Below are 50,498 nucleotides of genomic sequence, written 5' to 3'. Positions count from 1 at the left end.
GCCGGACAATCGTTTGAAAGAGGGTCACCCTTGTGGGTGGCCCTTTTTCGCGTTTACGGGGCTTTCCGGATTCAAGGACTTGCGCCGTCTCGTGGTTCTGAACCTCTTCGTGAGGTGCTTGAGGGGCTGCTCGCCCAAAGAAGACCGGCCTAGTGCCGCATCAGGCCCGGAGGAGACCGGCTCAGCCTTTGGCCAATGCCTCGCGGCGGATCCACTGGAGCAGGGTGGGGTTGCCGACGGTGGTGATGACGCTGATGGTGGCGCGGACGTAACGGTCGTCATCCAGCAAGGCCAGCATGCTCGCGGCCAGGTCCGTCCGGGAGGTGAACCTGGCGTCGGCGTGGCCCTCGACGAGGGTGTAGTCGGTGACCGACGGCAGGTTGTAGAGCCCGCTCGGGCGTAGGATCGTCCAGTCGAGATCACTGGCGCGGACCAGCGCCTCCATCCGCCGCATGTCGTCGTACAGCGTCTTGCCCAGCACCCGGGTCACGTAGGGCAGCATCACCCGGTTGAACAGGAAGCCGCCGTCGGAGTACGGGCGCGGGTCGACGCCGCTCGAGCTCACCACGGCGAGCCGGCGCACCCCGTGCCGCTTCATCGCGGCGACGATGTTGGCCACCCCGCGCGAATAGGTGGTGATGGGTTCCTTGCCCGGGGGCACGCCGAGCGTCGACAGCACCGCCTCCTGCCCGGCCACGGCGGTGTCGACGGCGGTGGCGTCGAGCACGTCGGCGCCGACGACGTCGAGCCGTCGATGGCGCAGGGGAAAGGAGCCCGGCTGCCGGGTGATCGCGGCAACCTGGTGTCCGGCTGCGAGTGCCTGGCCGGTGAGCAGGCGGCCGGTGGGGCCGTTGGCGCCGAAGACTGCGATACGCATGACCATCGTCCTTCTCGGAGGCTGTTTTTCCCGGGACGAGACAGCCCCGCCGTTCTGTGACATCGGCAGATCATGGGCGATCGCACGCCCATGCGGCCTTCCTTCGCTGTCCCGCCTGACGTGTCACAGAACGACCTGCCTGTCTCGTCATGGTTAGCGGAGATAGACGCAGACGTCAGAAAGGTGATGTGTTGTGCGGGTGTTCATGGTCGATGAGGAGGGAAAGTCCGGGGCGACGTTGAGGGAGCGGCGCCACGAGGCGCGGCGAGTGCTCTGCCGGTCCTGGCGGCACGACGGCAGGAAGGAGCCGGCGTGAGCCGGGCCCGGGAGTTCGAAGAGCTACGGCCGCTGCTGTTCTCCATCGCCTACCGGATCCTGGGCAGCGTGAGCGAGGCCGAGGACGCCGTCCAGGAGACCTGGCTGCGCTACGAGGCCTGCCCGACCCGGCCTGCGTCGGCCAAGGCGTTCCTGTCGGCCATGGTGTCGCGAATCGCGATCGACGTGCTGCGCTCGGCACGCATGCGGCGGGAGGAATATGCCGGGCAGTGGTTCCCCGAGCCGCTGCTGGCCGACCCGTACGAGGACCCTGAGCGCTCGGCGGAGCTGGCCGACACGGTTTCGATGGCGGCCCTGCTGCTGCTGGAACGGCTCAGTCCGCTGGAGCGGGCGGTCTTCGTGCTGCGCGAGGTGTTCGGGTTCGGCTTCGGCGAGGTCGCCGCCGCGGTCGGCCGTTCTGAGGCGGCCTGCCGCCAGCTCGCCGTACGAGCACGCCGCCACATGGACGCCGGCCGCGCCCGTTTCGCCGCCGATCGCCAGGCGTGGGAGGAACTGGCGGGACGCTTCTTCGACGCCTTCCGCGAAGGCGACGTGGCCGGGCTGCGCGAGCTGCTGGCCGCCGACGTGCAGATGGTCGGCGACGGCGGCGGCAAGGCCCCGCTGTGGGGCACAGGTGTCTTCGGCGCCGAGAACGTGGCCCGGATGCTGGCCGCGTTCGTCGCACCGTTCATCCGGATCGGCGGCCTCGTGGAGCCGCACGAGGTGAACGGCCAGCCAGGCGCGATCTTCCGCGACCGGGACGGCAGGATCGTCAACACCTTGACCCTCGACATCTCGGATGGGCAGATCCAGACCATCCGAGCCGTGATCAACCCCGACAAGCTGCGGCACCTGGGCCCCGTGGCCGACGCGTGGGCGGTCGTCCGCGAGACCAACCGAGCCCGTCGGCCCCAAAGTTGACATCCACCCTGCCGGGCCGCGTGGCCTTCCTCAGTGCGAAGGCGAGGACGGCCGTCCGCCGCGGCCTGCTGATGATGGTCATGGTCGGGCCCTCGCCCCGGGGTGTGGACACCTTGACTACCGGATGATGGAGATCCGGAGACAAGGAGTTCCACGTGGCGATGAAGTCGTACCCGCCGGAGTTCAAGGCCGACGCCGTCGCGTTGTACCTGTCGGATCCGGCGCGGACGCTCGCCTCAGTCGCTCAAGATCTGGGCATCAGCCGCGAGACGCTGCGCAACTGGGTGCGCGCCGCGCAGGCGGACGGCACCGCAGGAGCCAAACAGACGGGCCCGGCACGCAAACCGATGCCTGTCCCGCTATCGTCCGACGACGTGCTGGAAGCAGAAAACAAGCAGCTTAAAGCCCGGATCCGGGAGTTGGAGCTGGAGCGTGACATCCTGCGCCGGGCCGCGAAATATTTCGCCGGAGAGACGAACTGGTGAGCCGCTTCGAGTTCGTTGACGACCACGCGGGCGCCTTCGGCGTCAAGCGGCTGTGCCGGGTGCTGAAGGTGTCGCGCTCGGGCTTTTACCGGTGGCGCAAGGCGGCGCCGGCCCGGGCGCAGCGGGCCGCGGCCGATGCCGCCCTGGCGGAGGAGATCAAGCAGATCCACGCGGAGTTCGACGGCACCTACGGCAGCCCGCGCATCACCGCCGAGCTGCACGCCCGGGGCCGCCGGGTCAACCACAAGCGCATCGCGCGGGTGATGCGCCGTTTCGGCATCGTCGGGCTGCACCTGCGCACCAAGGTGCGCACCACGGTGCCCGAGCCGTCCCATCAGAAAGTGCCGGACCTGATCCGGCGGGACTTCACCGCGCCGGCTGCGAACCGGCGCTATGTCGGCGACATCACCTATCTGCCCGTCGCCGAGGGCCGGTTCCTGTATCTGGCGACCGTGCTGGACTTGGGCTCACGCCGGCTGGCGGGCTGGTCGATCGCCGATCATATGCGCACCGAGCTGGTGAGCGACGCGCTGCGCGCGGCCGCCGCGATGCGGGGCAGCCTGCACGGCGCGATCTTTCATGCCGATCATGGGGCGCAGACCTCGGCCGCCTTCGCCGAGGTCTGCGCCGAGCTCGGCGTGCGCCAATCCATGGGCGCCGTGGGCACCAGCGCCGACAACGCCGCGGCGGAGGCGTTCAACGCCACCTTGAAACGCGAGACGCTGCAGGGTGCCAAGGGCTGGTCTTCGGTGAGTGAGGCCCGCCTGGCCGTCTTCAAGTGGATCACCCGTTACAACACCCGCAGGAGACATTCCACCCTGGGCTACCTCAGCCCGATCGACTACGAGCAGCAGACCACCGATAGGGTGCTGCTCGCCGCATAACAACCCGTGTCCACACTCCGGGGCGAGCCCCCGTCACCCCCGACGACCTGTCCGAACTGGCTATTGCCGTATCAGGCAACGTTCGCCCTGTCGACGACGGCGCGTAGGCGTCGGTCGTCGGCATGGCGGTTGCGCCAGATGATGTAGCGGCGGATGATGCTGCCCTGCTCCTTGCGGCCGGCATGGTCGGTACCGTCCAGGGCGAAGTAGCGCAGCGCGGTGAACTGGGCCTCGATACGGTTCAGCCACGAGCTGTCGGTCGGCGTGTAGGCGATCTCGACATTGTTCGCCGCGGCCCAGTCACCGACCCGGCCGTCACGCTTCGTGCTCAGGTGCGGGGAGAAGTCGTCGCACACGATCGCGATCCGCATCTCGGGCGGATACAGACTGCGCAGGTAGCGGCAGAACTCAGGAACCTCGTCCGGTGCTTCCTCGGCTTGGTGTGCCCATAGACCTTGTCTTTTCCCAGGTCGTAGGCGGTGAACAGATGCCGGACCCCGTGCGGGCGGGTGTAGGTCGCCCGGCGGCGGGGCCGGGGTTCCCGGCCGGTTTCGATGTGGCGATCTTCTTGATCTCGCGGCGCTCGGGCAGGGTGAAGGTCTTGGGCCGTCCGCCCCGGTACGTGGGCTGCAGGACGGCAACACATCGTCCGGCGCAGCGACCGGACGACGATCGCAACGGGGTGAACGTTGCCTGATGCGGCACTAGCTGCGGATGCCGAACAGGAACCGGGTCACTCGCGTGCGCCGTACCAGCAGGTCGTACGCCGCCAGGGTCAGGATGAGCGTCGCCGTGACGATCGCCGTGTACTTGACCCCCATCGGGGCGTCCCAGCGCACCACACCGTAGGCGACCGCGACGAGGATCGGCTGGTGCAGGATGTACACGGGGAGGACGGCCGCGGCCAGATACGCGTAGACCCGCCGGGACGGGGTGCTGGGCGGTGTTCCGTTCCCGGGGGAACCGCTCTCGGCATTCCGCAGGGAATCCCCCGCGGAATACCAGCCGGGAGCCGGAGCGCGGCGGCGGTCGAGGAGGCCCAGGATTCCGGCCAGGAAGCACCATCCCGCCGCGCCGTACAGCGCGCGCGAGCCGATCGCCAGCGGGGTCAGGTCGGTGAGGGGATCACCGCCGGGAGCCTCAGACGTGATCAGGAATCCGGGCATGGCGCCCAGGAACAGCACCAGGCCGGCGACAGCCGCCGGGATGGCGTCGCGGCGCATCGCCGTCCGGAACCGTTCGTCGGAGGCGAGCACGAACCCGTACAGGAAGAACAGCAGGTACGCCCAGCGGCTCCACCCGGCGTAGGACTCCTCCAGCCCCGCCAGCGCGCTGATCGCCGAGACCGGGATCGCCGGGAGCAGTATGACGCCGCGCCGTCTCACCGCCGTGGCCAGACGGTCCACGAGGCGACGTCCCCGATCCCGGGGGAACAGGCGGACCAGCGGCGCCAGCAGGAGCGAGAAGGCCAGCAGCAGCACCACGAACCACAGATGGCCGGTCTCGAAGTGCTCGCCCTGCAGGACGAAGGGGAACTCGGCCGGGTCCAGCCGCACCGCGAAGAAGCGCGGGAGGAAGTCCGGGTAGGACTCGTGGTAGCCGGGATCGGCCCGGAGCCGCAGCCACTGCGGCACCGGGATGATCGTGAGGGTGGCGAAGACCAGCGGCACGCCGAGCCGGAGCAGCCGTTCCGCAGCGAACCCGCCGGGACCGCGGCGGCGCAACGAGTGCCGTGAGCCCAGTCCGGAGATGAGGAAGAGAACGGGCATCGCCCACACCACGGCGAGACCGGCGATGATCGTGGTGACCTCGGTGGTCTCGGGGTTCTTCACGTAGTAGTCGTCACGGGCGTCGAACACCAGGGCGGAGTGGAAGAAGATCAGCCCCACCACCACCAGGACGCGGATCACGTCGAGCTCCGGTCGGCGGGAGGGTGCCGCCCTCGCGGGTGTCTCTGCGGGTGCCGCCTCCGCAGGTGCCTCCCCGGGCACCTCTGCGGGCGCCCCAGCGCGTGCCGTCGTCGTTCGGCTGTCCTTCGTCGGGTCCACCGTCGGGTCCACTCTCGGTTCTCCTCCCGGGACACCGGAATCCCGGTGCTCTCCTCACCCAACGAGGAGTCCGCGGCGTGAGTTCTCCCGCGGAGGGGCGATGCGCGGGAAGCGGGTTCGTCCGGGAGGCTGGAAGCTGCGGTGTCCGGAGCGGACGGAGCACGGTGGACGGAGCACGGTGGACGGAGCACGGTGGATGGAGAACGATGCCTGGTGAGCGGCGCGCGGTCACGCGCGAGGAACTGGAGAAGTCCGCCCGGGGACGGGCCCGGCTTGAGGACGTCGCCGCGCGGGGCCTCGACCTCGCGGATGCGTGGCTCCCCCGCCTGGAGGCGGACTTCCTGGACGCCTCCGGGGCGGATCTGTCCGGAGCCAACCTCTCCGGGGCTCACCTCATGGACTGCGACTTCATCGGTGTCAGGTGCGACCGGGCGGGGTTCAGCGGAGCCACGCTCTTCCAGTGCGGTTTCGAGGACGCCGTCGGTGAGAGCGTCTCCTTCTCCGGTGTGCGCTCCACGATGAGCCAGTGGCGGCGGGCGGAGCTTCCCCGGGCGGGCTTCCGCCAGGCGCTGCTCTCCCACGCCGACTTCCAGGGGGCGGGACTGGAGGAGGCGATGTTCGACCTGGCCGACGGTGAGGAGGTGGTCTTCCGGGATGCCCGGCCGGTCCGCGCGTCGTTCCGGGGCGCCGTGTTGCCGGGGGCGGACTTCCGCGGGGCCGACCTGCGGGACGCGGACTTCAGCCTGGCCGATCTCACCGGAGCCGACTTCACCGGGGTCCTCCTCGACGGGGCGGTGTTCGGCGGTGCGGCCATCGGTTCGGCGCGTTTCGACGGGGATCCCCCCGCCGTCGAGCCGCGGCCGCCCGCCGTCGATCGTACATCGGCCCTGCGGGAGCACCTGCGCCGCGGAGAGGCGCAGCAGGCCGTCGAACTGTACGGCCGCCGTCCGGGAGCATGGGTCTGGGAGGCGCTGAAAGGCGGAGGCCTGCAGCGGGCCGCGACCGGGCAACTCCTCCGGCGCCTGCTCGGGGACGACACGCTGCTCGTGCTGCACCGTGCGTGCCGGGCCACGGCGGATCTCTCCCGGGGTGAGGGCATGGCACTCGACGTCGTCGAGGAGCTGTCCGCCCTGCTGGCCTCCGGCACCGCGGTGCACGCGCCCGAACACGGGGGGCAGGTGCGGTTCACGATGGATCCCGGGCGGGAGGCCGCGTTCGCCCTGGGCGGTCTCATGCGCCACCCGGAGACCAGGCCGGCCGCCGAGGCGGCACTGCGCGCGGGTCTGGGCGGCCGGGCGGTCGTGACGGAGCGCTGTGCCGCCGGCCTCGTGGCGCGACTGGCGGAGGAGGGCCGGTGGACCGAGATAGGCGAGCTGCTCTCGTCGGACCGGCCGCGTGTTCACCGGGGGGTCGTCCTCGGCCTCGAACGGCATATCGGCGACGCGGGGGAGATCGCGAAGTGGGAGAAGGAGAAGCGCAGGCCGCCGTCGCGGGACGTGCGCTCCGCCTTCGCCCTGCTGGAGGAGCTGTGCGGGCACCCCGACCCGAAGATCGCCGGTCTCGCCCAGGTCCGGAAACGGTCCGTCGACTGGGTGCGCCGGTACTTCACCGACGTCGACGAATCGCAGGCCTGACGGCGCGTCCGACGAGGAGGCCCGCCCGGGAGAGGGGTCCGGGCGGGCCGGCGGGGGGGGGAGCCCTGGTCGGCCGGCGGACGGTTCCGGCCGGTGGGCTCTCAGTCGTAGGCCTCGGCCGCCGCGCGCAGAGCGGCCAGGACCTCCTTCGGGTCGTAGTCGGCGGGTTCTCCCGGACGGTAGGTGACCGAGATCAGGTCCCCGCTGTAGGGGAAGGCGCCGTGGCGCTCGTAGAGGGCCCACGAGACGGGGGACCGGCGGTCGACGCCGATGTCGATGCCCTCCATGGGGGCCAGGCCGATCAACATCTGCACGCTCTCCAGCCGGGCGGTCCGCGCTCCGTCCTGCTCGACCGTGAAGTCCCAGCGGTAACCGGGCAGGGCCTTCGCCGTCAGCGACACCACCCGCGTGCCCGGCCGGACGACGGCGCCCGCCGTCTCCCACAGCACGCCGTACTCGTTGTAGGCGAAGCGCAGGCGGCCGTCCTCGATGAAGAGGGCGTAGCCGCCGCCCTGGTCACCGTGGGCGAGGAGGACGCCCTGGTCGCCGCGGCCGTGCGTGAGCCGTACCTCCACCCGGAAGTCCCGGAAGGCGATGAGCTGGGCGGCGCGGTAGCGCTCCAGGGTGGGCGTGCCGGGCAGCAGCACGACCGGTTCCCGGAAGGCGTCCTCCGCCGGGGGGCGGGCCGTCCACAGGTAGCCGGTGCCGTCGTCGAAGGGGAAGACCTGGTTGTCCCAGGCCGCCCTCTCCCAGGCCGCGGCCAGTTCCGCGACCAGCTCCGGCCGTTCGGCGGCGAGGTCACGGGCCTCGGTCGGGTCGGTGCGCAGGTCGTACAGCTCCCAGGGGTCCTCGTCGTACGGGCGGCCGGGCCGGTGCAGGGTGACCAGTTTCCAGCCGTCGCGGTAGAAGGCGCGGTTCCCGGTCATCTCGGCGTACTGCTCGGGATGGGTGCTGGGCGCGGCCGGGTCGGCCAGGGCGTCGGCGAAGGAGCTCCCGTCGAGGGAGGCGGCCTCCCCGCCGCGCCACGTGTCCGGCCGGGTCACCCCGGCCAGTTCCAGCAGGGTGGGCAGCACGTCGGTGACGTACTGGTAGCGGTCGCGCAGCCCCGGCTCGACCGGTCCGCCCGGCCAGGACAGCACGAACGGCACGCGTACGCCGCCCGCGTGGGTGGTGCCCTTGTAGAGCCGGAACGGCGTGTTGGAGGCCATGCCCCAGCCGCGCGGATAGTGGACCATGGTCTGCGGCCCGCCGATCAGCTCGGGGTTGCGGGGCACGTCGGGGGTCCAGTCGGCGGGCAGCTTCGCCCGGTTGACGAACTGCTTGAAGTACGAGCGGGTGCCGCGCACCCCGCCCTCGCCGGTGCCGCCGTTGTCGGAGGTGAAGATGACGATGGTGTCGTCCAGCTCGCCGTACTGCTCGATCACCGTCAGCAGGCGGCCCAGGTTCTGGTCGACGTTGTCGACCATCGCGGCGTAGACCTCCTGGTAGCGGGCGAACAGCTCGCGTTCCTCCTCCGGCAGCGGGTCCCAGGCGGGTACGTCCTGGAACTGCTCGGAGTCGCGCGGCGGCAGCACCGTGCCCTCGGGGAACAGCCCGGTGCCGAGCTGCCGGGCGAAGCGCTCCTCGCGCAGCGCGTCCCACCCCTCGGCGTACTTCCCGCGATATTTCGCGATGTCGGAAGACTTGGCCTGGAGCGGGCCGTGCACCGCAGGGTGGGCGAGGTAGAGGAAGTACGGCTTGCGCGCGTCGTGCGCCCGGAGCGACTTGATCATCCCGATGGCCTGGTCGGTGAGGTCGTCGGTGAGGTAGTACCCCTCGGGGTAGGCGTCGGTCTCGACGGGGGAGTTGTCGCGGATGAGCCGGTGCGGGTGGTGCAGGCTGGTCAGGCCCTCCAGGATGCCGTAGAAGCGGTCGAAGCCCCGTTGCGTCGGCCACGACGAGCGGGGCGCGCCGTCGTTCATGGTGGCGTCCTTGGTGAGGTGCCACTTGCCGACCGCGAAGGTGGCGTATCCGGCCTCGCGCAGGACCTCCGGCAGGGTCGGCACGTCCTCGGCGATCTCGAAGGTGTGGCCGGGGAAGCCCGGGTCGGCGTTGGCGACGAAGGCGTATCCGGCGCGGTGGTGGTTGAGCCCGGTCAGCAGCGAGGCGCGCGAGGGTGAGCAGAGCGGGGTGGTGTGGTAGTTGGTGAAGCGCAGCCCCGATGCGGCCAGCCGGTCCAGCGTCGGGGTCTCGATCTCCGAGCCGAACGGGCCGACGTCGGCGAAGCCCATGTCGTCGAGGAGGACCACGACGATGTTCGGCGCGCCCTCGGGGGCGCGGGCCGGCTCGGGCCACCACGGGGTGGAGTCGGCCACCGTACGGCCGACGTGTCCGGCGAAGCGCCGCCCGTGGGAGGTGTCCCGCCCCGGCGAGGGGCCGGAGGCGGCGGGGAGGGGGGACAAGGGGTTCTCCTTCCTGACGGCGATGTTCTCGAAGGGCGCGTCAGGAGGGACACAGGGCGCTGGCCACGCGGCAGAGGTCCACGTGGCCGCGCGTCGTGAGGTGCGGCGCGGCGGTCACGCGATCACCGTAGGTCCGACACCCCGCATTGTCAACTAAAGAGGTAGGTAATACGGGTTTATTGGAGGAGGTGAAGCAGATCCCACTCGGTCTCGCAGACGCGGCGGCCGATCGCGGCGAGCTCGACCGATCGCGCACCGCCGCTCAGGTGCCGCATGGTCTGCATGATGCAGATGACCCCCCACTTGAGCACGCCGAAGGTCTCCCACCAGCGCAGCGCGTCCGGATCCACCGGATGTCCGGAGGCCTTCTCGTAGGACTCGACCAGCTGTGCGTACTCCCCGAATCCGCCGACCGGCAGCGGTGAGCCGAACCTCCACGCCTTCACGCACAACCATCCGAGGTCCTCCAGGGGATCCCCCGCGTGGGCCAGCTCCCAGTCGAGCACCGCCTCGACCCCGTCGGGCCCGACGACGAGGTTGCCGTTGCGGAAGTCGCCGTGCACGACGGTGACCCGGTGGCTGACGGGACGGGAGGCCGCCAGGCGGCGGAAGCCGAGCTCGAAGACCGGGTGCGGCTGCCCGGTCAGGTCCAGCAGGTCACGCCAGGTCGCCAGCGGATCATCCGGTACGGCCTGCGGACGGGGCGTGGCCTGGGGCAGGCAGGAGAGCGGCATGCGGTGGATCGCGGCCAGGATCTCCCCGCACCGGCCTGCCAGCCGGGGCCGTGCGGCGGCGAACGCCTCGTCCCGGAGGATCTTCCGGGGAATCGTCTCCCCGGCCACCCGGGTCATCAGGACGTGCCCGTCACCGGCCGACAGGATCCGGGGGACCGGAACGCCGCCCGCCGCGGCGGCGCGCATGAGCGCGGCCTCCCCGGACAGCCCGATCCCCGCGCCGGGCGAGGCGCCCGGGGAGTCGAGGCGGAGGATCAGCTCGTGGGAGGCGCCGCCGGCGTCCAGCGCGTCGATCGCCCACGTCTCCCGGGACGCCCCGCCCGGCAGTCGCACGCCCGCCGTGACCACCGACCCCTCGCCCAGCGCCGCGGTGACGATCGCCTGCCTGCCCGTCGCGTCCATCGATCTCCTTCCGCCTCCTCCCGCCTGCCCGGGGGCCGGACCTCACCCGGGGCCGGGCGTCAGCGGAGACCGAACTCCCAGTTGCCCCCGGCGGCGTACTCGCCGAGGATGCGGCGGCCGACCGTGTCGATGTGCACCTCGTCCGGGCCGTCGTAGATGCGCCCGGCCCTGGCGTGCCGGTACATCCGGTCCAGGGGCGTGTCGGGCGTCAGGCCCGCGGCGCCGTACACCTGGATGGCCCGGTCGATCACGTTGTGCAGCATCCGGGCGCCGGCCACCTTGACGGCGCCGATCTCCACCCGTGCCTGCTCGCCCCGGTCGATGGCCCGGGCGGCGTGCAGGGTCAGCAGCCGGGCCGACTGGATCTCGGTGTAGGAGTCGAACACGTGCCGGCGCATCAGCTGCTTGTCCGCCAGGGGGCGGCCGAACGCGCTGCGGTCGTGCAGGCGGCGGCACATCAGGTCGAAGGCCCGCTGGGCCTGGCCCAGCCAGCGCATGCAGTGGAAGATCCGGCCGGGGCCCAGGCGCCGCTGGGCGATGACGAACCCCTGGCCGCGCGGGCCGAGCAGGTTGCCGGCCGGGACGCGGACATCCTGGTAGAGGACCTCGCAGTGGCCGCCGTCGAGGCCCAGCACCGGCGTGTCCCGGACGATCGTGTATCCGGGCGTGTCGGTCGGCACCAGGATCATGGAGAAGGCCAGGCGCGGCGGGGCGTCGGGCTCGGTGCGGCACATGACGGTCGTGTACGCGGCCCGGTTCGCGCCGGTGGTGAACCACTTGTGACCGTTGATCACCCATTCGTCGCCGTCCAGCACGGCCGAGGTCCGCAGCTGGGTGGGGTCACTGCTGGAGACCTGGGGCTCGGTCATCGCGAAGCTCGGCCAGATCTCCGCCCGGACCAGGGGCCGCAGGAATCGCTCGCGCTGCTCGGGCCCGGCGAACTCGTGGAGCATCAGCGAGTCCTGCAGCGTGAACGTGCCCAGCGCCAGCTGTCCGAACTCGCTGCGCCCCTGGACCTCGTTGACGTAGACGTAGTCGAGGAACGGCAGGCCCCCGCCGCCCAGCTCCTCGGGGTGGCCCAGGGCCCACAGGCCCTCCCTCTTCGCCTCCTTCTGGAGCTCGCGCAGGGCCGCCTGGGCCTCGGCTCCCCCCCGGTGCAGGACGTCCTCGGCGGGTTCGATCCGTTCGATCACGAACGCGTGGACGGCGTCGCGGAGCGGACGGACGCTGTCGGGAACGGCGAAGGTCATGCAAGGATCTCACCCGAGATTCGTTGCCGGGTCAACGGATAAGGGGATACTTATGCCGCAGAACGGAATGCCGCCCACGCCATCCGCGCCGCCCACGCCATCCGCGCCGTCCGGGCCGTCCGGGCCGTCCACGCCGCCGGGCCCGCACGACGTCCCGTCGGCGGCCCGGCTCGTCGCCGCGGTTCGCGACTTCCTGGAGAGCGACGTGCTTCCCGCGGTCGAGGGCAGGGTCCGCTTCCACACCCGGGTCGCGGTCAACGTGCTCGGCATGGTCGAGCGGGAGCTCGACCTCGGGCCGGAGCAGGCGGCCGCGCACGCGGCCCGCCTCGGCGGGCTCGGCTTCGGCTCCGACGCCGAGCTCGCCGCCGCCGTCCGCGAGGGGCTGGACCACCCGGCCCTGGTCGCCGCACTGACCGAGGCCGTCCGGGACAAGCTCGCCGTGGCGAACCCGGCCTACCTCGACGGGGGATGATCCCGTACGGGGTCAGTGGGACCGGGGCGCCCCCGGGGAGAAGTCGAGGTCCTTGATGCGGGGGTCGCCCTCGTCGGCGAGGTAGTGGTCGGGACGGGTGGTGTCGTCGCCGTCGGGCGCGTTCACCGCCCGGGCGATCACCGTGCCGAGAGCGGCCACGATCAGGTTCACGGCCAGGGCCAGGATCCCCGCGTAGACGGTCATCTTGGTGTCCAGGCCGAGCTTCTCCAGCGGGAACGCCGACCCGGCGAAGTGCAGCTTGCCGGTGACCGGGTTGCCGATGTTGTAGAGCAGGACCATGCCCGCGGTCATGCCCGCGACCCAGCCGGCGATCAGGCCGCCGCGGTGGAACCAGCGGGTGTACAGGCCCAGCGCCACCGCCGGGAGCGTCTGCAGGATGATGACGCCGCCGATGAGCTGCAGGTCGATGGAGAAGCCGGTGTCCAGGAACAGGATGCAGGCCACCGCGCCGACCTTGACCAGCAGCGAGGTGATCTTGGAGACGCGGGCCTCGTCGGCGTCGCTGGCGTCCCGCTTGAGGTACTCCTTGTAGACGTTCCGGGTGAACAGGTTCGCCGCGGCGATCGACATGATCGCGGCGGGGACCAGCGCGCCGATGCCGACCGCGGCGTAGGCCACGCCGGTGAACCAGTCGGGGAACATCTGGTCGAACAGCCGCGGCACGATCGTGTTGTTGTCCTTGCCGATCGGCGTGGTCCCGGCCGCGATGGCCATGTAGCCGAGCAGCGCGATCAGGCCGAGCAGCAGGCTGTAGGCCGGGAGCGCGGACATGTTCCGCTTGATCACGTCCCGGTTCCGGGAGGCCAGCACGCCGGTGATGCTGTGCGGATACAGGAACAGCGCCAGCGCCGAACCGAAGGCCAGCGTGACGTACTGCAGCTGGTTGTTGGCGTTGAGCAGGGTGCCGTCACTGAGCGCGGGGCTCGCGGCGAACTTCTCCTGGGCCTTGTCGAAGATGAGGTCCCAGCCGCCCAGCTTGATCGGGATGACGACGACCGCCACCAGGATCACGATGTAGATCAGCGTGTCCTTGACGAAAGCGATCAGCGCCGGGGCGCGCAGGCCCGACTGGTAGGTGTAGGCGGCCAGGATGGCGAACGCGATGATGATCGGCAGGTGGCCGGTGACGCCCATCGACTTCAGCACGGCCTCGATGCCGACCAGCTGCAGCGCGATGTACGGCATGGTCGCCACGATGCCGGTGATCGCCACCAGCAGCGCCAGCGTGGGAGAGCCGAAGCGGGCCCGGACGAAGTCGGCCGGGGTGACGAAGCCGTGGACGTGCGAGACCGACCAGAGCCGGATGAGCACCAGGAACACCATCGGGTAGATCACGATGGTGTACGGCACCGCGAAGAAGCCCATCGCGCCCGCGCTCCAGAGCAGGGCGGGCACGGCCACGAAGGTGTAGGCGGTGTAGAGGTCGCCGCCGACGAGGAACCAGGTGATCCACGACCCGAAGTTGCGCCCGCCCAGGCCCCACTCGTCCAGGCTGGCCAGGTCGGTCGGGCGGCGCCAGCGCGCGGCGACGAAGCCCATGCCGCTGACCAGGAGGAACAGGGCGGTGAAGATGATGATCTCGGTGAGGTGCTGTTCCATGGCGTCAGCGCCTCCGCTTGGTCATCTGGTAGACGATCGTGGTGCAGGTGACGCCGACCGCGATGAAGGCCAGCTGGAGCCAGTAGAACGCCGGGAAACCGAACAGCCGGGGCTCGTCGGAGTTGAACAGGAAGGGCAGCAGGGGCAGGGCGATCGGCACGAGGAGCAACCAGTTCCACGGGCTGCGGTCACTCCGGTCGCGCTGGTCCCCGTTCGGCACGGTCAACGCAGTCTCCCAATTCGGAAGGGCCGGGCAGGCCGGCCCGTGCGGATTGACCGGCAGAGTAATCAGGGGTCGATCGCGTTGTGGTCACCGATCGCCGAGCGGGCCTGTTGATGCGGCGAACGGTCGTCCGGCCGCCCGGACACGGCCGGTTCTCAGCCGTCGCCGCCGCCGTTGCCGCCGTTGCCGCCGTTGCCGCCGTTGCCGCCGTTGCCGCCGGTGACGACGTCGTCGACGATGTCGCGGGTGCCGTACCCCTCTGGTGCGGCCACCTCGACGACGGGTTCGGGCCGGTCGTCGAATTCCAGGCGGAGCGCTCTCGACATGGTCGCGTGCATTTCGTACAGGCAGGTGATGTAGGTGAGTTCCAGGATCTCCTCGTCCGTCAGGTGCGCCCTCAGCACCGAGAAGATCTCGTCGTGCACCCGGCCGCCGTCCAGCACCAGCCCGTCGGTGTAGGCGAGCACGGCCCGCTCCAGCTCGTCGAAGCACGGGCTGACCTGCCAGTGCGCGACCGCCTGGACCTTCTCGTCCGGCACCCCGATCGCCCGCAGCTGCTTGCAGTGCTGGGAGAAGACGAACTGGCTGCCCCGCGCCCACCCGGCCCGCGCCTGGCCCAGCTCCCGCAGGACCGGGTCGAGCGCGGCCTCACGGTAGAGCTGGAAGCCCTTCACGCAGTGTTTGAGGATCACCGGGTGCAGGGCGAAGACCGTCCACCAGTCGCCGGGGGACCCCGTCGCGGTGCCGGGCTCGGCGACCGGGTCGCGGTCCGGGCCGAAGAGGCGGTCGTAGAAGAACAGGGTCAGCGGGTCGGTGACCTGGTCGCGGGGGACCTGGCGCAGCCGCGGCATCACACGGTCCGCTCGGCGGCGGTCTTCGGCTCGTGCCGTACGTCCTCGGGGCGGTCGAGCGCCCGTGTCCACGCCGCGAACTCCACCAGGATCCCGTCGGGGTCCTTGAAGTAGATCGACCGGACGAACACGCCCTCCTGCATCTTCGGCGCCACACCGAACTCGCTGTCGTCGTGGTTGAGGATCACCCCGACGTCCACGCCCTTGGCGACGAGTTTCTCCCGGTACTCCTCGATCTTCTCCGGCGCGACGTCGAAGGCGATGTGGTTCATCGACCCGACCGCCGAGAGCAGCTCGCCCCGGTCGGGCAGGTTCCTGGGCGCCGAGACGCCGGGGACCGGCTCGGGGGCGTCGGGGAACCAGAAGAACGCCAGCGCGTTGCCGCCCCCGCAGTCGAAGAAGAAGTGCTGGCCCCAGCCCATCGGCAGCTCGATCGTCTTGATCAGCGGCATGCCCAGGACGCCGGAGTAGAAGTCGACGGTCTGTTTCATGTCGGAGCACACCAGCGCGACGTGGTTGACCCCGCGCAGCTCGAACTCGGTGTTGTCGGCCATGCTCTCCTCCTTGTCGAAGTAATGAACTGCTTATCACGGTGGGCCGGTGCGGGGGACGGGCCGCAGGGTCAGAGATCGGTTGGAGGTCCGGATCGTCTCCGGACACCGCGCGGCACCCTCAAGCACCGCGGATCACTCCGGATCACGGAGGGACACCCCGGATCACCGAGGATCGCCACGAAAACATGACATTGGATGTCCTCTTTTCGCGGAAGCATCGTGGTCATGGAAACGACGCTGAAGGGAAAGGTCGCCCTGGTCGCCGGGGCGACGCGGGCGACGGGCCGGGCGATAGCGGTCGAGCTGGGCGCGGCGGGGGCCACGGTCTACTGCACCGGCCGTACCACGCGGGAGCGGCGCTCGGAGATGGACCGGCCGGAGACCATCGAGGAGACGGCCGAGCTGGTGACGCGGGCGGGCGGCGAGGGCATCGCGGTCCGGGTGGACCACCTGGAGCCGGAGCAGGTGCGCGCGCTGGTCGAGCGGATCGACACCGAGCAGGGCCGGCTCGACGTGCTCGTCAACGACGTCTGGGGTGCCGACAAGCTCGCCGCCTGGAGCACCCCGATATGGGAGCACCCGCTGGACGACGGCCTGCGCCTGCTCCGCCTGGCGGTCGACACCCACCTCATCACCAGCCACCACGCCCTGCCCCTGCTGATCAGGAACCCGGGCGGCCTGCTCGTCGAGGTCACCGACGGCACCTGGGAGTACAACTCCGCCAACTACCGGCTGTGCGCCTTCTACGACCTGGCCAAGATCTCGGTGAACCGGCTGGCCTTCTCCCAAGCCCACGAGCTGCGCCCGTACGGCTGCACCGCGGTCTCCCTCACCCCGGGCTGGCTGCGCTCGGAGGCGATGCTGGAGGGCTTCGGGGTGACCGAGGAGAACTGGCGCGACGCCACCGTCCACCAGCCGCACTTCGTCATCTCCGAGTCGCCCGCGTTCACCGGCCGCGCGGTCGTCGCCCTGGCCACCGACCCGGAGCGGGAGCGCTGGTCGGGACAGTCGCTCTCCAGCGGGCAGCTCGCCCGGGAGTACGGCTTCACCGACGTCGACGGCAGCAGGCCGGACGCCTGGCGCTACATCGTGGAGGTGGCGTCGGCGGGCAAGCCCGCCGACGCCACCGGCTACCGGTGACGGCCGTCCCGCCGGGCCCCCGGCGGGACCGGCGGGACGGCGCCCGGCCTCAGCCGTAGAGGGAGGCCGTACGGGCGGCGGCCTCGGCGACGAGGGCGCGCAGCCCGGGCGGGTCCAGGACCTCCGCGTCCGGGCCGAAGCGCAGCACCTGGCCGTAGGCGACCTCGTGGGACTCGACGGGCAGGCGGGCGGTGACCCATCCCCGCCCGTCGGGCTCCCCGATGGAGGCCAGCGCGTCGTCCAGGGCCGCCGGGTCGGCGACGTGGCGCAGTATGCGCCGCCCGTGCGGACTGAGCCGCAGGGTGATGTGCGTCCTCAGCAGGGAGCGGTTGAACTGCGCGGCCCGCTCTGCCCAGAAGGCGGCCAGGTCGAAGTCCCGGTCGCGCTCGAAGCGCCGGTCGAGATGGGGGGCGACGTCGCCGAAGCGGTCCACCCGGTAGATCGCCGTCCGGGTGGCCAGGTACCAGATCCCTCCCTTGAGCACCAGCCCGTACGGTTCCAGCGTGCGTTCGGCCTCGCGGTAACGGGCGGTGACCGGATGGTCCCCCCACACCGCCCTGGCCAGGGGCGACAGGGCGGGCGGCGGGGGAGTGTCGCTGGCGAACCAGCCGGGGGCGTCGAGATGGAAACGCTGCGCGGCGGTGGCGGGGGCGTCGCGCAGGCTGGGGGAGAGCGCCGCGGCGGCCTTCAGCCTGGCGGTGGCCGCGACCTCGCCCAGCCCCATCTCGCGCAGCGCCCCGGGCACCCCGGACAGGAACAGCGCCTCCGCCTCGGCCCGGTCCAGGCCGGTCAGGCGCGTGCGGTAACCGTCCAGCAGCCGGTAGCCGCCGCCGCGCCCGCGGTCGGCGTAGACCGGGACGCCCGCCTCCGACAGGGCGAGCACGTCCCGGTGCACGGTCCGCTCGGAGACCTCCAGCTCCCGCGCCAGCTCGGCGGCGGTCATGCCGCCGCGTGACTGCAGCAGCAGGATCAACGACATCAACCTGGCCGCACGCACCCGTCGACCCTAGCGCCCGGACCCGCCCGGAGAGGATCCCGCTCCGGGGCGGTGTGCGGGCCACCCGGTGCCGGGACGCGCCCGGCGAGGATCGCGCGGACGCCGGGGCCGGCGCGGGGTCAGGGCGAGATCAGGGGCAGGATGACCGCCGAGGGCCGCGACGGGTCGTGGAAGACCTCCTGCCGGGCGGCGACCATCGCGCTGCCCGTGCCGAGCGGGTCGCCGGTGCCGAGGTTGCGGGCGATGCGGGGGTAGGCGCCGCTCGCCACGTGGACCCGGATCCGGTGGCCGCGGCGGAAGCGGTGGCCGATCGGCCACAGGTCCACCTCGACCCGGCGCACCCCGTCGGCGTCGGCCACCGGTGCGCCGGGGAGGAGCCGCCGCACCCCCTCGCACACGTTGTAGGACGCCCCGTCCGGGTGCACGTCGCACACCCGCACGACCACGTCGGTGTGCTCGGTGCTGGAGCGCAGGTAGACCTCCGCGCGGACCGGCCCGATCATCTCGGTGTCCCGGCGCAGCTCGGGACCGGTGTAGACGAGGACGTCGCGCCGGGCCTCCAGCCGCCGGTTGTCGCGCGGCTCGGAGTTGCCCAGCAGCACCGGGCCGCCCACCGCCGGGGTGGGGTGCGCGGGGTCGTAGCGGTAGCGGTCCGGTTCCGACTCCACCGGGTTCTCCGGGGCGAGCCCGGAGCCCGGCCGCAGGTGCCAGCGCTGCTCCCGCATGCCGGGCACCGGCCAGTCCGGGTAGTCGCGCCACTGCCCGGCGCCGGTGACGTAGATCCGGACCGGCTGCTCCCGAAGTCCCGACGGGTCGCCCATCAGGTGCGCCCGGAACCAGCCCAGCGCGTCGGCGGCGGCCGCCCGCATCTGCCGCATGTCCGCGTGGTACCACGGCCCGATCGTCAGGTACGGCCGGCGCCCCGCGGCCCGCATCGCCATGTAGTCCTTCACCTGCCACGGCAGGAAGACGTCGTACCAGCCGCCGACCATGGTGACCTCGGCGCCGACCTCGCCCACCGAGGCGGAGAAGTCGCGCCTGCCCCAGTAGGCGGCGGGTTCGGCGTGATGGGCCAGCAGGTCCTGGAAGAACGGCATGTCCCGGCCCGCCGACAGCACGTCCAGCTCGGTCAGGGGCCGCCCGGACAGCGCGGCCCGCCGGGTCCGGCGCGGGGCCAGCAGCGCTCCGGCGCCGCCGAGCGGGCTGCCCATCGAGGCGGTCAGCGTGGTCCAGATCAGCGACGACTCCAGCGCGAACGCCCCGCCGACGTAGGCCGCGTCGCGGAACTGCGAGGCGGTCACCGAGGTGGCCATGGCCCTCAGCTCCGGACCGGCGAACGGGGCGAGCGCCCACTGGGTGTAGCCGAGGTAGGAGGGGCCCTGCATGGCCAGGCTCCCGCCGTACCAGGACTGCCTGCGCAGCCAGGCGAGCGTGGCCATGCCGTCCTCGTGCTCGTCGCCGAGCGGGTCGAGCACGCCGCCCGAGCCGAAGCCGCCCCGGCAGCTCTGCATCACGACCTGGAAGCCCCGGCGGGCGAACGCGCGGCCGTAGACGAGGCCGAACACCCCGCGCCTGCCGTACGGCGAGCGGACCAGGATGGTGGGCGGGCGTACGGCGCCGACCGGGACATAGCGATCGGCCAGGAGAGTTACCCCGTCCGGCATCGGGACCGGCAGGTTCCGCTGGACCGCCACCCGGTGGGCGGTCCGTGGCCAGGCGATCGCCATGCTTCCTCCCCGTGCTTCTTACTTACTGGTAACAGAATCACGCTCACTCTGACCACCGCCCCCGGGTGTGATGAGTGTCATCTTTCACTTTTGATCGGGTCACTGCCGCCCGGTGCCTCCGGCGTTCCGGCGTCGGCGGGTTCGCGGCAGGTTCGCGGCCCGTGGGCGTGCGGGGGCTTATTACGGTCGCGTAGGGGAGGTGCGGCGCGGCAGACTGTCGCGACATGTCAGTGATCACCTCGTATGTCGCTCTTGGGGACAGCTTCACCGAGGGCTTGAACGACCACATCGGCGGCGACCGCTACCGGGGCTGGGCCGACCGGCTGGCGGAGCGGCTGGCCGCGCGGGAGCCGGGGCTGCGTTACGCCAACCTCGCGGTACGGGGCCGCCTCATCCGCCAGATCCTGGACGAGCAGGTGCCGCAGGCCGAGGCGCTCGCGCCCGACCTGATCTCGTTGTGCGCCGGGGGGAACGACATCCTGCGCCCGGGCGGAGACCCCGACGCGATCGCCGCGCTGCTGGAGACCGCCGTGGCCCGGCTGCGCGCCACCGGCGCCCGGGTCATGCTCTTCACCGGCTTCGACCTCCGGCAGGTCCCGGTGATGCGCCTGGTCCACCACAAGATCGCGGTCTACAACCTGCACATCCACGACATCGCGCGCCGCCACGGGTGCACGCTCGTGGACCTGTGGGCGATGGGTGCGCTGCGCGACCGCCGGGCGTGGAGCGATGACCGGCTCCACCTGTCGGCCGACGGCCACCGCAGGATCGCGCTGCGCGCCGCCGAAACCCTCGGGCTGACGGTGGAGGAGGACTGGCGGGAGCCGTACCCGCCGCTGGTCCCGGCGGTGTGGGCCGAGGCGCGCAAGGAGGACCTGCGCTGGGCGCGGACCTTCCTGGCTCCCTGGATCAACCGGCGCCTGCACGGCCGTTCCTCCGGCGACGGCCTGAACGCCAAGCGGCCCGACCTCACCCCGCTGGGCTGAGGCTCACCGGCGGGCGAGGTCCAGCGGATAGCCCTCGAGGGCCACGGAGTCGGCGACCCTGGTGGTCATCCGGTTGATGATCCCCTTGCCCGGCAGACGGGAGAGCATCCGGAAGCTCAGGTCGCGCATCCGGATCTGGGAACGCTTCCGCGGCACCAGGAACCTGTCGGCTCCCTCGGCCTGCTCCTGGCAGGCGGCGGCGTAGGGCCGCATCCGCTGCTCGTAACGGGCGAAGGCGGCGTCGCCGAGCAGGACGACCCGGCCGGTGGAGTAGCGCCCCAGGCGGAGCTGGGCGGCGGAGTCGAAGAAGAAGTCCGTGGCCCGCTCCATGGCCTCCAGGAGCTCGGGGACGTGCCAGCCCTCGCCGGCGAAGACGCCGGCGAGCAGGCGGCGCTGCGCGGCCGGGTCCCGGTGGTCGACGTCGAGGACCGGGGAGGCGAAGTCGAGCGTGCCCACGGTCCGGTCGCCGTAGTCGTAGACGCCCGCGCACTTGCCGGGGACGCTGAACATCAGCCCCCGGCCGCGCAGCCCGGGGCGGGCCGGGACGGAGAAGCTCGCGCCGTCTCGACGTCGTCCCGGGTCGCCTCGTACAGGACGCGGCTCAGGTCGCCGCGGAAGATCTCGATCTCGCCGCTCATGAACGCGGCGGGCATGTGCGCCCGGGGCTTGCCCGCGGCGTCGACGAAGGTGATCCCGTCGATGCGGGTCCGCCGGCGGCGGATCTCCTCCAGCAGGCCCATCCGCTCCAGCACCCCCAGGTGGGCGCGGCCGCGGAAGTCGACGGCCTGGCCGCCCTCGCGGAGGGCGGGGGCCCGCTCGACCACGGTGACGCGGCAGCCGGTACGGCGCAGCCAGTGGGCCAGGGCGGGGCCGGCGACGCCCCCGCCGGAGATGAGCGACGAGAGCGAGCGGGAGCGGATCGCCCGCGCCGCCATGAGGATCGCCGACGCCGAGGGGCTCGCGGCGCTGTCGATGCGCCGCCTGGCCGCCGAACTCGGCGTCGCCACCATGTCGCTCTACCGGCACGTGCGCGACAAGGACGAGCTGGTCCTGCTCATGACGGACCTGGCCTACGGTGAGGACGGACTGCCCGACCCGCCGCCCCCGGGCTGGCGCGCCCAGCTGGAGCTCCTCGCCCGCCTGGAGTGGGCGCTCTACCGCCGCCACCCCTGGCTGGCGCAGGTCGTCTCCTTCACCCGGCCGGTGATGGTGCCCAACGCGATGGCCCACACCGAATGGGCGATGCGCGCGGTCTCCGGTCTCGGCCTCGACGCGAACACGGTGCTGCACATCGGCACCGCCCTGACCGCCTACGTCCGGGGCGTCGCCGTCAACCTGGAGTCCGAGGCCGAGGCCCGGCAGGACACGGGCGTCGACGGGGACGAGTGGATCCGGGCGCAGGAACCGTCCTTCGCGGAGGTGTTCGCCTCCGGCCGGTTCCCCGTGCTGGGCCACGTCCTCACCCAGCCCGGTCTGGACTTCGACCTGGACACTCTCTTCGCGTTCGGGCTGCGCGGCCTCCTGGACGGCCTGGCCGTACTGATCGGGAGGACCTGACGGCACTCCCGTCGGCGGGTTCACGTTGCATGATCATGTCAGCCGCCGGTACGCTGACCCACATGCGATCCTCCGATACCCTTCAGTGGTGGCGCCGCTTCTAGGCGGCGCGGGTTTCGCATACACGCGATCAGACGGACGGCCGCCCGGGGAGGCGGCCTTTTCTGCGTCCGCCCCCCTGGGCGTCAGGGAAATCAACAAGGGGCGAGACAGCAGTGGAGACGAGCGGATATACCACCGCCGGTGGCATCGGGGTCGAGGTCTCGACGGCCGACGTGCCGGAGACCGTCCTCGACGACGTCGTCAGCGCGCTCGGTGAGCGGCGCGGCGGCGTCCTCTCCTCCGGGATGGAGTATCCCGGCCGCTACAGCCGATGGCACCTGGCCTACGTCGACCCCTGCCTGGAGATCGTGGCCCGGGGGCGCCGGATCTCCGCCCGCGCGCTGAACGCCCGCGGCAGGATCGTGCTGCCCGCCGTCGCCTCCTGCCTGCTCGCCGCGGGCACGCCCACCGGGGAGAGCACGGCCGACGCCGTCGAGGTCCACGTCGCCGAGTCCGACGAGATCCTCCCCGAGGAGATGCGCAGCCGCCGTCCCACGGTCTTCACCGCGATCCGCGAGGTCATCGCCGCGTTCAAGGGCGAGGACGAGCACCTGGGCCTGTACGGCTCCTTCGGCTACGACCTGGCCTTCCAGTTCGAGCCGATCCGGCAGGTGCTGACCCGGCCCGCCGACCAGCGCGACCTGGTGCTGCACCTGCCCGACCGGATCATGGTGATCGACCGCAAGCGGGAGACCAGCAAGGAGTACCGCTACGAGTTCACCGTGGACGGCGCCTCCACGCACGGCCTGCCCCGCGAGGGCGAGAGCATTCCGCTCCCGGCGGCCCCCGCCGAGATCCCGGCCGACCCGGTCAGGGGCGCCTACGCCGAGGTCGTGGCCGCCGCGAAGGAGAAGTTCATCCGCGGCGACCTGTTCGAGGTCGTCCCCGGCCAGGTCTTCCACGCCGCCTGCACCGACCCGGCCGCCTTCTACCGGGGCCTGCGCAAGGCCAACCCGGCGCCCTACGAGTTCCTGTTCAACCTCGGCGAGGGCGAGCACCTGGTCGGCGCCTCCCCGGAGATGTACGTCCGGGTCAGCGGCGACCGGGTCGAGACCTGCCCGATCTCGGGCACCATCGCCCGCGGCGGCAACCCCGTCGAGGACGCCGAGGCGATCCGCACCCTCCTGTCCAGCGTCAAGGAGGAGTCGGAGCTGACCATGTGCACCGACGTGGACCGCAACGACAAGTCCCGCATCTGCGTGCCCGGCAGCGTCCAGGTCATCGGCCGCCGCCAGATCGAGATGTACTCCCGGCTGATCCACACCGTGGACCACATCGAGGGCCGCCTGCGGCCGGAGTTCGACGCGCTGGACGCCTTCCTCACCCACATGTGGGCCGTCACCGTCACCGGCGCGCCCAAGACCTGGGCGATGCAGTTCATCGAGGACCACGAGGCCACCACCCGCCGCTGGTACGGCGGCGCGGTCGGCTACATCGGCTTCGACGGCTCGATGAACACCGGCCTGACCCTGCGCACCGCGCAGATCAGGGACGGCGTGGCCACGGTGCGGGCCGGCGCCACGCTGTTGTTCGACTCCGACCCCGACGCCGAGGAACGCGAGACCGAGCTCAAGGCCAGCGCCCTGCTCGGCGCGCTGGCCGCCGTGGGGCGCGGGCACGCGGACGAGGCCGTACCGGAGCCGGAGGCGGAGGCGGAACTGCCCGGCGAGGGCATGAAGGTCCTCCTCGTCGACCACGAGGACTCCTTCGTCAACACCCTGGCCGACTACTTCCGCCAGCAGGGCGCCGAGGTCGTCACCCTCCGGCACGGCTTCCCGGTCGGGATGATCGACGAGATCGCGCCGTCGCTCGTGGTGCTCTCGCCCGGGCCCGGCTGGCCGTCGGACTTCGGCCTGCCCGCCCTGGTCGGCGAGCTCTACGCCCGCGACCTGCCGGTCTTCGGCGTCTGCCTCGGCCTGCAGGGCATGGTCGAGCAGGCGGGCGGCACGCTGGAGCTGCTGTCCTACCCCGAGCACGGCAAGCGCGGGCAGGTCAAGCGGATGGGTGACAGCGCGCTGCTGGACGGGCTCCCCGAGGAGTTCACCGCCGCCCGCTACCACTCGCTCCACGCCAAGCAGCCGGGGGTCGTCGGCTTCGCCTCCACCGCCCTCACGCCGGACGGCGCGGTCATGGCGATCGAGGACGTCCAGCGGCGCCGCTTCGCCGTGCAGTTCCACCCCGAGTCCATCCTCACCGCCGAGGGCGGCGCCGGGGCGAGGATCATCGCCAACGTCCTGCGCCTCTCCCGGGGCGAAACGGCAGTGTGATCACGCTCCGTAGCCGTAGAGTGCTCCTGCCGTGAGATCGCGGGCGGGCCGGTCGACCGGCCCGCCCGCGGCCCTGTGAGACGTGGGGAGGAGCCCCGATGCGACCGGACGATGCCCCGTCGGCCCTGCCGGCCCTGTCGAGTCTGTCCGTCCTGCCCGCCGGACTCCCCGCGGAGCTGCCCGACCCCGTCCGGGAGGCCCTGCTGGCGCCGCTGGTGGACCACCACTGCCACGGCGTGCGCCGCGACGAGCTGGTACGGGCCCAGTTCGAGCCGCTGATCACCGAGTCGGGCGCCCCGGCCCCGCCGGGTGCCACCCACTTCGACACCCCTCTCGGCGCCGCGATCCGCCGCTGGTGCGCCCCGGTCCTGGACCTGGACCCGCACGCGCCCGCCGCGGTCTACCTGGCCCGACGCTCCGAGCTGGGACCGGCGGAGGTCAACCGGCGGCTGCTGGGCGCGGCCGGGATCGCGGCCTTTCTGGTGGACACCGGGGCGGACGCCGGGAACGGCGGGGCCGAATCGCTCTCGGCCGCCGAACTGGGCAGGCTGGGCGGGGCCGTCACCGGTGAGATCGTCCGGATCGAGCGGATCGAGGAGGAGGTGGCCGGAGCGGCCTCCTCCGGGGTCTCCTACATCTCGGATCTGGAGACGGAGCTGGCGGCCCGGCTCTCCCGGGCCGCCGGCCTCACCTCGGTCGTCGCCCACCGGTGCGGCCTGGACCTCGACCCCGCCCGGCCGAGCCGGGGCTCGGTGATCGCGGCGGCCAACCGGCGGCTGGCCGACCCCAAGGAGCGCCTCACCGACCCGGTGCTCCTGCGCCACCTGCTCTGGACGGCCGTGGACGCGGCCAGGGAGCGGAACCTCCCGCTGCAGTTCCACACCGGCCGCGGCGGTCCCGGGTCCGACCCGCACCGCGCCGACCCGGCGCTGCTGGCCGGCCTCGTCCGGGCGCTCCAGCCGGTCGGCGTGCCGGTCGTCCTGCTGCGCTGCTATCCGTTCCACCGGCAGGCGGCCCACCTCGCCGCCGCCTTCCCGCACGTCTACGTGGACGCCGGTCTCGCGCTCCCGGCCACCGCGGCCGGGTCGGCCGCCGCCGTGGCGGAGCTGCTGGAAGTCGCCCCCTTCCACAAGCTGCTGTTCGGCTCCGGGGCCCGCGGGGTCGCCGAGACCTGCCACCTGGGGGCGCTCTACCACCGGCGCGCTCTGGCCGGGATCCTGGCGGAGCGGCTGGCCGCCGGAGAGTGGAGCGTCCCCGACGCGGCCCGGGTGGCCCACATGATCGGGTCCGGCAACGCCCGACGCGTCTACCGGCTGTGATCGGATTTCCTCCCAGAGGAGGAGGTGTGACCTGCGGCGCGTTCGCATAATGCGAGTGATGACTGCCATCGAGATCCGAAATCTGTCCAAGGCGTTCGGTCCGGTGAAAGCCGTCGACGATGTCTCCTTCTCCGTCGAGGCCGGCACGATCACCGGTTACCTGGGACCGAATGGGGCGGGCAAGACCACGACCCTGCGCTGCCTGCTCGGGCTCGTCTCCGCCGACGGCGGCACCGCCCTGGTCGACGGCCGGCCCTACACCGCCCTGGAACATCCGCTCGCCGAGGTCGGCGCGGTGCTCGAGGCCACCAGCTTCCACCCCGGCCGCACCGCCCGCGACCACCTGCGGGTGATCTGCACCGCCGCCGGGCTGCCCGCGAGCCGCGCCGACGAGGCGCTGGAACAGGTCGGGCTCGCCGACGCGGCCCGAAAGCGGGTCGGAGGCTTCTCCCTGGGCATGCGCCAGCGCCTGGCCCTGGGCACCGCGACGCTCGGCCACCCGCGCGTGCTGATCCTCGACGAGCCGGCCAACGGCCTCGACCCGGCCGGGATCGAGTGGCTCCGCGGCTTCCTGCGCCACCTCGCGCACGATCGGGGCGTGGCCGTGCTGGTCTCCAGCCACGTCCTGGCCGAGGTGCAGCAGACCGTCGACAACGTGGTCATCATCGCCCGCGGCAGGCTCGTCCACCAGGGCTCTCTGGACGAGCTGACCGGCAACGGCGAGCGCCCGGTCCGGGTGCACAGCGCCGAGGCCGACCGGCTCGTGCCCGCCCTGGAGGCCGAGGGCGCCCGGGTGGAGCGGCCCGGTGACGGGGTGCTGCGGGTGTACGGCGTCGACGCCGAGACCGTCGGCCGGGCCGTGCTGGACGAGCGGGTGCTGGTCACCGAGCTGGTACGGGAACGCTCGGACCTGCAGGCGATCTTCATGGAACTGACCAGGGAGGCATGAGTGACGGCACTGGTCCGTTCCGAGCTGCAGAAGCTGTTCACCACCCGGCTGTGGTGGGTCATGCTCCTGGTCATGCTGCTGTTCACCGGGATCACCCTGGCCGTCACGATCGGGTTCGCCGGGGTGCAGGCACAGGGCGGCCCGGCCCTGCCCGGCAGGGGGACCCTGGAGTTCCAGCAGGCGGCCTGGACCGCCGGCGCCGGGTCGTCGATCTTCGTGATGATCCTCGGCATCGTCATGATGACCGGCGAGTACCGCTACCAGACGATCACCACCACCTTCCTCTCCACCCCCCGGCGCGGCCGGGTCGTGACGGCCAAGCTGGTCGCCGGACTGCTGGTGGGAGTGCTGTTCGGCGTCGCGGCGCTGCTGCTCACCGCCGCGGCGGTGATCCCGACCGTACTGATCGCCGGGGGAGAGGTCGCGCTGCTCGACGGCGGCGTCCCGCGCATCATGCTCGGCGTGGTGGCCACCTCGGCGCTGTACGCGCTGTTCGGGATCGGTCTGGGCGCGCTGGTCCGCAACCAGATCGCGGCCGTCGTCGGCGCGATCGTCTGGGTCTTCGTCGTCGAGTCGCTGCTCACGGCCATCCCCGCGCTCCAGGACGTGGGGAAGTTCACCCCGTCCGGCGCGGCGCAGAGCCTGATCGCCGTCGAGGTCGACAGCGGGTTCGGCGCGCCCGACCTGCTGCCCGCCTGGGCGGGCGCCTCGGTGCTCGTGGCCTACGCCCTGGTCTTCGCCCTCGTCGCCTCGCTCACCACGGTCCGCCGCGACATCACCTGAGCGGGCCGGGCCGTACGGCTTCCGCGACCGCCGTACGGCCCGCGGCGAGAAACCCCGGAAATCCCCGGAGAAATCCGCCGGAGGACGTCGAGGACGCCGGAGCGGCTCCGACCCTCCAGGTGAGAGCACCCGCCGGGCACCACGCCCGGCGGAGTCCCGGCACCGAGAGGTCTGAAGGGGTTTTCGACATGCGCGAGCTCATCTACTGGGTCCACACCTCGCTCGACGGTCACATCGAGGGGCCGAACGGCGCGTTCGACTGGCCGGCCATGGGACCGGAGCTGTCGGCGTACTCGATCTGCGGCATGCAGGAGGAGGTCGACACCTTCCTCTACGGGCGTGTCGTGTGGGAGATGATGTCCGGGTACTGGCCGCAGGTGGAGTCGATCTCGGACCACCCGCACGATCTGGCGTTCGCCCCCGTCTGGAGGGAGACCCCGAAGATCGTCTTCTCCACGACCCTGGAGAAGGCCGAGTGGGGCGCCCGCGTGATCCGGGAGGACATCGCCGGGGAGATCGCCGCCCTGAAGCGGCGACCCGGAAAGGGACTCCTGCTGACCGGCGGCACCGGCCTCGCGACCGCCCTCGCGGAGCTCGACCTGATCGACGACTACCGCGTCGTCGTCCACCCGGTCGTCCTCGGCGGGGGAAAGCCGCTGCTCGCCGCCCCGGGCAACCGCATCGACCTGCGCCTCGTCGAGACCCGGACCTTCGACTCCCGGGCCGTGATGCTGCGCTACCGCCGCGCCGGCCGGGAGCCCTGACCCGCACCGCGTTGTCATTCGCATTGTCATCCGTGTTGTCCATCCGTCGTGCTCGCATCCCGCATCGGGCGTCCCGGCCTCGGCCGGGCGCTTCCCCGGTGTCGCCGGGAGGTGCCGGCGGTCGGCGCTAGGCTTGCCTGCGGCCCCGATCCCGACACCGGAAGGTTCCCGCCGTGGACGAAAGTCAGCCGCGTTTTCTCGACGACGTGACCGTGGAACTGGTCAAGCACAGCGCCTCGGACACCGACGTGCTCTGGGCGGCCCGGGTGTCCACCGCGGGGGAGCAGTCCCTGGACGAGATCGGCAAGGACCCCGAGCGGTCCAAGGGGCTGATCAACTACCTGATGCGGGACCGGCACGGCAGCCCGTTCGAGCACAACTCGATGACCTTCTTCGTCAGCGCCCCGATCTTCGTCTTCCGCGAATTCCACCGGCACAGGGTGGGCTGGTCTTATAACGAGGAGAGCGGGAGATATAGGGAGCTCCAGCCCAGTTTCTACATTCCGGGCATGGAGCGGAAGCTCGTCCAGGAGGGGCGGCCGGGTAAATACGTCTTCGTCGAGGGCACCGAGGAGCAGCACAAGGTCGTCACCGAGGCGATGGAGGCGGCCTACCGGCAGTCGTACGCCGCCTACCGGGAGATGCTGGAGGCCGGGATCGCCCGCGAGGTGGCCAGGGCCGTGCTGCCGGTCGGGCTGTTCTCGTCGATGTACGCCACCTGCAACGCCCGCTCGCTGATGCACTTCCTGTCCCTGCGGACCAAGAACGATCAGGCGAAGGTGCCGTCGTTCCCGCAGCGGGAGATCGAGATGGTGGCCGAGAAGATGGAGGCCGCCTGGGCGGAGCTGATGCCGCTCACCCACGCGGCGTTCGTGGCCAACGGCCGCGTCGCCCCCTGACGGTCACCGGGCCGCCTGGCGTCCTTTCCGTGTGAGAGCCCCGGGGACCGGACGGTCTCCGGTTCCCGGGGGCGGGAGGCGCGCCCGATCGGCGGTCGGGACGGTGGGGTCAGAGCAGCGCCGCGCGGACGCTCAGCACGTCGGGCAGGTGCCGGGCGATCAGGGACCAGGTCTCGCCGTCGTCGCGGGAGCCGTACACCTCGCCGTCGCGGGTGCCGAAGAAGACACCGGCGGAAGAGGCGGTCATCGCGTCGCGCAGCACGCTGGCGTGGACCGGGTCCTCGGGCAGGCCCCTGCTCAGCGCCTGCCAGGATCCGCCCGCGTCGTCGCTGCGGAAGACCCGGCAGCGGTGGTCGACGGGGGTGCGGTCCATGTCGGCCTGGAGCGGGAAGACGTAGACCGTGTCGGGCCGGTCGGGGTGGACGGCGATGGGGAAGCCGAAGTCGGAGGGGAGGGAGTCGCCGATCGAGGTCCAGCACCCGCCGAAGTCGTCGCTGCGGTAGACGCCGAAGTGGTGCTGGAGGAAGAGCCGCTCCGGCCGGGACGGGTGCACGGCGACCTTGTGGACGCACTGGCCGAACTCCGGATACTGAGACCCCTCGGGCAGGAACGGCGCGCGGATCCCCCGGTTGGCGGCCTCCCAGGAGGCGCCCGCGTCGGTGCTGCGGTAGAAGCCGCCGGTGGAGACGGCGACCCCGATGGTCTTCGGGTCGGTCGGATGGGGCAGCACGGTGTGCATGCAGAGCCCGCCGCCGCCGGGCTGCCACTGGGCGCGGTGCGGGTGGTTCCACAACCCCTCGACCAGGGAGTATGTGGCGCCCCGGTCTTCGGAGCGGAACAGCGCGCCCGGCTCGGTGCCGGCCCAGACCACGTCCGGCTCGCTCGGGGAGGGCGTCAGCTGCCAGACGCGGGTCAGCGCCGCGCCGGTCTCCTCGGGGAAGGCGACGGGAGGTCTGTCGGCCTCCTGCCAGGTGGCGCCGAGGTCGTCCGACCACATCACGGAGGGGCCGAAGTGGCCGTACTCGATCCCGGCCAGGAGACGGGGCGCGGCGCCCCGGGTGTCGATGGCCACCGAGGGGACCCCGATGGTGGAGAAATGGACCGGCTCGACCTCGAACGGGCCGCCGCCGGTGGAGCGGGCAAGGAACAGGCCTTTGCGGGTGCCGACCGCAAGAAGTGCGTCGCGCATGCTCTTCTCCCTTCAATCCGGCTCCCCATGGTTTCACGGCGTCGCATGTTTCGCACGCATTACCTGATACGTGGCGCGTGTTCGAACGATTCTTCGGTAGAGGATCGGGGGAGGGGGCCCGATATCTGATTCGGGGAGGGGCCCGATACCTGTCAGAGTTCGCCCAATGCGATATCCCTGCGAATGTTGGCCAGCGGGACCCCGCTCCACAGGAGCCGGCGGACCGTCTCGTTGACCATGGGGGCGGGGCCGCAGACGTAGACGTCGTGCTCGGCCCACGAGTGGAAGCGTTCCATGACCTCGGGGACCCGGCCGCGCATCCCGTCGTACCCGGGGTCGTCAGAGACGACGGGGAGCACTCGCAGCCAGGGGAAGCTCGACTCCATCCGGATCAGGTCCGGCAGGTCGTAGAGCTCCTCCCGGCGGCGGGCGCCGTACAGCAGATGGATGTTGGGCCGCCGGCCCGAGGAGATCACGTGCTCGATGATGGCCTTGAGCGGGGCCAGCCCGGTGCCGCCGGCCACGCACAACATGTCGCGGCCGGTGTCGGAGGGGGTCATCATGCCGACCGGGGGGCCGAGCATGACGGTGTCGCCGATCCGGGTGTGGTCGACCAGTGCGGTGGAGACCCAGCCGCCCGGGATGGACCGCACGTGCAGGCGGACGGTGTTGTCCGCGCGCGGCGCGTTGGCGATGGAGAAGGTGCGCCAGACGCGGGGCCAGCGTGCGGTCTGCACGTTGACGTACTGCCCCGGCAGGTACGGCATCCGCTGGCTGGGCCGCAGGGTGATCACCGCGATGTCCCGGGTGCGGCGTTCGTGGTCGATCACCTCGGCCAGCCACCAGGCGGGGGAGACCCCGGCGTCGGCCTCGGCGGCCTCGATCATGGCGTTGGCGGCGGCGGTGTAGGCGGAGACCCAGGCCGTCTCGATCTCGGAGTTCCAGATCTCGGCGGCGAAGCGCCTGACCGTCGCCAGCAGGGCGTTTCCGATGGCGGTGTAGTGTTCGGCGATCACTCCGTACTTGCGATGGTCGCGGCCGAGCTGCCCGAGGTACGCCGCCAGGCCGTCCGGGCTGTCGAGGCTCCAGACGATCCTGGTCAGCGCGCCGAACAGGCGGTCGCGCTGGACGTCCATGGCCGGCGGGAACATTCCCCGCAGATGGGGGCTCTCCGCGAACAGGCGGCCGTAGAAGTATGCCGCGGCCTTGTCCGCGACGGGCTCGATGACGGCGAAGCTCTCCTTGACGAGATGCGGATTCAAAGACATATACCAGAACCCACCTAATTGGCTGGGTGATGCCCAGCCTAGAAGATCCACCTCCCTGACGGCTCCGGGTGATGAGCATCCGGTAGTCCCGGCTCACCGGAACGCTCGAATTTGAGTCTTCCATCACTATCTGAGCGTCACAACCGATTCCCTCCAATATGGTGCGGGATCGAACTCTCTGTAGCACCTCGATGATTTTCTGTAATCAGAACTCCGGGATGCGATTTGATAAGTGAATATAAATCGCATTCGGGTCAACGGTGAGATTTATCCCGTTCTGAAAACCGTTGTCGCGGTCGGTGGCGGCCGTCCTCGTCGTCCCGGTCCCGTACCGGCGACGGCGGCCGAACCGGCATCGATGACGCAACCTCGCCCCGGTGCCGATCGGGGTCGGTTCCCGACGAGACGACACTGATACTTGGGATACGTGACATGGGGGAAATGGCGTACGCCATTATGGGATTGCTACTGGAGGGAGGGGTGCCGCCGGCACGGGTGGCACGACCTTGCGCACGGCCCCTGGAGATCGCATGTCCCGTCCCCTGATCGGTATCACCGCTTACCTCGAAGCCGCCCGGTGGGGCAACTGGGTCCGGGAGGCCGTCCTCTCCCCTCCGGCGTACGCCCGCGCGGTCGAGAAGGCGGGCGGCGCCCCCGTCCTGCTGCCGCCGCTCGGCCCGTCCGCGACCGGTGACTACGTGCGCGGACTGTCCGGCCTCATCCTGGCCGGCGGCGTCGAGCTCGACCCCGGCCTGTACGGCGCCCCCCGCGAGGAGCGGGCCGAGGAGCCCCAGGCCCACCGCGACCGCTCCGAACTGGCCCTGGCCCGCGCGGCCGTGGAGTCCGACCTGCCGCTGCTGGCCGTCGCCCGGGGCATGCACGTCCTCAACGTCTCCCAGGGCGGCTCCCTGATCCCGTGGCTGCCCGACGTGGTCGACCACGACCGGCACGCGGAGGGCGGGCGCGCCCACGACATCCAGATCAGCGTCTCCAGCAAGCTGGGCAAGGCGCTCGGCGACCGCGTCGAGGTGACGGCGCCGCACCGGCAGGCCGTCAAGAGGCTCGGCGCCGGCCTGCTCGCCGTCGCCTGGGCCGACGACCAGATCGTGGAGGGCATCGAGCTCCAGGGCCACCGGTTCTGCGTCGGCGTCCAGTGGCATCCCGAGCGGGAGCCGGACAACCGGCTCGTCGAGGCGCTGGTCGAGGCCGCCCGCTGACCACGGCGTCCGGGCGCGGAGTGTCCTCCGGCTGCGGCGTCCGGGCGCAGGACGTCCTCCGGCCGCCGTGTTCGGGCGCGGGGTGTCCTCCGGCCGGGGAGCGGGCCCGCTGACCTGGGCGCCTGCGACGGGTATCGTGCGATCATGGCGCTGCACCCCCAGGCCGAGGCCTACCTGAAACTGTTCCCCACCGATCTCGGCACGCCGCTGTCCGAGCTCACCCCCGAGGCGATCGCCCGGATGCGGACCCTGGACGGGTTCGCCGAGCAGCGCGGCCCGGCCGTGCCGCTGCCGGTCGTGCGGGACGACACCGCCGGCGGCGTGCCGGTCCGGATCTACCGGCCCGAGGAGGACGGACGCCCGCTGCCCGCGATCGTCTACTTCCACGGCGGCGGGTGGGTCTTCGGCAGCGTCGCCCGCAACGACGCCCTCGCCCGCGACCTGGCCGCGCGCAACGGCGCGGTGGTCGTCTCGGTGGACTACCGGCTCGCCCCCGAGCACCCCTTCCCGGCCGCGGCCGACGACGCGTGGACCGCGGTCCGGGACGTCTTCGCCCGTCCCGGGGCGTACGGCGCCGACCCGGAGCGGATCGCGGTGTGCGGCGACAGCGCGGGCGGGAACGTCGCGGCCGTCGCCGCCTGGCTGGCCAGGGACGCCGGGCTCCGCCTGGCCCACCAGGTCCTGGTCTACCCGGTGCTCGACGTGGCGATGGACACCCCGAGCTACCGCGCCTACGCCACCGGGTTCGGGCTCGGCGCCGACGAGATGGCCTGGTTCGTCGCGCAGTACGGCGGAGACCCGGCCGACCCCCGGCTGGCCCCGCTCCGCCTGGCCGACAAGGCGGGCCTGGCCCCCGCCACGGTGATCACCGCCGAGTGCGACCCGCTGTGCGACGAGGGCGAGAGTTACGCCGCCCGGCTCGCCGAGGCCGGGGTCCCGGTGGAGCTGCGGCGCTACGCCGGCGCCGTCCACGGCTTCTTCGGCCTGCCCGGCTTCTTCGACCAGGCGATCGAGGCGCGCGAGTACGCCGCCGCGCGGCTGAAGGAGGCGTTCGGGTGAGGAACGTTCACGCGAAGGGTGTCCGGGCGACGGGCGTCCGTCGGATGAGGGGTGGTGTCAGGTGAAGGGTTACGAGAAGCTGAAGGTCGACTGGGCGGCCGACGGGGTGCTCCGGATCGTGATCAGCGAACCACGCAGGCTGAACGCGGTGGACATGACCGGCCACCGCGAGCTGGCCGAGATCTGGCGCGAGGCGGACCGCGACGACGACGTGCGCGCCGTCGTCGTCCGGGGGGAGGGCGAGGCGTTCTCCGCGGGCGGCGACCTGTCGATGATCGAGGAGATGATGCGCGACCACGGCACGCGCATGCGCGTCTTCGCCGAGGCCCGCGACATCGTCTACAACGTGCTCAACTGCTCCAAGCCGATCGTCTCGGCGATCCAGGGCCCGGCGGTCGGCGCCGGGCTCGCGGTCGCCCTGCTGGCCGACATCTCGGTCGCCGGGCGGAACGCGAGGATCATCGACGGGCACACCCGGCTCGGCGTCGCGGCGGGCGATCACGCGGCGATCATCTGGCCGCTCCTGTGCGGTCTGGCCAAGGCCAAGTACCACCTGCTGCTGTGCGAGCCGGTGACCGGCGCGCAGGCCGAGGCGATGGGCCTGGTCAGCCTCTGCGTCGACGACGACCGGGTGCACGAGCGGGCGCTGGAGATCGCCTCCCGCCTGGCGGCGGGGTCGGCCGAGGCGATCCGCCTGACCAAGTACTCCCTGAACAACTGGCTCCGGCTGGCCGGACCGTCCTTCGACGCCTCGCTGGCCATGGAGTTCCTCGGCTTCACCGGGCCGGACGTGGCCGAGGGCCTGCAGGCCGTACGGGACAAGCGCCCGCCGCGTTTCACCTGACGACGGCCGGGCCGCCCGTGCCGGGACCGTCCCGGCGCGGGCGGCGGCGGCCGGAACCGTCTCTCAGGGGGCGGGCAGCCGGCCGACAACGGTCTTCTGCACCCGCTGGAAGATCACCGAGGTGCGGAACCCGGCGATCTCGCGGCGCTGGCTGAGCTCGTCGAGCAGGAAACCGTGGAGGTGCTCCAGGTCCTGTACGGCGACATGGAGCAGGAAGTCGTCGCCGCCCGCCAGCACGAACACGCTCAGCACCTGGGGCAGGCGGCTGACGGAGTCCTTGAACGTCTCGATCACGGTCCGGCTCAGCGGGCGGACCTGGACCGAGACCATCGCCTGGACCCCCCGGTTGAGCGCCGCGTGGTCGATGTCGGCGTGGTAGCCGCGGATCACACCCCGCCGGGTGAGCGCGCGCACCCGCTCCAGGCAGGTCGAGGGGGCGACGCCCAGGGCCCGGGCGAGCTCGCGGTTCGATTGCCGCGCATCCGTCTGGAGAAGCCGGATGATTTCCGCATCAAGTTCGTCCATGACGGTAATTCTGCCCTGATTGCAATCATTCGTTCGATAAGGAAACCATTCAAGCGATCAACTGGTTACCTTTCATCCCTGTCGCCGATCGATGCGGAGAAGGGTGGCCGATGTCGGGAACGACGTGCGAAACGGAGACCGGGTACCCCGGGACGGCCGGACCGGGGGCGCGGATCGGGACCGCGCAGGGGACGGCGCTGCTCCTGGGCGGGGTGCTCGGGCCGGGCGTGCTCGCCCTGCCGCACCTGGCCGCGTCCGCGGCCGGACCGGCCTCGATCGTGGCCTGGGTCGCGCTGCTGGCGCTCAGCGTGCCGGTCGGGCTGACCTTCGCCGCGCTGGGCGGGCGGTTCCCCGACGGCGGCGGGGCGGCGACGTTCGCCGCGCGGGCCTTCGGCCCCCGGACGTCGGCGGTGACCGGCTGGTGGTTCTACTTCGCGATCCCGGTCGGGGCGCCGGCCGGAGCCATGATCGGCGCCGGGTACGTCGCCCCCGCGCTGGGGCTCGGCGACACCGGGACGGTGGCGCTGACCTGCGGGCTGCTGGCCGCGGCGTTCGCCGCCAACCACGCCGGGCTGCGCTTCTCGGGAGGGGTGCAGCTGCTCCTGGCCGGGCTGCTCGCCGCGCTCCTGGTCGCCGCCGTCGCGGCGGCCCTGCCCGCCGTACGGCCCGGCAACTTCACGCCGTTCGCCCCGTACGGCTGGGAGGGGATCGCCCGGGCCGCCGGGGTGCTGTTCTTCGCCTTCGTCGGCTGGGAGGCGGCCAGCCACCTGTCGGCCGAGTTCGCCGACCCCCGCCGCCACCTGGCCCGCGCGACGGTCCTCACCCTGGCGGTCGTCGGCGTGCTCTACCTGGGGCTGGCCGTGGCCACGGTCGGCGTGCTCGGTCCCCGCGCGGCCACCTCGCCGGTCCCGCTCGCGCTGCTGCTGCAGGAGGGCGCCGGGAGCCTGGCCGGACCGGTCACCGCCGGGGCGGCGGTGCTGCTGAGCTTCGGCGCGATCAACACCTACATCGCCGGGGGCGCGCGGCTCGGCGCCGCGCTGGCCCGCGACGGGGCCCTGCCCGCCCCGCTGGCCCGCGGTGCGGCCCCCGGCCGGGTGCCGCACCGCAGCCTCGCCCTGCTGGCCGTGCTGTCCGGCGCGCTCACGGCCGCGGCCGTGGCCTCCGGGATCGGGCTCGACCCGCTCATGCGCGCCACCTCGGCCTGCCTGGCGGCGGTCACCGCGGTGGGGGTCGCCGCGGCGGCCCGGCTGCTGTCCGGAGCCGGGCGCCGGGTCGCCGTCGTGGCCACGGCCTTCACCGTGGTGCTGCTGGCCGCCTGCGGGCCGTACCTGCTGGTGCCCGCCGGGCTGGCGGCGGTCGGCATGCTGGTCACCCGGGGGAGGCGGAGGTGACCGGCGGGGAGCGTCAGAAGAGCTTGCGCAGGGCGGCCAAGCCGGGTTCGAAGACGCCGCGGGTGAAGATCTTGGTCATCCTCGCCTCGTCGTCGGAGGTGAAGGCGGCCGACCACTCGACGAAGGACTGGCCGCTGTCGGTGACCGGGGCGACCCGGTAGGTGGACCGGTAGTCGCGGACCGGCAGGGGGCACTCGACGATCTCGTAGGTCGCCGTCCGGGAGGCGTCGTCGAGGACGACCAGCCGCTCCCGGAACAGGCCTCCGGCACCCTCGACCCGCCGGATCGCGCCGGGCTCGGAGGTCCCGGCTCCCTCGATCTCGCAGCTGGTGACCCCGGGCAGCCACTCGGCCAGGTTGCCGAAGTCCCTCAGGTAGTCCCACACCTCGTCGGCCGGTGCGTTGATCACGGTGCTGGCGTAGGCGGACATGGACGCTCCTTCGCGTTCCTTCGCGTTCGCTTCCGGACCAGCCCATGGTCCGCCCGCCGGGCCCGCGGCGCAATCACCTCAGAAGCTCCGGGGCAGCCCGAGCACCTGGGTGGCGAGATAGTTGAGCAGCAGTTCCTCGGTGACCGGGGCGACCTTGCCGATGCGGGCGTCGGCCAGCAGGCGGGCGACCGGATACTCCAGGGAGTAGGCCATGCCGCCGTGGGTCTGGAAGGCGTGATCGGCCGCCTCCCAGGCCGCCTGGGAGGCGGTCAGCTTGGCGATGTTGGCCTCGGTCCCGCACGGCTGCTCGCGGTCGAAGAGCCAGGCGGCCTTGTAGAGCATCAGCCTGGCCAGCTCGATCTTGGCCTTGACCTGGGCGAGGGGGAAGGCGATGGCCTGGTTGGCGCCGATCGGGCGGCCGAAGACCTCACGCTCCCTGGCGTACTGCACGGCCACCTTCAGCGCCACCTCCGCGCCGCCGAGGGCGGAGGCGGCCAGCAGGATGCGCTCGGGGTTGAGGATGTCCCACAGCACCACGGCGCCCTGGTCGACCTCGCCGACGACGTTCGCGGCCGGCACCCGCAGGTCGTCGATGAAGACCATGTTCGACGGGGTGGTGTTGGCGCCCATCTTGGGGATCGGCTGGAAGGAGAGCTGCCCGGCGGCCACGGCCTCGGGCACGTTCACCAGCAGGACGGTCATGCCGTGGGTGCGCGGCCTGGCCTCGGCGGCCGGGACGGTACGGGTGACCAGGAGCATCCAGGTGGCGCGCTGCACCCCGGTGATCCAGATCTTCTGGCCCCTGACGACGAACTCGTCGCCGTCGCGCCGGGCGAAGGTGGAGATGCCCAGCGCGTTGGAACCGGCGTCCGGCTCGGTCAGGGCGAAGCAGGTCTCGATCTCGCCGGTGGCGAGCCCGGGCAGCAGCTCCGCGCGCTGTCGTGCGGTTCCGTGCCGGGCCAGGGTCATCGCGCCGAAGCCGGGGGTGAGGACGTAGGTGAACGCCGACCCGCCCGCGGAGCCGGACGCCGAGAGGGTCTCGGTGGCCACGGCCAGCTCCAGCAGTCCCTGGCCGCCTCCGCCGTACTCCTCCGGGACGGCCAGGCCCAGCCAGCCGCCCTTGGCCAGGTCCGCCCAGACCTCTTCCGGCCAGCGCTTCTCAGCCTCGCAACGCTGCCAGTAGTCGAGGTCGTAGCGGGAACAGATATCGGCGATGCCGCGCTGGACGGCGAGTGCGCTCTCCGGAAGCGTGAAGTCCACCCTGATCAACTCCAATCCCGTTGCACGCGCAATCGTAGAATGAAGTTCGGTTCTGGGGCGAGGGTTTCGGCGGACCCTTCCGGCGGGGGCCTACGGACGGGGCCGGCGCACGTGGTAGACGAAGGCCGGCGGAAGGTTGCCCCACACCGTGCGGCCCGTGACGACCTCCTCGAAGGAGTCGTGCAGGCGCCGCCGGAAGCGCCGCGCCGGAGGGAACGGCTTGGCGAAGCTGTAGGCGAAGGTGGTGAACGCGGAGTTCGGGCCCATGACCGCGGCGACCGCGTCGAGCAGGGAGGTCTGCGTTCTCTCGGAGAACGCGGCCCACGGGAGCCCGCTCACGATCACGTCGGCCTGGTCGAGTCCGCGCTCCCAGAGCAGCTGCGGCAGCTTCGCCGCGTCGGCGACCGTGACGTCCACCCCCGGATGGCGGGCGGAGAGGAAGTCCGCCAGCCTCGGGTTGATCTCGACCGCGAGGTGGTGCCCCCGCCCGCCCAGGCGCCGCTGGATCTCGGCGGTGAACGCGCCCGTGCCGGGACCGAGCTCGACGATCACGGGCTCGCCCCGCTGGGGAACCGGGGCGGTCACCGTCTCGGCGAGCCTGCGCGAGCTCGGCGCCACCGCCCCGGTGGTTCCCGGGGCGCGCATCCATTGCCCCAGGAAGAGCGTGGTGTCATTGGCCATGGAGTGAAGATTAAGGTCTCTTTTGCCGTTTACGACCCAGCCGTTTGGCCGATCTTCCGGCCACTAGGAGGAGGCGGCCCCTCCTGGGGAAGGATGGAGGCCCGTGCGGAGCGGGATACCTTTCGCCTATGAAGTCCCATGATCAGGCACCGGACGCGCAGCCTGTGCCGTCCTCCGATCGGATACGGGTCCCTCCCCCCTCCGGCCGGGCGCAGGCGGTGCCGCCCGCGCACTCCGCGGTCCGGGAACGAGACCGGGTCCGGGAGCGAGACCGGGTCCGGGAGCGAGACCGGGACGGGGAGCGAGACCGCGATCGGGACCGGGAGACGAGGCCGCGCCATCGGATGCCCGGCGGCCTCCTGGCGCTCGCCGGGGTCGCCCTCGGCCTGTTCGTCTCGGGCAAGACCGGAGGATCGATGCCCTGGCCGGCCATGATCGGCCTGTCGTTGCTGGCGGGGCTTCCCATGGGGTTCGTTCTGCACCGGCCGCTGGCGGTCTGCGTCTACCAGTCGGGACTGCTGATCCTCTGCGACATGGCCGGCTTCTTCGCGGCCGACAACACCGTGCAGACCCTGATCCCGCTCGCCGTGGGGGTTCTGGCCTATCGAGGCACATGGTGGCGGATCGTGCTCGGCGCGGTGCTGGCCGGGGCCGCCACCGCCGTCAACCTCGCCGATCCGGGGGTCGCGTTCACGACCGGCACCTGGTACTTCCCCACCGGGATGGCCGTCATCCCGGTCATCGTCGGCCGCTACCTGCGCAACCCCATCGAGCCCGTGGCCGGCGGCGGGCGCCGGCCCGTCCTCGACCTGCTCCTGGCCGGCGGCGGGGTGGCCTTCATGGTCCTGGACACCTGGACGAAGTGGAGCGACGGCCCGTGGCCGGTCTGGGCGGTGGGCTGGTTCGTGATCGGCTGCGGGCTCACCGCCGGGCTGGTCCGCAGACTCCCGGGTACGGCGTTCGCCCTGCAGGGCATGCTGGTGCTCCTGGCCGGCCCGGACGCGGGGTTCGCCGCGAACTCGCTCCAGGGACTCTTCCTGGTGACCCTCGGCGTGTTCGCCACGCGGGCCTCGTGGTCCTGGACCGCCGTCGCCTACCTCCTGGCCACCGCGGTGACCGCCCTGAACATCGTCGGTGACGAGATGTCGGAGGTGACCCCGACGCGGATCGCCGCGCTGCTGGCCATGGTGGCCGCGCCGATCATCATCGGCCGCTACCTCGGTGTCCGCAAGGACGCCGCCGACCTGCAACTGGCCATGGCCGAGGAGGCCCGGCAGCTGTCCGCCGAACGCGCCCGCGCCGACCTGCTGGCCGAGCGTGAGCGGATCGCCCGCGACGTCCACGACATCGTGGCCCACCACGTCGGCGCCATGGTGCTGCGGGCCGGCGCCGCCCAGTACGCCGCGCCGTCGGGACCGGTCGCCGAGGCGCTCTCCGACATCCGCGCCACCGGGCACCAGGTCCTGGAGGACCTGCGCGGCCTGCTCAACGTGCTCCGCGACCCCGAACTGGCCCACCTTCCGGTCGCCGCACCCGAGGAGGTGGTCCGCGACGCGGTGGAGCGGATGAACGCCGCCGGCCTCAGGGCCGAGCTCCGCGCCACTCCCGAGGCCGAGCTCGTCCCCCTGGTGACCCGCGCCTCGGCCGCCAGGATCGTCCAGGAGGGCCTGACCAACGTGCTCAAGCACTCGGGCCCGGGCACCTCGGCGCTGGTGGAGCTGAGAGTCACCGAGGACGCGCTCGAGGTGGACGTGCTCAGCGGCCCGCCGCCCGGTGACGCGCCCGGAGCGGACACGGAACCCCGGGGAGGGCTCCGCGACGCGCTGCCCTCCTCGGGACAGGGCATCGCGGGCATGCGCGAGCGCGCCCGCGCGCTGGGCGGGGACCTGTCCGCGGGACCCGACGGGGCCGGGGGATGGCGGCTGGCCGCGACGCTTCCACTTGAGCGAGCCGGTCACTCGTGTGGTATGACACCGCAGCGCAGGATCCTGCCTTGGCGGCGGGAGGAGGAGAAAGGGGAGTCCGTGGGGGAGCAGAACGGGCCGGGGGCCGCGCAGCCGGCGGAGTGGCTCCGGTGATCCGGGTCGTCGTCGCCGACGACCAGGCTCTGGTACGCGCGGGTGTGCGGATGCTGCTCGAGGCCGCGGGGGAGATGGAGGTGTGCGGCGAGGCGGTCGACGGGACCCAGGCCGTGCAACTGGCGGAACGGCTCCGCCCCGACGTGCTGCTGATGGACCTGCGCATGCCGAGGACGGACGGGCTGGAGGCCACCCGGCGGATCCTCGGCGCCTGGCCCGCCGCACGGATCGTGATCCTCACCACCTTCGCCGAAGATGAGAACGTCTACGCCGCCCTGCGCGCCGGGGCGATCGGGTTCCTGGTCAAGGACGACGAGCCGGAACGGATGGTCGACGCCGTGCGCCGGGCCGCGGCCGGGGAGCCGCTGCTGGCCCCCTCGGTGCTGCGCCGCGTGGTGGAACGTGCCCTGGCCGCCGAGGAGCAGGAGGCCCCGCGGGTCCCGGCCGGGCTCACCGAGCGGGAACTGGAGGTGCTGGCCCTGGTCGGGACGGGGCTGTCCAACGCCGAGATCGCCGATGCCCTGCACGTCGGCGTCACCACCGTCAAGACCCACGTCTCCACCGCCATGGAGAAGCTGGGGCTGCGCAATCGCATCCAGGCGGCGGTGGTCGCCCATCGGATCGGGCTGGTCGACGCGGGGTTCCGGCCGGTACGAAATCCCCCGAGGGGCGGACCGGGAGGTCAGCCCGCAGGCTGACGACGCGGCGGGCCGCCGGCGGACACGATGTGCTCCCAACAGCTCACCGCAAGGAAGGACACATCCCATGCAGGAGGTCGTCACCTCAGGCCCCACCGCCGCCGGACAGGGCCGCCCCGTCCCCTCCGGACTCCTGTACGCCCTGCGCGTCCTCGTCGTCGCCCAGGCGGCCGGGCTGGTCGCCGCGGCCTCCTTCGCCGGGCAGTCCGTGCAGAAGGCCAAGGACCTCCTCGCCGCGGGCCAGGCCCTGCCGGCGGACGGAATGCTGGCCGAGACGCACGTGATGGCGGGCATGGTGGTGCACCTGATCGCCCTGCTGCAGATCGTGGCGGCCGTCCTGGTCTGGCGTCCGGGCCGCGGCGCGGGCTGGCCCGCGCTGGCCAGCCTGGGCCTGTTCCTGATCGGCATGGGCCAGCACTTCACCTGGGAACTTCTGGGCACCCACGTGCCCAGCGGCCTGGCCCTGTTCGGGCTCACCCTGGCCGTGCTCGTCTGGGCCTGGTCGCCCCGCGCCGCCGTGCGGCGTTCCTGAGCCGGGCTTCCGGCCGCGTGCCGTCGCCCGCCCCCGCCGCGATACCGGCGGGGGCGGGCGCGGGCGCGTCTCAGTAGCGGAAGCGCGAGACCAGCTCGTGCAGGCGGGTGGAGAGCTCGGCCAGGTTGGCCGCGGCCCGCTGGCTGTCGGCCACGCCCTCGGCCGTCACCTGGGCGGCGCCGGCCAGCACCGAGATGTTGGCCGCGATGTCGGCGCTGCCGGAGGCGGCGTCGGCCACGTTGCGGTTCATCTCGTTGGTGGTGGCCGTCTGCTCCTCCACCGCCGAGGTGATGGTCAGCTGGTAGTCGTTGATCCTGCCGATGATCGTGGAGATCTCGCCGATCGCCGCCACCGCGCTCTCGGTGTCGGCCTGGATGGCCTCCACCCGCCGGGCGATGTCCTCGGTGGCCTTGGCGGTCTCCTGGGCCAGGTCCTTGACCTCCCCGGCCACCACCGCGAAGCCCTTGCCGGCGTCGCCGGCGCGGGCGGCCTCGATGGTGGCGTTGAGCGCCAGCAGGTTGGTCTGCTCGGCGATGCTCGTGATGGTCTTGATCACGCTGCCGATCTCCGCCGACGAGGCGCCCAGCTTGGTGATGATCCCGTTGGTGGACTCGGCCACGGACACGGCCTGGGAGGCGACCTTGGCGCCCTCGTTGGCGTTGTGGGCGATCTCCCGGATGGAGGCGCCCATCTCCTCCGACCCGGCGGCCACGGTCTGCACGTTGGAGGAGACCTGGCCGGCCGCGGCGGCGACGTTGCCGGCCTGGAGGGACGCATCCTCCGCGCTGGCCGCGATGCGGTCGCTGACCGCCGACAGCTCGTCGGAGCTGGCGGCCAGGGTGTCGGCGCTGGAGGCCAGTGCGCCGATGGCCTGCCGGATGGAGTCGTTGGCCTGGTTGACCGCCACCGCCATCTGGCCGACCTCGTCACGTGAGGTCACCTCGGCCGCCTGGGTCAGGTCCCCGCGGGCCATCGCGGCGAGGGTCTGCGACAGCTTGCGGAGCGTGCCGACCATCGTGCGGGCGATCAGCAGCGCCACGACCACGGAGAGCGCTAGGCCGACCGTCAGCAGCACGAGGACCGAGAGACGGGCGCTGTCGTAGCTGGCGTTGCCGTCGGCGGCCATCGCCTTGCTCGCCTCCAGCTCCTTGCCCGCCAGGTTGTCCATGAGGACGTTGAGCTCCATGGAGAGCTCGCCGAGCCGGGCGGCGGCCGCCGCGGAGTCCACGTCCGATCCGGCGGGCAGGGGCGCGCCGAACATCACGGCGTCGCGCAGGGGCCAGAACTCCTGCCACGCCTTCTCGAAGGCGGCCACGTCCTGCCGCAGGGGCTGGTAGCCCGCGACCTCCGCCTTGTACGCCTCGAACACGGCGGTCACCTGCTCGGTGAAGTCATGGACCTGCCGGACGCGCTCGGCCCGCCTCTCGGGATTCGGCTCGACGACGGCCCCCACGGAGGTGTTGTACATGTCGGTCAGCCGGGCGCGGACCTCGCCCAGATGGGCCTGGTTGGCGTTGGCCCTCCCCATCATCTGCATGTTGTCGTTCATCGTCGACATCCGGCTCAGCGCGGTCACCCCGATCACGCCTGCCATGACGGCCACCAGAGCCACGGCGACGAGCATTTTGGTGCTGATGCGCAGGTCGGCGAAGCGGCTGCGCAGGGAGTTGCGGCGTACGGTCACCACGGGCTGTGCGACGTGGTCAAGGGGAGGGTTCACGACAGGTCCTTTTTCGATGGGAGCCCGGTGGGCTGCACGACGCTCCCGGCGGAGCCGTCCCCGCCCCATCGGCGCAGGGGAGAAGAGCCTGAGGGGAGCCGCGGCGATGCGACACAGGTCACCCCGGACCGGAGGCCGCCACAGGGCCGGGCACACGCGGACCGCGGCCCGGCGGGTTCCGGGCCGCGGTCCGCCGCCCGTCAGTCGGCCAGGGGCAGGTAGAGGCGGTTGCCGCCGGCGGCGAACTCCTCGGCCTTGGCCCGCATCCCCGCCTCGATCTCGTCGGCGGGCAGGCCCATGGCGGCGCCGTACGTGCCGGCGATGTCCCTGCTGATCTTCATCGAGCAGAACTTCGGCCCGCACATGGAGCAGAAGTGGGCGGTCTTGGCCGGGGCGGCGGGCAGGGTCTCGTCGTGGAAGGAGCGGGCGGTGTCCGGGTCGAGGGAGAGGTCGAACTGGTCCTCCCAGCGGAACTCGAACCGGGCGTCGGACAGCGCGTCGTCCCAGGCCTGCGCGCCCGGATGCCCCTTGGCGAGGTCGGCCGCATGCGCCGCGATCTTGTAGGTGATCACGCCGGTCTTCACGTCGTCCCGGTTCGGCAGTCCCAGGTGCTCCTTGGGTGTGACGTAGCAGAGCATGGCGGTGCCGTACCAGCCGATCATCGCCGCGCCGATGGCCGAGGTGATGTGGTCGTAGCCGGGGGCGATGTCGGTCGTGAGCGGGCCGAGGGTGTAGAACGGCGCGTCGTCGCAGAGTTCGCGCTGCAGGTCCACGTTCTCCTTGATCTTGTGCATGGGGACGTGGCCGGGACCTTCGATCATGACCTGGACGTCGTGCGCGTGCGCGATCTTCGTCAGCTCGCCCAGTGTCCGCAGCTCGGCGAACTGGGCCTCGTCGTTGGCGTCGGCGATCGACCCGGGGCGCAGGCCGTCACCGAGGGAGAACGCCACGTCGTAGGCGACCATGATCTCGCAGATGTCGGCGAAGTGCTCGTACAGGAAGCTCTCGCGGTGATGGGCCAGGCACCAGGCCGCCATGATCGAGCCGCCCCGCGAGACGATGCCGGTCTTGCGCCGCGCGGTCAGCGGCACGTGGGCCAGGCGCACCCCGGCGTGGACGGTGAAGTAGTCCACGCCCTGCTCGCACTGCTCGATCAGGGTGTCGCGGTAGACCTCCCAGGAGAGGTCCTCGGCCCGCCCGTTCACCTTCTCCAGCGCCTGGTAGATCGGGACGGTCCCGATCGGGACCGGGGAGTTGCGGATGATCCATTCGCGGGTGGTGTGGATGTTGCGCCCGGTGGACAGGTCCATGACGGTGTCGGCGCCCCATCGGATCGCCCACGTCATCTTGTCCACCTCCTCCTCGATGGTGGAGGTCACGGCGGAGTTGCCGATGTTGGCGTTGATCTTCACGAGGAAGTTGCGGCCGATGATCATCGGCTCGCTCTCCGGGTGGTTGACGTTGGCCGGGATGATCGCCCTCCCGGCGGCCACCTCGTCGCGGACGAACTCCGGCGTCACGCCCTCGCGGAGCGCGACGAACTCCATCTCCTCGGTGATCAGGCCGCGCCGCGCGTAGGCGAGCTGGGTCACCGGCGCCCCCGCCGCGCGCAGCGGCCTGTGGTCGCCGCCGGTGAAGACCGCGTCGAGGGAGCGCAGGTCGCGTGCCCACGAGTCCTGGTCCCGGTAGCCGTCGTCGGCGGGCCGGGCCGGGCGGCCGCCGTACCGCGCCACGTCGCCGCGGCCGAGGATCCAGTCCTCGCGCAGGCGTGGCAGGCCGCGCGTGACGTCGACCGTCACGGCCGGGTCGGTGTAGGGCCCCGAGGTGTCGTAGAGCGTGACCGACCTCCCGTTGGTCAGCCGTACCTCGCGCATGGGAACGCGCAGGTCACCCCGGTAGATCTTGGAGCTGGACGGACGCGCGTCAGTCATCGCGCAAACTCCCTTCGCCGGCATTATCCGGAGCAGGTTCTGGCGGTCGGCGGCCGTCACAGCCGTCCTCTCAGCCCGGTTCTCCGGGCTCCCGCGTTGGTCGGCGGAAACCATAGCGGGTCCCCGGCCCGATCACCACCCCTTCCGAGCCGCGATGCGAAGCGTCACCGTCAACGCAGTAGTGTCACTATCAGCTGTGGGAGGGGAGATGTGCGGGTGAACGTGCAAGTGCCGGGGACCGAGGATCGGATCTGGACGGTTCCCAACGCGCTGAGCCTGGCCAGGCTGCTCGGCGTGCCGGTCTTCCTCTGGCTGGTGCTGGGCCCGAAGGCCGACGGCTGGGCGGTGGCGCTGCTGATGCTCGCCGGGTTCTCCGACTGGCTCGACGGCAAGCTCGCGCGGGCGTGGAACCAGACCAGCAAGCTCGGCCGGCTGCTCGACCCGCTGGCCGACCGGCTCTACATCCTGGCCACCCTGCTCGGCCTGGCCCTGCGCGACATCATCCCCTGGTGGCTGGCGCTGATCATCCCGCTCCGGGACGTGATGCTCCTGGGCATCCCGCCGATCCTGCGCCGTCTCGGGTACGGCCCGGCGCTGCCGGTGCACTTCATGGGCAAGGCCGCCACGGCCAACCTGCTCTACTCCTTCCCCCTGCTCTTCCTGGCCCACCACGACGCGTGGTACGGGGACCCGGCCCGGATCGTGGGCTGGTCGCTGGCGATCTGGGGTGTTGGGCTGTACTGGTGGTCCGGGGTGCTGTATTGGGTACAGGTGCGGCAACTCCTTAAAGGAGCCAAAACGCCGTAAGAGGTGATTTGTGAAGGCCGTCGTGATGGCGGGCGGTGAGGGGACGCGGCTCAGGCCGATGACCGCGAACCAGCCCAAGCCCCTGCTCCCAGTGGTCAACCGGCCGATCATGGAGCATGTGCTGCGCCTGCTGAAACGGCACGGGCTCACCGAGACCGTGGTGACCGTGCAGTTCCTGGCCGCGCTGGTCCGCAACTACTTCGGCGACGGCGACGAGCTCGGCATGAACCTCTACTACGCCACGGAGGAGAGGCCGCTCGGCACCGCGGGGAGCGTCAAGAACGCCGCCGACCGGCTCCGCGACGAGCCCTTCCTGGTCATCTCCGGTGACGCGCTCACCGACATCGACCTGACCGATATGATCAAGTTTCATCGCGAGAACGGCGCCCTGGTCACCATCGGTCTCAAGCGCGTGCCCAACCCGCTGGAGTTCGGCATCGTCATCGTGGACGAACAGGGCCGGGTGGAGCGGTTCCTGGAGAAGCCCACCTGGGGCCAGGTCTTCTCCGACACCGTCAACACCGGCGTCTACGTGATGGAGCCCGAGGTCCTCGACGAGGTCACCGGGACCGGGGCGGTCGACTGGTCGGCGGACGTGTTCCCGAGGCTGCTGGAGCGGGGGGCCGCGCTCTTCGGCTACGTGGCCGACGGCTACTGGGAGGACGTCGGCACCCACGAGAGCTACATGCGGGTCCAGGCCGACGTGCTCTCCGGCCGCGTCAAGGTGGACATCGGGGCCTTCGAGCTCTCTCCCGGCGTCTGGGTGGCGGAGGGCGCCGTGGTGGACCCCGACGCGATCCTCAAGGGCCCCCTCTACGTCGGCGACTACGCCAAGGTCGAGGCCGGGGCCGAGCTGCGCGAGTACACCGTGCTCGGCAGCAACGTGGTGGTCCGCGAGGGCGCCTTCCTGCACCGCGCCGTCGTCCACGACAACGTCTACGTGGGACCGAGCACCAACCTGCGCGGCTGCGTCATCGGCAAGAACACCGACCTGATGACGGGCGCCCGGGTCGAGGAGAACGCCGTCGTCGGGGACGAGTGCATCATCGAGGCCGAGGCGTACGTCTCCTCCGGGGTCAAGATCTACCCGTTCAAGACCGTCGAGGCCGGCGCCCTGGTCAACACCAGCGTGATCTGGGAGTCGAGGGGCCAGCGCAACCTGTTCGGCCCGCGCGGGGTCTCCGGGCTGGTCAACGTGGAGATCACCCCCGAGCTGTGTGTACGGCTGGCCAGCGCCTACGCGACCACCCTGAAGAAGGGCGCCTCGGTCGTCACCTCCCGTGACTCCTCCCGGGCCGCCCGGGCCCTGAAACGGGCCGTGATCAGCGCCCTGAACGCCAGCGCCATCGACGTGCTCGACCTGGAGGCCGTCCCGCTGCCGGTCTCCCGCTTCCACACCGCCAAGGACGGGTCCGTCGGCGGGATCGCCCTGCGCACCACCGCCGGCGACCCGCAGAGCGTGGACATCGTCTTCATGGACGAGAGCGGCGCCGACCTGTCCCAGTCCGCCCAGCGGAGGCTGGAGCGGGTCTTCTCCCGCCAGGAGTTCCGCCGCGCCTTCCCCGGTGAGATCGCCGAGCTCAGCTTCCCCCCGCGGGTGATCGAGGACTACACGAACGAGCTGCTGCGCTGCGTGAACATGAACGGGGTGCGCGACGCCGACATGAAGGTCGTGGTCGACTGCGCGGGCGGCACCTCGTCGCTGGTGCTGCCGAGCCTCCTCGGCCGGGTGGGCGTGGACGTGCTGACCGTCAACAACAGGCTGGACGAGGCCTCGCCCACCGAGACCTTCGCCGAGCGCCGCCGGGACCTGCAACGCCTGTCGGAGCTCGTCAGCTCCTCCAGGGCGGCGTTCGGAGTACGGTTCGACCCGGTGGGGGAACGGGTCGCGCTGGTCAACGAGGCGGGTCAGCTGATCAGTGAGGAGCGCGCCCTGCTGGTCGTGCTGGACCTCGTCGCGGCCGAGCGGCGGGGCGGCCGGGTGGCGCTGCCGGTGACCACCACCCGCGTGGCCGAGCAGGTCTGCCGGTTCCACGGCGTCCAGGTCGAGTGGACCTCCACCGCGATCGACGCCCTCACCTCCGCCTCGCGCGGGCACGACATGGTCTTCGCCGGGGACGGGCGCGGCGGGTTCATCGTGCCGGAGTTCGGGCCCGCGGTGGACGGGCTGGCGGTGTTCCTGCGCCTGCTGGGGCTGGTCGCCCGGACCCGGCTCTCGCTCAGCCAAATCGACGCCAGGATCCCCGCGGCCAGGCTGCTGCGCCGTACGGTGCCGACGCCCTGGGCGGCCAAGGGAGCGGTGATGCGCTCCGTCATCGAGGCCGCCGAGGGCTACCGGGTCGACACCACCGACGGCGTGCGGGTCGTCGCCGAGGACGGCGGCTGGGCGCTGGTGCTGCCCGACCCCTCCGAAGCCGTCACCCACCTGTGGGCGGAGGCCTCGGACGCGGACTCCGCCCAGGCGCTCCTGGAACACTGGGCCCAGGTCGTGGAGAACGCCGCCGGAACGTGACGACGGCCGCGAGGGAGCGCAGCGACGGAGCACGACGAGGGAAGGCACCGGTTATCAGCCCCCGAGCCGCGACGCGCAGCGTCGCCATGGGCCCGCGAGGGGGCGCCGGTGCGCTGGACTGAGGAGGGCGAGGGAGCGCAGCGACGGAGCACGACGAGGGAAGGCACCGGTTATCAGCCCCCGAGCCGCGACGCGCAGCGTCGCCATGAACACAGATATAGACCGTGGACCGTGCCCGGCTGTAGTTTTGACACGACCGACCCCGGTCGACCGCTCGCCTTGACCTTTGCGCCTCAGCAGCGTAAGTTGCGGCATTCGCAGTTTGAACACACACTTGAGAAGCGAAGAAGCGAGGCGCGCATCCCCGAGCACCGTTGCCGCGTCTTCGCGGTAGGAGGCCGAGCCGATCGATGCCGAGCGTCTACTGCACGCAGTGCGGTCATGCGAACCCCGAGGACGCCCGTTTCTGTTCTCGATGCGGTGCGCCGCTGACCAGAGCTGAGGTCCCTGGAGACAGCACGTCGACGATCTCCCTCTCCGGGATCGAGGCATACGAGGCGGAGACGGGAGAGGCGCTTCTCGCCGAGCGGCAGGCCGTCGAGCAGTTGCCTCCGGGCACGGCCCTGCTGGTGGCCATGCGCGGTCCCAACGCCGGCAGCCGGTTCCTCCTGGACAGCGACCTCACCACGGTGGGCCGCCATCCGGACAGCGACATCTTCCTCGACGACATCACGGTCTCGCGGCGCCACGTGGAGTTCTACCGCCGCGGCGGCGGTGTCTTCACCGTCCGCGACGTCGGCAGCCTCAACGGCACCTACGTCAACCGTGAGCGGATCGAGGAGGCTCCGCTCTACGGCGGGGACGAGGTGCAGATCGGCAAGTTCCGCCTGGTGTTCCTCACCCGCGGCACCGCTGGAGGATGATGAGCCCCCAGGCCGCTCGTGCGCACATGAGCATCGGGGAGGTCCTCGCCCTCCTGCAGGGCGAGTTCCCCGACGTCAGCATCTCCAAGATCCGTTTCCTGGAGGGCGAGGGGCTGATCGAGCCGGAGCGCAGTCCCTCCGGCTACCGGAAGTTCACCTATGCCGACGTCGAGCGGTTGCGTTACATCCTCAGCGAGCAGCGTGACCGCTACCTGCCGCTGCGGGTGATCAA

The 50,498-nt window shown here is 71.7% G+C and carries 47 protein-coding genes and 1 riboswitch (1 of these 48 cut by a window edge); of the genes, 24 read left to right on the top strand and 23 right to left on the bottom strand.

From position 1 onward, the window contains the following. Positions 1-181: 181 nt before the first annotated feature. Positions 182-877 (bottom strand): NAD(P)-dependent oxidoreductase, encoded by a 696-nt coding sequence (locus IEZ08_RS19795; protein WP_189242647.1) that lies wholly within the window; start codon positions 875-877, stop codon positions 182-184. A 312-nt stretch (positions 878-1,189) separates the two neighbouring features. Here IEZ08_RS19795 and IEZ08_RS19790 point away from each other — a divergent pair, with 312 nt between their 5' ends. Together IEZ08_RS19790 and IEZ08_RS19785 are read left to right on the top strand one after the other, a co-directional pair. Then, complete coding sequence (locus IEZ08_RS19790; protein WP_189242646.1) at positions 1,190-2,113, top strand: RNA polymerase sigma-70 factor; 924 nt, start codon at positions 1,190-1,192, stop codon at positions 2,111-2,113. Positions 2,114-2,268: 155 nt separating this feature from the next. Further along, a protein-coding gene (locus IEZ08_RS19785; protein WP_373294367.1) for an IS3 family transposase occupies positions 2,269-3,482 on the top strand; the annotation gives its coding sequence in 2 pieces (ribosomal slippage) (positions 2,269-2,578 and positions 2,578-3,482; 1,215 coding nt in all). Positions 3,483-3,553: 71 nt separating this feature from the next. Here IEZ08_RS19785 and IEZ08_RS19780 read toward each other — a convergent pair. Beyond that, the gene (locus tag IEZ08_RS19780; RefSeq protein ID WP_229803301.1) at positions 3,554-3,853 is read right to left on the bottom strand and encodes a hypothetical protein; all 300 of its coding nucleotides are present in this window, start codon (positions 3,851-3,853) and stop codon (positions 3,554-3,556) included. Positions 3,854-4,186: 333 nt separating this feature from the next. Next, on the bottom strand, positions 4,187-5,392 hold the full coding sequence (locus tag IEZ08_RS19775; RefSeq protein ID WP_229803299.1) for an acyltransferase family protein: 1,206 nt from the start codon (positions 5,390-5,392) through the stop codon (positions 4,187-4,189). Positions 5,393-5,736: 344 nt separating this feature from the next. Between IEZ08_RS19775 and IEZ08_RS19770 the strand changes: the two genes are divergently transcribed. Next, complete coding sequence (locus IEZ08_RS19770) at positions 5,737-7,164, top strand: pentapeptide repeat-containing protein (RefSeq protein WP_189242644.1); 1,428 nt, start codon at positions 5,737-5,739, stop codon at positions 7,162-7,164. Between the two features lie 101 nt (positions 7,165-7,265). On the opposite strand, the gene IEZ08_RS19765 is transcribed toward IEZ08_RS19770, so the two are convergent. The 4 genes from IEZ08_RS19765 to IEZ08_RS19755 are packed head-to-tail and all read right to left on the bottom strand — an operon-like array spanning position 7,266 to position 11,991. Continuing rightward, positions 7,266-9,605 (bottom strand): arylsulfatase, encoded by a 2,340-nt coding sequence (locus IEZ08_RS19765; RefSeq protein WP_189242643.1) that lies wholly within the window; start codon positions 9,603-9,605, stop codon positions 7,266-7,268. A 40-nt stretch (positions 9,606-9,645) separates the two neighbouring features. After that, positions 9,646-9,723, bottom strand: a complete 78-nt coding sequence (locus IEZ08_RS40645) for a putative leader peptide (RefSeq protein WP_373294368.1) — start codon at positions 9,721-9,723, stop codon at positions 9,646-9,648. A 58-nt stretch (positions 9,724-9,781) separates the two neighbouring features. Further along, on the bottom strand, positions 9,782-10,741 hold the full coding sequence (locus tag IEZ08_RS19760) for a phosphotransferase family protein (protein WP_068923450.1): 960 nt from the start codon (positions 10,739-10,741) through the stop codon (positions 9,782-9,784). 59 nt (positions 10,742-10,800) lie between these two features. Then, on the bottom strand, positions 10,801-11,991 hold the full coding sequence (locus IEZ08_RS19755; protein WP_189242642.1) for an acyl-CoA dehydrogenase family protein: 1,191 nt from the start codon (positions 11,989-11,991) through the stop codon (positions 10,801-10,803). Positions 11,992-12,043: 52 nt separating this feature from the next. Between IEZ08_RS19755 and IEZ08_RS19750 the strand changes: the two genes are divergently transcribed. Further along, positions 12,044-12,463, top strand: coding sequence for a DUF6285 domain-containing protein (locus IEZ08_RS19750; protein WP_229803297.1), 420 nt, complete (start codon positions 12,044-12,046; stop codon positions 12,461-12,463). A gap of 12 nt (positions 12,464-12,475) precedes the next feature. Here the strand turns inward: IEZ08_RS19750 and mctP are convergent, their stop codons facing one another. From mctP to IEZ08_RS19730, 4 genes are all read right to left on the bottom strand, one after another. Next, complete coding sequence (gene mctP, locus IEZ08_RS19745; RefSeq protein WP_068923452.1) at positions 12,476-14,083, bottom strand: monocarboxylate uptake permease MctP; 1,608 nt, start codon at positions 14,081-14,083, stop codon at positions 12,476-12,478. Between the two features lie 4 nt (positions 14,084-14,087). Beyond that, positions 14,088-14,303 (bottom strand): DUF3311 domain-containing protein, encoded by a 216-nt coding sequence (locus tag IEZ08_RS19740; RefSeq protein ID WP_203863667.1) that lies wholly within the window; start codon positions 14,301-14,303, stop codon positions 14,088-14,090. Between the two features lie 158 nt (positions 14,304-14,461). Further along, positions 14,462-15,157 (bottom strand): carboxymuconolactone decarboxylase family protein, encoded by a 696-nt coding sequence (locus IEZ08_RS19735; RefSeq protein WP_189242641.1) that lies wholly within the window; start codon positions 15,155-15,157, stop codon positions 14,462-14,464. Then, positions 15,157-15,711: a VOC family protein gene (locus tag IEZ08_RS19730; RefSeq protein WP_068923455.1), complete on the bottom strand. Its 555-nt coding sequence runs from the start codon at positions 15,709-15,711 to the stop codon at positions 15,157-15,159. The genes IEZ08_RS19735 and IEZ08_RS19730 overlap by 1 nt, the downstream gene beginning before the upstream one ends. A 225-nt stretch (positions 15,712-15,936) precedes the next feature. Here IEZ08_RS19730 and IEZ08_RS19725 point away from each other — a divergent pair, with 225 nt between their 5' ends. Continuing rightward, positions 15,937-16,851 carry an SDR family oxidoreductase gene (locus IEZ08_RS19725; RefSeq protein ID WP_189242640.1) on the top strand — a complete coding sequence of 305 codons (915 nt, stop codon included), beginning with the start codon at positions 15,937-15,939 and terminating at the stop codon, positions 16,849-16,851. Between the two features lie 49 nt (positions 16,852-16,900). On the opposite strand, the gene IEZ08_RS19720 is transcribed toward IEZ08_RS19725, so the two are convergent. Continuing rightward, entirely contained in the window at positions 16,901-17,848 is a 948-nt protein-coding gene (locus IEZ08_RS19720) for a helix-turn-helix transcriptional regulator (protein ID WP_189242639.1), read from the bottom strand. A 119-nt stretch (positions 17,849-17,967) separates the two neighbouring features. After that, positions 17,968-19,575 carry a CocE/NonD family hydrolase gene (locus IEZ08_RS19715; RefSeq protein ID WP_189242638.1) on the bottom strand — a complete coding sequence of 536 codons (1,608 nt, stop codon included), beginning with the start codon at positions 19,573-19,575 and terminating at the stop codon, positions 17,968-17,970. A gap of 224 nt (positions 19,576-19,799) precedes the next feature. On the opposite strand from IEZ08_RS19715, the gene IEZ08_RS19710 reads away from it, so the two are divergent. Continuing rightward, the gene (locus IEZ08_RS19710) at positions 19,800-20,561 is read left to right on the top strand and encodes an SGNH/GDSL hydrolase family protein (protein ID WP_068923458.1); all 762 of its coding nucleotides are present in this window, start codon (positions 19,800-19,802) and stop codon (positions 20,559-20,561) included. A 3-nt stretch (positions 20,562-20,564) separates the two neighbouring features. On the opposite strand, the gene IEZ08_RS39650 is transcribed toward IEZ08_RS19710, so the two are convergent. Together IEZ08_RS39650 and IEZ08_RS39645 are read right to left on the bottom strand one after the other, a co-directional pair. Then, the gene (locus tag IEZ08_RS39650; protein WP_203863665.1) at positions 20,565-21,071 is read right to left on the bottom strand and encodes a Rossmann-fold NAD(P)-binding domain-containing protein; all 507 of its coding nucleotides are present in this window, start codon (positions 21,069-21,071) and stop codon (positions 20,565-20,567) included. Continuing rightward, entirely contained in the window at positions 21,071-21,496 is a 426-nt protein-coding gene (locus IEZ08_RS39645) for an FAD-dependent monooxygenase (protein ID WP_203863666.1), read from the bottom strand. The genes IEZ08_RS39650 and IEZ08_RS39645 overlap by 1 nt, the downstream gene beginning before the upstream one ends. Between IEZ08_RS39645 and IEZ08_RS19700 the strand changes: the two genes are divergently transcribed. From IEZ08_RS19700 to thyX, 7 genes are all read left to right on the top strand, one after another. After that, positions 21,453-22,118 carry a TetR/AcrR family transcriptional regulator gene (locus IEZ08_RS19700; RefSeq protein WP_141703953.1) on the top strand — a complete coding sequence of 222 codons (666 nt, stop codon included), beginning with the start codon at positions 21,453-21,455 and terminating at the stop codon, positions 22,116-22,118. The genes IEZ08_RS39645 and IEZ08_RS19700 overlap by 44 nt on opposite strands. A gap of 215 nt (positions 22,119-22,333) precedes the next feature. Next, on the top strand, positions 22,334-24,487 hold the full coding sequence (locus IEZ08_RS19695; protein ID WP_068923461.1) for an anthranilate synthase component I: 2,154 nt from the start codon (positions 22,334-22,336) through the stop codon (positions 24,485-24,487). A 98-nt stretch (positions 24,488-24,585) separates the two neighbouring features. After that, the gene (locus IEZ08_RS19690) at positions 24,586-25,806 is read left to right on the top strand and encodes an amidohydrolase family protein (protein WP_189242637.1); all 1,221 of its coding nucleotides are present in this window, start codon (positions 24,586-24,588) and stop codon (positions 25,804-25,806) included. 58 nt (positions 25,807-25,864) lie between these two features. After that, positions 25,865-26,755 carry an ATP-binding cassette domain-containing protein gene (locus IEZ08_RS19685; RefSeq protein ID WP_189242636.1) on the top strand — a complete coding sequence of 297 codons (891 nt, stop codon included), beginning with the start codon at positions 25,865-25,867 and terminating at the stop codon, positions 26,753-26,755. Then, positions 26,756-27,538: an ABC transporter permease gene (locus IEZ08_RS19680; RefSeq protein WP_189242635.1), complete on the top strand. Its 783-nt coding sequence runs from the start codon at positions 26,756-26,758 to the stop codon at positions 27,536-27,538. 188 nt (positions 27,539-27,726) lie between these two features. Continuing rightward, positions 27,727-28,302, top strand: coding sequence for a dihydrofolate reductase family protein (locus tag IEZ08_RS19675; protein ID WP_068923464.1), 576 nt, complete (start codon positions 27,727-27,729; stop codon positions 28,300-28,302). A gap of 173 nt (positions 28,303-28,475) precedes the next feature. Continuing rightward, positions 28,476-29,201, top strand: a complete 726-nt coding sequence (thyX, locus tag IEZ08_RS19670) for an FAD-dependent thymidylate synthase (protein WP_068923465.1) — start codon at positions 28,476-28,478, stop codon at positions 29,199-29,201. A 109-nt stretch (positions 29,202-29,310) separates the two neighbouring features. Here thyX and IEZ08_RS19665 read toward each other — a convergent pair whose 3' ends face one another. Both IEZ08_RS19665 and IEZ08_RS19660 read right to left on the bottom strand, forming a co-directional pair. After that, the gene (locus IEZ08_RS19665; protein ID WP_189242634.1) at positions 29,311-30,390 is read right to left on the bottom strand and encodes a WD40/YVTN/BNR-like repeat-containing protein; all 1,080 of its coding nucleotides are present in this window, start codon (positions 30,388-30,390) and stop codon (positions 29,311-29,313) included. Positions 30,391-30,542: 152 nt separating this feature from the next. Continuing rightward, a complete protein-coding gene (locus IEZ08_RS19660; RefSeq protein ID WP_068923467.1) occupies positions 30,543-31,658 on the bottom strand; it encodes a globin domain-containing protein in 1,116 nt (371 codons plus the stop codon). A 530-nt stretch (positions 31,659-32,188) separates the two neighbouring features. Between IEZ08_RS19660 and IEZ08_RS19655 the strand changes: the two genes are divergently transcribed. From IEZ08_RS19655 to IEZ08_RS19645, 3 genes are all read left to right on the top strand, one after another. Then, positions 32,189-32,875, top strand: coding sequence for a gamma-glutamyl-gamma-aminobutyrate hydrolase family protein (locus tag IEZ08_RS19655; protein WP_068923468.1), 687 nt, complete (start codon positions 32,189-32,191; stop codon positions 32,873-32,875). 144 nt (positions 32,876-33,019) lie between these two features. Further along, complete coding sequence (locus IEZ08_RS19650) at positions 33,020-33,934, top strand: alpha/beta hydrolase (protein WP_068923469.1); 915 nt, start codon at positions 33,020-33,022, stop codon at positions 33,932-33,934. A gap of 61 nt (positions 33,935-33,995) precedes the next feature. Then, positions 33,996-34,778 carry an enoyl-CoA hydratase/isomerase family protein gene (locus IEZ08_RS19645; RefSeq protein WP_068923470.1) on the top strand — a complete coding sequence of 261 codons (783 nt, stop codon included), beginning with the start codon at positions 33,996-33,998 and terminating at the stop codon, positions 34,776-34,778. A gap of 63 nt (positions 34,779-34,841) precedes the next feature. On the opposite strand, the gene IEZ08_RS19640 is transcribed toward IEZ08_RS19645, so the two are convergent. Then, the gene (locus IEZ08_RS19640) at positions 34,842-35,303 is read right to left on the bottom strand and encodes an Lrp/AsnC family transcriptional regulator (RefSeq protein WP_068923471.1); all 462 of its coding nucleotides are present in this window, start codon (positions 35,301-35,303) and stop codon (positions 34,842-34,844) included. A gap of 110 nt (positions 35,304-35,413) precedes the next feature. Between IEZ08_RS19640 and IEZ08_RS19635 the strand changes: the two genes are divergently transcribed. Continuing rightward, a complete protein-coding gene (locus IEZ08_RS19635; RefSeq protein ID WP_084780080.1) occupies positions 35,414-36,694 on the top strand; it encodes an APC family permease in 1,281 nt (426 codons plus the stop codon). Between the two features lie 13 nt (positions 36,695-36,707). Here the strand turns inward: IEZ08_RS19635 and IEZ08_RS19630 are convergent, their stop codons facing one another. The 3 genes from IEZ08_RS19630 to IEZ08_RS19620 all read right to left on the bottom strand — a co-directional run bounded on the left by IEZ08_RS19630 (position 36,708) and on the right by IEZ08_RS19620 (position 39,065). Then, positions 36,708-37,124 (bottom strand): SRPBCC family protein, encoded by a 417-nt coding sequence (locus IEZ08_RS19630; RefSeq protein WP_068923472.1) that lies wholly within the window; start codon positions 37,122-37,124, stop codon positions 36,708-36,710. A gap of 78 nt (positions 37,125-37,202) precedes the next feature. Continuing rightward, the gene (locus IEZ08_RS19625; protein ID WP_068928787.1) at positions 37,203-38,384 is read right to left on the bottom strand and encodes an acyl-CoA dehydrogenase family protein; all 1,182 of its coding nucleotides are present in this window, start codon (positions 38,382-38,384) and stop codon (positions 37,203-37,205) included. A gap of 90 nt (positions 38,385-38,474) precedes the next feature. Next, positions 38,475-39,065, bottom strand: coding sequence for a class I SAM-dependent methyltransferase (locus tag IEZ08_RS19620; RefSeq protein ID WP_068923473.1), 591 nt, complete (start codon positions 39,063-39,065; stop codon positions 38,475-38,477). Positions 39,066-39,409: 344 nt separating this feature from the next. Between IEZ08_RS19620 and IEZ08_RS19615 the strand changes: the two genes are divergently transcribed. The 3 genes from IEZ08_RS19615 (at position 39,410) to IEZ08_RS19605 (ending at position 42,373) form a co-directional block, all read left to right on the top strand. Beyond that, positions 39,410-41,143, top strand: a complete 1,734-nt coding sequence (locus IEZ08_RS19615; RefSeq protein ID WP_084780081.1) for a sensor histidine kinase — start codon at positions 39,410-39,412, stop codon at positions 41,141-41,143. After that, entirely contained in the window at positions 41,140-41,841 is a 702-nt protein-coding gene (locus IEZ08_RS19610) for a response regulator (RefSeq protein ID WP_068928788.1), read from the top strand. The genes IEZ08_RS19615 and IEZ08_RS19610 overlap by 4 nt, the downstream gene beginning before the upstream one ends. A gap of 67 nt (positions 41,842-41,908) precedes the next feature. Further along, positions 41,909-42,373: a hypothetical protein gene (locus IEZ08_RS19605; RefSeq protein ID WP_068923474.1), complete on the top strand. Its 465-nt coding sequence runs from the start codon at positions 41,909-41,911 to the stop codon at positions 42,371-42,373. Between the two features lie 70 nt (positions 42,374-42,443). On the opposite strand, the gene IEZ08_RS19600 is transcribed toward IEZ08_RS19605, so the two are convergent. Both IEZ08_RS19600 and thiC read right to left on the bottom strand, forming a co-directional pair. Continuing rightward, positions 42,444-44,093, bottom strand: a complete 1,650-nt coding sequence (locus IEZ08_RS19600; RefSeq protein WP_218061708.1) for a HAMP domain-containing methyl-accepting chemotaxis protein — start codon at positions 44,091-44,093, stop codon at positions 42,444-42,446. 200 nt (positions 44,094-44,293) lie between these two features. Next, positions 44,294-46,024: a phosphomethylpyrimidine synthase ThiC gene (thiC, locus tag IEZ08_RS19595; RefSeq protein WP_203863453.1), complete on the bottom strand. Its 1,731-nt coding sequence runs from the start codon at positions 46,022-46,024 to the stop codon at positions 44,294-44,296. After that, positions 46,017-46,129, bottom strand: a riboswitch (TPP riboswitch). Its footprint overlaps the gene before it by 8 nt. Positions 46,130-46,240: 111 nt before the next feature. Between thiC and clsA the strand changes: the two genes are divergently transcribed. From clsA to ftsR, 4 genes are all read left to right on the top strand, one after another. Next, positions 46,241-46,831 carry a cardiolipin synthase ClsA gene (gene clsA, locus IEZ08_RS19590; RefSeq protein ID WP_068923477.1) on the top strand — a complete coding sequence of 197 codons (591 nt, stop codon included), beginning with the start codon at positions 46,241-46,243 and terminating at the stop codon, positions 46,829-46,831. 10 nt (positions 46,832-46,841) lie between these two features. Then, positions 46,842-49,343: a mannose-1-phosphate guanyltransferase gene (locus IEZ08_RS19585; protein WP_068923478.1), complete on the top strand. Its 2,502-nt coding sequence runs from the start codon at positions 46,842-46,844 to the stop codon at positions 49,341-49,343. Positions 49,344-49,753: 410 nt separating this feature from the next. Then, positions 49,754-50,266 carry a double zinc ribbon and FHA domain-containing protein gene (locus tag IEZ08_RS19580; protein ID WP_068923479.1) on the top strand — a complete coding sequence of 171 codons (513 nt, stop codon included), beginning with the start codon at positions 49,754-49,756 and terminating at the stop codon, positions 50,264-50,266. 26 nt (positions 50,267-50,292) lie between these two features. Then, positions 50,293-50,498: the 5' end (the start) of a transcriptional regulator FtsR gene (ftsR, locus tag IEZ08_RS19575; protein WP_229803295.1), read on the top strand. The gene runs 445 nt beyond the window's last position; only the first 206 of its 651 coding nucleotides appear in the window; its start codon is at positions 50,293-50,295; its stop codon lies beyond the right edge, outside the window.

The organism is Planobispora rosea, assembly GCF_014648175.1.
GTDB lineage: Bacteria > Actinomycetota > Actinomycetes > Streptosporangiales > Streptosporangiaceae > Planobispora > Planobispora rosea.
The sequence above is the reverse complement of the archived record's forward strand: the minus strand, read 5'-3'. Positions and strand labels throughout refer to the sequence as shown.

What these genes read in the sequence shown, in the direction of transcription:
- IEZ08_RS19795 (WP_189242647.1), bottom strand. Translation starts at nt 877, where the DNA reads ATGCGTATCGCAGTCTTCGGCGCCAACGGCCCCACCGGCCGCCTGCTC.
- IEZ08_RS19780 (WP_229803301.1), bottom strand. Translation starts at nt 3,853, where the DNA reads ATGCGGATCGCGATCGTGTGCGACGACTTCTCCCCGCACCTGAGCACG.
- IEZ08_RS19770 (WP_189242644.1), top strand. Translation starts at nt 5,737, where the DNA reads ATGCCTGGTGAGCGGCGCGCGGTCACGCGCGAGGAACTGGAGAAGTCC.
- IEZ08_RS19760 (WP_068923450.1), bottom strand. Translation starts at nt 10,741, where the DNA reads ATGGACGCGACGGGCAGGCAGGCGATCGTCACCGCGGCGCTGGGCGAG.
- IEZ08_RS19755 (WP_189242642.1), bottom strand. Translation starts at nt 11,991, where the DNA reads ATGACCTTCGCCGTTCCCGACAGCGTCCGTCCGCTCCGCGACGCCGTC.
- IEZ08_RS19750 (WP_229803297.1), top strand. Translation starts at nt 12,044, where the DNA reads ATGCCGCAGAACGGAATGCCGCCCACGCCATCCGCGCCGCCCACGCCA.
- mctP (WP_068923452.1), bottom strand. Translation starts at nt 14,083, where the DNA reads ATGGAACAGCACCTCACCGAGATCATCATCTTCACCGCCCTGTTCCTC.
- IEZ08_RS19735 (WP_189242641.1), bottom strand. Translation starts at nt 15,157, where the DNA reads ATGCCGCGGCTGCGCCAGGTCCCCCGCGACCAGGTCACCGACCCGCTG.
- IEZ08_RS19730 (WP_068923455.1), bottom strand. Translation starts at nt 15,711, where the DNA reads ATGGCCGACAACACCGAGTTCGAGCTGCGCGGGGTCAACCACGTCGCG.
- IEZ08_RS19725 (WP_189242640.1), top strand. Translation starts at nt 15,937, where the DNA reads ATGGAAACGACGCTGAAGGGAAAGGTCGCCCTGGTCGCCGGGGCGACG.
- IEZ08_RS19715 (WP_189242638.1), bottom strand. Translation starts at nt 19,575, where the DNA reads ATGGCGATCGCCTGGCCACGGACCGCCCACCGGGTGGCGGTCCAGCGG.
- IEZ08_RS19710 (WP_068923458.1), top strand. Translation starts at nt 19,800, where the DNA reads ATGTCAGTGATCACCTCGTATGTCGCTCTTGGGGACAGCTTCACCGAG.
- IEZ08_RS39650 (WP_203863665.1), bottom strand. Translation starts at nt 21,071, where the DNA reads ATGTTCAGCGTCCCCGGCAAGTGCGCGGGCGTCTACGACTACGGCGAC.
- IEZ08_RS19700 (WP_141703953.1), top strand. Translation starts at nt 21,453, where the DNA reads ATGAGCGACGAGAGCGAGCGGGAGCGGATCGCCCGCGCCGCCATGAGG.
- IEZ08_RS39645 (WP_203863666.1), bottom strand. Translation starts at nt 21,496, where the DNA reads ATGGCGGCGCGGGCGATCCGCTCCCGCTCGCTCTCGTCGCTCATCTCC.
- IEZ08_RS19690 (WP_189242637.1), top strand. Translation starts at nt 24,586, where the DNA reads ATGCGACCGGACGATGCCCCGTCGGCCCTGCCGGCCCTGTCGAGTCTG.
- IEZ08_RS19685 (WP_189242636.1), top strand. Translation starts at nt 25,865, where the DNA reads ATGACTGCCATCGAGATCCGAAATCTGTCCAAGGCGTTCGGTCCGGTG.
- IEZ08_RS19675 (WP_068923464.1), top strand. Translation starts at nt 27,727, where the DNA reads ATGCGCGAGCTCATCTACTGGGTCCACACCTCGCTCGACGGTCACATC.
- IEZ08_RS19665 (WP_189242634.1), bottom strand. Translation starts at nt 30,390, where the DNA reads ATGCGCGACGCACTTCTTGCGGTCGGCACCCGCAAAGGCCTGTTCCTT.
- IEZ08_RS19660 (WP_068923467.1), bottom strand. Translation starts at nt 31,658, where the DNA reads ATGTCTTTGAATCCGCATCTCGTCAAGGAGAGCTTCGCCGTCATCGAG.
- IEZ08_RS19655 (WP_068923468.1), top strand. Translation starts at nt 32,189, where the DNA reads ATGTCCCGTCCCCTGATCGGTATCACCGCTTACCTCGAAGCCGCCCGG.
- IEZ08_RS19650 (WP_068923469.1), top strand. Translation starts at nt 33,020, where the DNA reads ATGGCGCTGCACCCCCAGGCCGAGGCCTACCTGAAACTGTTCCCCACC.
- IEZ08_RS19640 (WP_068923471.1), bottom strand. Translation starts at nt 35,303, where the DNA reads ATGGACGAACTTGATGCGGAAATCATCCGGCTTCTCCAGACGGATGCG.
- IEZ08_RS19635 (WP_084780080.1), top strand. Translation starts at nt 35,414, where the DNA reads ATGTCGGGAACGACGTGCGAAACGGAGACCGGGTACCCCGGGACGGCC.
- IEZ08_RS19630 (WP_068923472.1), bottom strand. Translation starts at nt 37,124, where the DNA reads ATGTCCGCCTACGCCAGCACCGTGATCAACGCACCGGCCGACGAGGTG.
- IEZ08_RS19620 (WP_068923473.1), bottom strand. Translation starts at nt 39,065, where the DNA reads ATGGCCAATGACACCACGCTCTTCCTGGGGCAATGGATGCGCGCCCCG.
- IEZ08_RS19615 (WP_084780081.1), top strand. Translation starts at nt 39,410, where the DNA reads ATGCCCGGCGGCCTCCTGGCGCTCGCCGGGGTCGCCCTCGGCCTGTTC.
- IEZ08_RS19605 (WP_068923474.1), top strand. Translation starts at nt 41,909, where the DNA reads ATGCAGGAGGTCGTCACCTCAGGCCCCACCGCCGCCGGACAGGGCCGC.
- thiC (WP_203863453.1), bottom strand. Translation starts at nt 46,024, where the DNA reads ATGACTGACGCGCGTCCGTCCAGCTCCAAGATCTACCGGGGTGACCTG.
- IEZ08_RS19580 (WP_068923479.1), top strand. Translation starts at nt 49,754, where the DNA reads ATGCCGAGCGTCTACTGCACGCAGTGCGGTCATGCGAACCCCGAGGAC.